The sequence below is a fragment of the uncultured Granulicatella sp. genome (genome assembly GCF_963545075.1).
GTDB lineage: Bacteria > Bacillota > Bacilli > Lactobacillales > Aerococcaceae > Granulicatella.
The window spans coordinates 1-48,489 of the sequence record NZ_CAUUHX010000007.1; the positions used below are offsets into that span (position 1 = coordinate 1).

A 48,489-nucleotide genomic window follows, 5' to 3' on the forward strand; every position below is an offset into this window, starting at 1 on the left:
TTATGGATTTGAAAAGGAATTTAAGTCTCTTGACGAATTAGAGAAAGCTATTATCAATTATATTGATTACTACAACAATAAACGTATAAAAATTAAATTGAATGGACTGAGTCCTGTAAATTATAGAATAGCTTATTCAAACTATGCTAGTATTGCATAACTAGTAAATTTATTTGAAAGTTAAATAATGTATCCAAGAAAAAAACGCGCCAAAAATTTTGGCGCGAACCCCCTAGGGGGTTATTCATACATTTTGTTTTATGAATCAAAAAGAGACGACTTAAGTCGTCTCAAAAAAAGTCTAACTTTTTGGGGTCACTTCATTAGGTTACTCACCGTTTTTTGTTTTTACTACCGCTCTCTTTTGTAATTAACTATTCTATTTTATTTAATTCGATGAACTAGAACCTGATTTCTTAAGGTATTCCGTTACTTTGTGTTCATATTTTTTTAAAAGTTCTCTTGTGTAAATTTTTTTATTTGTCGAATTTCTAACTTCTTTCCAAAGAATCGATGCAACTTTTAATTTATTAGAATAAAAATTGCCACATTCATCTAAGCAAAAATCTTTTAAAAACTGATTCCATTGACAAGCTGAACTATCATATTGAGCATAATCTGATTCACCATAATATATTTTAAGCATATCTTGAATCGTGAAGTTGATGTCTTTTTCTCTTTTTACTTTTCGCCAAGCTGTTGCCATATCAGCACTAAATTTAAATGGACTAATCCCTGTTACAGATGAAAAATAATCTCGAAATTTTTGATTGAAAGAAAAACCACAGTAAAGTAATGGAGTTTCCAAAGTTATAACTTCGACTTGATTTTTGGTTTTGTTGCTCACTCTTTTTTCTATTTTATTTCCTAAAAAATATTGATGAATTATATCATTCAATTCTTGCTTCGTACCTCTATACTCTAATCCAAGGGATTTACAAATTTGTGATAGTTCTTCTCGGTACCAATAGTAACAATTAAATTCTTCAAATGAATGGATATCTTTAAAGTTAGGTCTTTGTACTTTCATATGAACTCCTTAATCAATTTACTTATTCATTATTATAAATGTAATGAGTAAAAATGTACATTTTAGGTAATTGAACAATCTGAACAAATGTGAGGAAACTTGGATTTGCGAAGTTTGCAATTCGTTTTCTTTTTGGTATAATGAAGACACAAAAAGAGCCGAGCTGCAACTCGACTCTGATTTAGACCGTTGAAAAGACGGTGGCTAATTAGGATGAAATAACATCACTCAATCAGGCAAAGTTATGAGCGGTGTTATTTTTTTGTTTTCATATCTATTAATTTAACAATAAGTGATACTAATGCAACTAGTAAAGTCGCAAAAGAACACACTAATGTCAAAGCTTCATAGACTGACAAAATACAACCTCCTTTCGATAGATTTTAAACAGATGCTCATAAGCATCACCTACCTTTATAGAGATTGCCACCGCTTTAAAACTTTCTACGCCGAGAGTGTACCATAAACGAAATGAAAATAACAGTGAAATGTGTAAAAAATCACGTTGTTATAATAATATTCTTTTGGTTATTTTTACTTGTATTTAATAAGGTAAAACTGCTAATTTTTCAAGAGTTAGACAGCTTAATTTTTACGTGATATAATATTTTACGAAAATGTAGTGCGCTAGCACAGCAAAGTCTCTAAGGAATGTCAGTTCCCTAGGGACCTTTTTGTTATTTTTAGCCTTTGTCGTTGCTTTCTATCTACTTATACATGTAATGTTACTTCTATGATTCAGGACATTCTTACTTGTGTTTGCACTTGAAAACTATTTTCTTTGCACTGTTGCAATTTTCAGGAAAATAAAGTATAATAGTATCTGCCGTTAGGCCATATGGCAATAGCGAACATATGAATCGAGTCAGGTCCGGAAGGAAGCAGCTATAAGTATCGTTCGTTATGTGCTGTATGTACATAGAAGAAATTACAGGCTGGGGCTAGTGTTCCAGCCTGTTTTTATAAGTAAGTATTTTGGGATAGATGGAGGAGCTCTCTAGTGAAAAATAAAGGGTTCAAAGAAGAAGAAAAGCACTTAGTAGAAGTTCAATCAAAATTTGATGCAAAAATACAATCTGAAAAACTAAGATTAAAAGATGAAAATTTAGATCAGCAACGTCAAGATTTTATTGATTTTTCAATTCACCAATTAGAAGATCAAAAAGAATCTCCGTATTTTGGAAGAATTGATGTTCAATTTGAAGGTGAACCAGAAGTTGAAAAAATGTATATTGGTTCGTCAACATTTTTTGATGAAGAGAAACAAGTGCAAGTATATGATTGGCGCGCGCCAATTGCCAGTTTATTTTATGAAGGAACATTAGGAGATTTAACGTATCAAACTCCTTCAGGAATTCAACATGGTCAAGCCTTTTTAAAACGTGATATTGTGATTAAAAAAGGGAAAATTCAATCGGTTTATGATGTAGAAAATGAAGAATCATTATTAATGGAAACGTTAAGTGCACCTACGAATCGTGATGGACATTTAGAAGGAATTACTGCGACGATTCAAAAGGAACAAAATGAAATTATTCGTCATAAACAAAAAGACTGGTTAATCGTTAATGGTTGTGCAGGTAGTGGGAAGACAACGATTTTATTACAACGTATTGCATATTTGATGTATCAATCAAAAGATCAAAACCATAATGATATGTTGTTGTTATCACGTAACCAATTGTTTGCCAAATATATTTCACACGTTATTCCGAATTTAACAGGTAGTGAATTATATCAACAAACATTAGCGCAACATACAGTAGAATTGTTTAAGAAATTTTTCTTAAATAAAACAAGTATGTTAGTACCAACTAAAACAAGAAGAGCATATTTAACAGATAGTGAGTGGGCAGCTTTAATTACTGAGCAATTGCCAGCTTTATCGGTAGCTAATTTACATTTCCGTCCGATTTCAATTAAAGGATTTAGAATTTTTGGTGAAAAAGATTATCAAAAAATCATCGAACAAGTAAATCCAAAATTGACGTTATATCAACAATTAGTACAAATTCAGGAAGTGTTAGAAAAGAACTTGAAACGTCGTTTAAATCGTTTCTATGTTTCTGAAGTTGCTAAACGTGTCTATGAAGATATGTCACCAATGCAAATTGAAGTATTGATGAAAAATGAAGAATTTAATAGTGAAACAGAATATTATCAAATGCTAGGACAACGAGTATTTGAAAAACAATCATTAGAAGCAGAGCAACAAGTAGAAATGTTTGCTTTTGTGAATTTTGCAAAACATTTACAGGACTGGATGCCGCTAGCTAAACAGCGTAGAGAAGAGTTAGGAAAAGTAGATAATGCTCAATTACCTTTAAAAGATACAGGTGAAGGACGTCTTCAAGTAACAGCAGAAGGAGTAAGAGTGTTACTTTACGTAGCAACAATGATTGCTCCAATTCGTGATTATCAAGGTTATACTCACTTGTTCATCGATGAAGTTCAAGATGTATCATTATTATTTATGGCAGCTTTATCCAATTATTATTTCCGCGCGAAATTTACCGTAGTAGGAGATACATTCCAATCATTCTCAACAGCTACAACGATTTTCTCTTTAGAAGAACGTCATCCAGAATTAGTAGTAGCCTTTTTCAAAGAACGTGTATTAGAGCATCGTTCATTAGAAATTAGTTACCGTTGTACCGCGCAAATTACTCGCTTTGCCAATGGTATTTTAGGATGGGAATTAGATAAAAATGTCTTCCCACGTACGGGTGAAGAAGTTGGAGTATTTGTCGATGAAGAACCTTCCATTGAACGTTTGAAGAAATTAGTCGAAGAAACTCCTGAATGTTATCATACTAATGCTATTTTCTGTCGTACAATGGATGAAGCGAAAGCTTTACAAAAAGAGTTAGTTGAGTATGATGCTGAATTATTAGAAGATACAAGTGAATCATTAGGTAGTCGATTAGTAGTAACAACGATTGAAGTTGCTAAAGGATTAGAATTTGACCAAGTATTTGTTTGGCAAGCTACAAAAGATCGCTATGCAACGATGAAAGAACGTTTTATGTTCTATACAACTTGTACTCGTGCAAAACATCGCTTGAATATTTTTACGACTCCAGAGGTGACAAGTTTTATTGCAAACTCTAAAGCACCGATGTCTGTTTTTGGAACATTCCGGTAGTCAAATGTCATAAAAAAATGTAAAATAGTAAAGGATAGAAAACATAACCTACGATTGTAGCGTTGTGTTTTCTTAGTATAAAGTCAAAAGGAGAAGACCGATGGCTTATCAAGCGTTATACCGAAAATGGCGACCACAAAAATTTGAAGATATGGTGGGACAAACTGCAGTTACGAAAACGTTGAAAAATGCAATTATCCATCATAAAACGAGTCATGCGTACTTATTTACAGGTCCAAGAGGAACTGGGAAGACAAGTGCGGCAAAAATTTTTGCGAAAGCTATTAATTGTTTAAATCCTCAAGATGGAGAACCTTGTAATGACTGTTTATTATGTAAAGGTATTACAGAAGGAACCATTGGGGACGTTATTGAAATCGATGCGGCGAGTAATAATGGGGTAGAAGAAATTCGTGATATTCGAGATAAGGCTCGTTATGCTCCAACTCAAGCGACGTATAAAGTTTATATAATCGATGAAGTGCATATGTTATCGACGGGAGCATTCAATGCTTTATTAAAAACATTGGAAGAACCTCCTAAAAATGTCATTTTTATACTAGCGACAACTGAACCACATAAAATTCCAGCGACGATTATTTCAAGAACACAGCGATTTGATTTTAGAAGAATTACGAATGATGAAATTATTCAAAGACTTCGTTATATTTTAGAACAAGAAGGAATTGTGTATGAAGAAGAAGCTCTAAGTGTCATTGCTCGTTGTGCCAATGGTGGAATGCGTGACGCATTAAGTTTATTAGATCAAGTCATTTCATTTAGTGATGACAAAGTGAGTTTTGAACAAGCCATTCAAGTTTCTGGAAGTTTAACGGATGATTTAATGATTGAATTTGTTCGCTTATTGACTCAACAACAAGCGCAAGCTGCTTTATTACAATTGCAAGACTTATTATTGTTAGGAAAAGAAGCATCTCGATTAATTGAAGAATGGCTAGAATTTTCTAGAGATTTATTAGTAGCAAAACAAACGGGAGATATGATTGGTAGAAGTGAAGCTTTTGTATCATTTGCAAAAGAAGTCGAAGAAGCCTTTTTATATCGCTTTATGGATGCTTTAAATCAAACGCAACAAGAAATGCGATTTACGACAAAACCAACGATTAGCCTAGAAGTCTTTACGATTAAAATGGCACAACCTGTAGTAGCAATAGCCGGGCAAGCAGCACCAGCTAATCAGGAATATCTCTCACAATTAGAACAACAGTTACAAAGTTTGCAACAACAGATGTCTCAATTATTACAAGGACAAGGTGTAGTAGTTCCTAAAAAAGTGACATCAACTCCACAAGCTAAATCAAGTACGTATAAGCCAAATATTGGTGAAGTTTATAAAGTATTAGATGCTGCAACTCGTAAAGATTTAATTTTTATTCGAGAATTGTGGGGAGATTTATTACAAATGCTTTCGACCACTCAAAGAGCGCTATTGAAAGCAAGCGAACCTGTAGCGGCCAGTCCAAATGGCTTTGTCTTAAAATTTGATTATGAAATTTTATGCCAAAGAGCACAGGAAAGTGTAGAACTTCATGAAGATATTGCTCGTCATTGTCAAACATTAGCACAGTATCCTGGAAATTTTGTCAGCATGACAGGAGAACAATGGGCACAAATTCGACAAGATTATTTACGAGATAAGAAAGAAAAACAAGAAGCAGAAGGTGTGACTCATGCAACAGAAATGGAAGAGCAACCGACTGATGAAGAAGAAAAAAACGAAGTAGAACAATTAGTTCAAAATACAATTGATTTGTTTGGAGAAGAAATTGTTCATATTTCAGAAGAAACAGAAAACAATTAAGGAGGAATCAACATGCGTGGAATGGGAAATATGCAAGGTATGATGAAACAAATGCAAAAATTACAAAAACAAATGGCACAAGCTCAAGAGGAGTTAAACCAAACAGAATATGTAGGAAGCTCTCAAAGTGACTTAGTACAAGTGACAGTGAATGGAAAACGTCAAGTACTTTCTGTATCAATTAAACCAGAAGCTGTGGATGGTGACGATGTTGAATTATTACAAGATTTAGTATTAATGGCAACAAATCGTGCGTTAGAACAAGCTGAAAAAGCAAATGAACAAACAATGGGACAATTTACTAGAGGATTAAATATCTCTGGATTTTAATGGGTTGAGGTGAGAGGATGCAATATCCAGAACCAATTGCTCGATTAATGGATAGTTATATGAAACTACCTGGAATCGGGGCAAAAACAGCAGCTCGTCTTGCTTTTTTCAGCATGGAAATGCCAGAAGAAGAAGTGATGAATTTTGCCAATGCACTCATTAGTTGTAAACGAGATTTAACGATGTGTTCTGTTTGTGGAAATATTACGCAAGAAGATCCTTGCGAGATTTGCCAAGATGCTTCTAGAGATAGAACAAAATTACTAGTTGTTGAAGACAGTCGTGATGTGATGAGTTTAGAGAGAATGAAGGAATATAAAGGTTTGTACCATGTTCTTCATGGTGTTCTTTCTCCAATGGAAGGAACTGGACCTGATGATATTAATGTGGCTTCTCTTATTCAGCGTCTTCAAGATCCTACTGTAGAAGAAGTAATTATTGCGACGAATGCAACTGCAGAAGGTGAAGCAACAGCGATGTATTTATCTCGTTTAATTAAACCAGCTGGAATTAAAGTGACGCGTTTAGCGCATGGTCTTGCGGTTGGTAGTGATATTGAATATGCAGATGAAATGACTTTATTCAAAGCGATTGAAGGACGAAGAGAGCTGTAAAAATGTTATATAGATACGAATAGACTTCCCGGTTATAGTAGCAGAAGGACGGCAGCATAAAGCGTGTTGTCTTATGCCTATGCTACTATGGGAAGTCTTTTTGTGTTTTCTTTTTAGAAACTAAAAAATCCTTTTTTGTATTGAAAAACCAAATACAAAAAAGGTCAAAGATTTTTATAAAGATTTCATAGCTACTACCAAAGAATTTCGCATTCTTTATTAACAGTGTCTTGGAATGAATCAACAGGTGCTTCATTTGTAATAATATAGTCAATCACATTATAATTAGCTAATTTAAAATAGTGACTTGTATTAAACTTTGAAGAATCTGCTAATAATACTGTAAGGTCTGCATTTGCAATCATTTGTTGCTTTAATAAAGCTTGATTATGGTTTGCTTCATAAGCGCCGAAACGATCAAGACCTCTACAACTCATAAAGCAAATATCAGCATGAAAATTATTGATAAAATGATTGGCAAAATCTCCCAATGCCGAATTAGTCCCATAATCAATATGACCACCGCAGAAAAATAATGTAATATTATCAAAATTATTTAGTTGCCGAGCTATCTCTAGTCCATTTGTAATGATACGTAAATTTTGTAAGTTTGCAAAATATGGAACAAGCATCGCAGCTGTTGAAGAACTATCAATAAAAATTGATTGATTATCAGTTAAAAAAGTTGAAGCTGTTTCAGCGATATTTTTTTTCCCGAAAGTTTCTTCTTGTTTTCGACATTCATAAGTATATTCAACATTATTTGTTGTAACCAGTCTGACCTCCCCATGAGAACGAATAATCTTCCCATCTTTTTCTAATTGAATTAAGTCCCTCCTTAAGGTTGAAGTTGAACAATACATAAGAGATTCCAATTGAATCGTAGATATCATTTTTCTCTTCGATAAAATATCTAGGATTTTGGACATTCTTTCGTAAGACACCATAATTACCCCTCCTGATATAGTACACCTTGAACAATTATGAATACTTTTGAACAAATTATAGCACAATATTTGAAGAAATTCCAATAGCGCTTTCATATATTGTATACGCTTTCTAATGTTGGTATTATTAAATCAAGAAAAAGAGGATACTATTATGACATTTGATGAACAAGTAGTTTAAAAAATCGAATTTATGATATTTACGCTAAAAGGTATGATTAGCAAGAGTTGTACAACAGATTAAAATATCTCTATTCGATTTGATGATTATTCCATCATCGTAACGCCAACAGGTATCAATAAAATTAAGGAGGGTGCAATTCTTAAAACAAATGTTTTAAATGGTAGGAAATTATAAAAAATAGTCAGACATTCAGAATATGGATTAAAGAATACTGACAAAAGGTAAAACAAGGAGGAAGGAAAAAATGATACAACATCCACGTATCGGGATTCGTCCTACGATTGATGGCCGTCGTCAAGGGGTTCGCGAATCTTTAGAAGTACAAACAATGAATATGGCCAAGAGTGTAGCAGTTTTGCTAGAGTCAACATTGAAGTATCCGGATGGACAACCTGTTGAATGTGTGATTTCACCATCAACAATTGGACGTGTACCAGAAGCAGCAGCTTCACATGAATTATTCAAAAAATCAAATGTTTGTGCAACAATTACAGTAACTCCATGTTGGTGTTATGGTAGTGAAACAATGGATATGTCGCCAGATATTCCACATGCTATTTGGGGATTCAATGGAACTGAAAGACCAGGAGCTGTATATTTAGCAGCAGTTCTTGCTTCTCATGCTCAAAAAGGAATTCCAGCATTTGGTATTTATGGTAAAGATGTTCAAGAAGCATCAACTACAGAAATTCCAGAAGATGTAAAAGAAAAAATCTTACGTTATGCTAGAGCAGCTCTTGCAACAGGATTAATGAGAGATACAGCTTACTTATCAATGGGTAGCGTATCAATGGGTATTGGTGGTTCAATCGTAAATCCTGATTTCTTCCAAGAATATTTAGGAATGCGTAATGAATCAGTAGATATGACAGAATTTACTCGTCGTATTGACCGTGGTATTTATGACCATGAAGAATTCGAACGTGCTCTTGCTTGGGTAAAAGAAAATGTTAAAGAAGGATTTGACCATAACCGTGAAGATTTAGTGTTAAGTCGTGAAGAAAAAGATAAACAATGGGAATTTGTTATCAAAATGTTCATGATTGGACGTGACTTAATGGTTGGTAACCCTCGCTTAGCTGAACTAGGTTTCGAAGAAGAAGCTGTTGGTCACTATGCTTTAGTAGGTGGATTCCAAGGTCAACGTCAATGGACAGACCACTTCCCTAATGGGGACTTTATGGAAACATTCTTAAATACTCAATTTGACTGGAATGGTATCCGTCGTCCTTACATTTTCGCAACTGAAAATGATGCATTAAACGGTGTATCAATGTTATTTAATTACTTATTAACAAATACACCTCAAATTTTCGCAGACGTTCGTACTTACTGGAGCCCTGAAGCAGTTGAACGTGTAACAGGACATAAGTTAGAAGGTCATGCAGAACATGGATTCTTACACTTAATTAACTCAGGTTCTTGTACTTTAGATGGAACTGGTCAAGCTACTCGTGATGGCGAAGCTGTAATGAAACCATTCTGGGAATTATCTCAAGCTGAAGTGGATGCAATGCTTGAAAATACTGATTTCCCAGCAGCAAACAGAGAATACTTCCGTGGTGGCGGTTACTCAACTCGCTTCTTAACAAAAGGAAATATGCCTGTAACAATGGTTCGCTTAAACTTATTAAAAGGTGTAGGACCAGTATTACAAATTGCTGAAGGTTACACATTAGAATTACCAGAAGAAGTTCACCATACATTAGATAACCGTACAGATCCAGGTTGGCCAACAACATGGTTTGCTCCTCGCTTAACAGGAAAAGGTGCATTCAAGTCTGTATACGATGTCATGAACAACTGGGGTGCTAACCACGGAGCAATCTCTTATGGACATGTTGGTGCAGATTTAATTACATTAGCTTCTATGCTACGTATCCCAGTAAATATGCACAATGTACCTGAAGAAGATATTTTCAGACCAAAAAATTGGTCATTATTCGGAACAGAAGATTTAGAATCAGCTGATTATCGTGCCTGCCAATTATTAGGTCCAATTCATAAATAAAAGGGGTATTAGTATGACAAAAACAATTATTTTAGCCTGTGTTGGTGGTTTAACAACAAGTATGTTAGTAGAAAGAATTCATGAAGTGATTTATCGTGATAAATTAGATTATTCATTCTATTCAGTCGGAATTACAGGTGTTGATAATTTAAAAAATGTAGATGTTCTACTTTTATCACCTCAATTAGCTTATCTTGAAGAAAAAGCAAAAGCAAACCTTGATATTCCAGTTGCCGTAATTTCAGATGAAGACTTTGAAAATATGCGTGGAGAAGAAGTTCTTAAACAAGGTATTGAATTATTAGGATAAGCCTATGAGTGATACTAAAAAAGCAGAAACAGGACGATTGATGCAACTTATAGTAAAAAGTAGTAAAGTGACAACTTTAGCAATGCAATCCATGAAGAGTGCTCTTGCAGGTGATATATCATCTGCAAGAGAATTACTCGATGAAGCCAAAGCTAGCGGAGTAGAAGCTCACAATATTCAAACGGAAATGATTCAACTAGAAATTAAAGGAGAAGCAAGTGCTCCAACATTACTAGCTGTACATGCACAGGATCATTTTATGAATAGTCACTTACTCGTTGAAATGGTTGGCATCATCGTTGAACAACAAGCACAAATGAAAGCGCTCCAAGAGCGCGTTATAAAACTGGAACAGGTAGGTGAAACGCATGAGTAATCCAGTTATTCTTGAAATGAAGGGAATCGTTAAAAGTTTTGGCCCCGTAAAAGCTTTAAAAGGTGTAGATTTCGACTTAAGAGCTGGAGAAGTACACGCCCTAATGGGTGAAAATGGTGCAGGAAAATCCACATTAATGAAGGTTCTTACAGGGATTCATAAACCAAACGAAGGAACGATTCACTATAACGGAAAACAAGTGGAATATTCAAAACCAAAAGAAGCAATGGATGATGGTATTGTTATCGTTCACCAAGAATTAAATATGATGAATGATTTAACAGTAGCACAAAATATTTTCATTGGTCGTGAAGAAATTAGTCAAGGTTTATTTATTGATGATAATGCAGCTAATAAGAAGGCAAAAGAATTATTTAACTTGTTAAAACTGGATATTAATCCACAAGAAAAAGTGGGTCATTTGACAGTAGGGAAACAACAAATGGTTGAAATTGCGAAAGCGTTATCGATGGATGCTAAAGTAATCGTATTCGATGAACCAACTGCAGCTTTAACAGAATCAGAAATCAATGAATTATTCGTAATTATTGATGATTTACGTCAAAAAGGTGTAGGAATTACTTATATTTCCCACCGTATGGACGAAATTGCTCGTATTACTGACCGAGTAACAGTTATGCGTGACGGTGAATATGTCGGAACAGTGAATACAAAAGATACAACTAAAGATGAAATTATTGCCATGATGGTAGGACGTACAATTTATGAAGATCCAAAAGCAGCATCAGCAGTTTCAGAAGATGCACCAGTAGTCTTAGAAGTTGAACATTTAAATGCAGGAAGTTCTGTAAAAGATGTAAGCTTTGTTTTAAGAAAAGGAGAAATCTTAGGATTCTCCGGTTTAATGGGGGCAGGGCGTACAGAAGTAGCTCGATTATTATTCGGTGCGGACAAAAAAGATAGCGGTACCATTAAGATTAATGGTAAAGAAGTTGATATTAAAAATCCTCAGGATGCTATTCGAGAAGGTATTGGATATTTATCAGAAGACCGTAAACGTTATGGATGTATCGTGGATATGACAATTGCTAATAATACAGTAATGACAAACTTAGATAAATATGTTCATAGCTTCTTAATTAATGATTCAGAAATTGTAACCGCAAGTGATAAATTTGTTAAATCATTAAGAACAAAAACACCATCCTCAAAACAATTAGTTCGTAACTTATCAGGTGGTAACCAACAAAAAGTTGTTATCGCAAAATGGTTAGAACAAGACAGTGATATCTTAATCTTTGATGAACCAACTCGAGGAATTGACGTTGGTGCCAAAAGTGAAATTTATACATTGATGAACGAGCTAGTTGCTCAAGGAAAATCAATCATTATGATTTCTTCAGAATTAACAGAAATATTACGTATGAGTGACCGTATTGTTGTTATGTGTGAAGGACGTAAAACAGGAGAACTTGACATTAGTCAAGCAACACAAGAACGTATCTTAGCTTTAGCTACAGATCGATAATTGAAGAGGGGTATAAATATGGAAGAGAGAAACTCCATCTGGACTAAACTAGTAAAAACAGTTGGGCTACAAAAATTAATCGCAATAATCGCATTGATTGTTATTTTCGGATTTTTTGCAATCTCAAGTGAATCATTCCGTTCATTTGATACAGCAGTCAGCATCTTAGATGCATCGTATTACATTGGGTTTTTAGCTATTGGGGTAACATTCGTTATTATTACTGGTGGGATTGACTTATCTATCGGTACTGTAATGATGTGTGCTGCTATTACTGGTGGTGTGCTCCATACAAAAATGGGTTGGCCTTTATGGTTAGCACTTTTAGCAATTTTAGTGATTGGAGGTGTATTCGGATTATTCAACGGAGTATTGATTGCGAAATTTGGGTTACCACCATTTATTGCAACACTTGGTACAATGATGATTTCACGTGGTTTAAGTTCAATCGTATCTAATGTACAAAGTATTACTTTCCCATTACGTGGAACAGGTGAAGGCTGGTATAAAGACTTATTCAGAACGCAAGATAATCTTCCGACAGGGTTGATTGTACTGATTGTTGTAGCACTTTTAGCAGCAGTTGTATTAAATAAAACAAAAGTTGGTCGTTATATTTTCGCAATTGGTTCGAACAAAGAAGCTACAAGACTTTCTGGGGTTAATGTAATCAAATGGGAAGGTACAGCTTATGTGATTAGTGGATTATTAGCTGGTTTAGCTGGTATCGCTTATGCAGCAACTTATTCAACAATTCTACCTGGTACTGGTAACGGTATGGAACTTGATGCAATCGCAGGGGTAGTAGTTGGTGGTACTTCATTAGCCGGTGGTGTTGGTTCAGTAATTGGTACAATTATTGGGGTATTCATCATGTCAGTATTGAAGATTGGTTTACCATATATCGACTTACAACCACACTATCAATTATTCATCACAGGATTTGTCGTAATTGTAGCAGTTTACTCTGATATCTTAATCCGTCAAAATAAGAAAAAATAAGCGTTAAAAAGAATTGAGTGTTTCAAAATTTTAATATTCATTTCTAAGGAAATGGATAAAAGGAGAGAAATCTTATGAAAAAATCATTGAAATTTGCAATTGCCACTTTTGCTTGTGCTTCTGCAATCTTAGCAGGCTGTTCATCTAAATCAGGTGGTGGATCAGCAGCAGGATCAAAAGGTGGAGATTTTAAAGTTGAAGTAATTGCGAAAGGTTTCCAACATGACTTTTGGAAAGCAGTTAACAAAGGTGCTTCAAAAGCAGCAGATGAATTAGGTGCTAAAATTACATTCGTAGGACCTCAAAATGAAACAGCGATTGCTGAACAATTAGAACAATTAAATAACGCAATTAACAAAAATCCAAAAGCTATTGCATTGGCAGCTTTAGATACAGAAGCTGAATTAGATGCAATTAAACAAGCTCAAAGTAAAAATATTCCAATTATCGGGTTTGACTCAGGGGTACCTGGTGCACCAGAAGGAGCTATTAAAGCAACAGCTTCAACTGATAACCACGCTGCTGGGGGAAATGCTGCAGAAAACTTATTCAAATTATTAGAAAATAAAGTTGGAGATAAAAAAACTCGTATTGGGGTTGTTTCTCAAGAAGTAAACTCTCTATCAATTACTCAAAGAACAAGTGGTTTCATTGATAAAATGGTTGAACTATTAGAGAAAAAAGGTATTAAAACAGCTGTAGTTGGACATGACAAATTCAAAAACAATGTTTCTGAAGCAGATGCAAAAGTTGTCATTGAAGTTCGTGTTCCTGCACAAGTAGATGATGCTGCTGGTAAAACAGAAGCTTCAACAGTGTTAGAAAAAGAAGATACTATTGCAGTTTATGGTTCAAATGAATTTGCTGCTAAAGCAATCATCAACGCAAACGGTGGTTTCAAAGAATCTAAACTAGGTAAAGATAAAATCTTAGCTGTTGGTTTTGACTCAGGTGCTTTACAACAAGATGCTATCCGTAAAGGTGTCTTTGTAGGTTCAGTTACTCAAGACCCAGTTCAAATTGGTTACCAAGCTGTTAAATTAGCAATTGCTTCAGCTAAAGGTGAAACAGTTAAAGACGTAGATACAGGTTCTAAATGGTATGATGCTTCAAATATCGATAAAGAAGAAATCAAAGCATTATTATATGAATAAAATATAAAGAATATGGAGGAAAAAGCATGAGCTTAATGAAAGTGTTAGCTATTGATTTAGGAGCAAGTTCAGGGCGTGTCATGCAAGCCGTTTATAATGGCAGCTCCCTCCAGTTATCAGAGGTTCATCGGTTCAAAAATGAGCCGGTGAATCTTAACGATGGATTGTATTGGAATTTGTTACACCTATTTGGTGAAATCAAACAAGGAATTAAAAAAGCTTCAAATGATTCTATTCCGATTCGTTCCATTTCTGTTGATACATGGGGAGTGGACTATGCATACTTAGATCACAATGGAGATTTGCTCTATCAACCGCATTGCTACAGAGATAATCGAATGGGGCGTTATGAAGAATCGTTCTATCAATTAATTTCAAAAAATGAATTATTTAAGAAAACAGGAGTTCAACCTGCAACGTATAATACAATCTTGCAAATATATTCAGATTTACAAGAAAAACCACAGCTAAAAGAAGTCGTACAAAGAGTTTTGTTTATCCCAGATTTAATTAATTACTTATTAGCGGGTGTTCTTGCAAACGAATATACAATCGCAAGTACGAGTGGTTTACTCGATATTTTCACACAAGAATTTTCAGAAGAAATTTTTGAAAAGCTAGGAATTCCAACCAAATGGTTCTCATCACCAGTTAAAAATGGTTCTGTATTAAGAGATTTATCACCAAGAATTGTTCAAGAATTAAAAGTTGAACCGTTTAAAGTAATTGCAGGAGCTGGACATGATACAGCTGCAGCAGTTTTAGCAATTCCTTATGAAAATGAAAAAGGTACTGTATTTATTTCATGTGGTACTTGGTCGTTAGTAGGAATTGAGTCTGATAAACCAGTAATTACAGATGAAGCATTCGAATCAGGATTAACCAATGAAGGATGCTTCGATGGTAAATACAGATTACTTCAAAATACAACTGGCATGTGGATTATCCAAGAATTACAACGTGACTGGAGAAGTCAAGGTGAAGAAGTAAGCTTTGCTGAAATGGTACAATTAGCTGAAAAAGTAACGGATAATCAAACATGGATTTATCCAAACGATCCAGTATTTGCTTCGCCAGGAGATATGGAAAGTAAAATCAAAGAGTTTTGTAAAGTAACAGGACAGACTGTTCCTCAAACAAAAGGACATATTGTTCGAATTGTAATTGAAAGTTTAGCATTAACTTATTTAGAAACAATTGAGCAATTAGAAGACTTAACAAAACAAGAAATGACAACCGTACAAATGGTAGGTGGAGGAATCCAAAATAAACTATTATGTCAAATTACTGCTAACTTCACCAATCGTCTTGTTATTACAGGGCCAGTAGAAGCAAGTGCATTAGGAAATATTCTTTCCCAATTATTGACATTAGAAGTGATTCATTCACGTCAAGAAGCACAAAATCTTATTAAAGCTTCGGAAGTTGTGACTCGTTATGAGCCTCAATCTGTTGAAGGATTTTCTAACATTCAACAAAAATTCAAACAAATTAAGAAAGGAATTTCATCATGTTAAAACAAATTCCTAAAATTTTGAGTCCTGATTTAGTGGCATATTTAATGGAAATGGGTCATGGTGATGAGCTGGTAATCGCGGATGCGAATTTTCCAGCTCACCGCATTGGGCAACGTGTAGTTCGTATGGACGGACATGGCGTTCCGGTTGTTTTAGAAGCCATTTTAAAATTATTACCATTAGACACATATAGCTCATATCAAGCAGGATTAATGCAAGTAGTGCCGGGAGATACAACAGTTCCAGTTATTTGGGACGAGTATAAAAAATTATTAGAAGAAAGTCATCCAGGTGCAGCAATTAAAGAATTTGAACGTTTTGAATTTTATGATCAAGCTGAAAAAGCATATCTAGTGATTCAAACAGGAGAAAGTGCCTTGTATGGCAATATTATTCTGAAAAAAGGTGTTTTATAGGTATAAGCACTGATTAAATAATAAAAAAATGAAAATTATTTATATATTAAGGGGAGAAACATTATGTCAACATTTTATGTACCAGCAATTAACTTAATCGGAAGAGGAGTAGTAAACGAAATTGGATCTTATGTAAAAGACCTAGGTTATAATAAAGCTTTATTAGTAACGGATAAATTTATCCAATCAAGTGAAATTCTTCCTAAAGTTACAAAACCTTTAGATGAAGCAGGAATTGAATATGTTGTTTATTCAGATGTAGAACCTAACCCAACTTGTAAAAACGTAACAGATGGTGTTAGCGCATTAAAAGAAAACAACTGTGACTTCATTATTAGTTTAGGTGGTGGATCACCACAAGATGCTGCAAGCTGTATTTCAGTTATCGCAACAAATGGTGGAAAACCTCAAGACTATGAAGGATTACACAAATCAGCTAAAAAAGGTTTGCCAGTAGTAGCAATTAACACTACAGCAGGTACTTCAGCAGAAATTACAATTAACTACGTTATTACTGACGAAGAACGTAAAGTTAAAATGGTAATGGTTGATAAAAATAGTTTAGCATTAATCTCAGTTAACGATCCAGAATTAATGGTTTCTAAACCAGCTCCATTAACTGCAGCAACAGGTATGGATGCTTTAACTCACGCTGTTGAAGCATTAGTAACACCAGGTGCTTATGGAGTAACTAAAAAATTATCAATTGGTGCAATTGAATTAATTAAAGAATACTTACCACGTGCTGTAAAAGATGGTCATGATATCGAAGCTCGTGAAGGCATGGTAAATGCTATCTTCTTAGGTGGTATGTCATTCAACAACGCAGGTTTAGGTTATGTTCACTCAATGGCTCACCAATTAGGTGCTGTTTACAAATTACCACACGGTGTATGTTGTGCAATGTTATTACCAGTTATTGAACGTGAAAATGCTAAACGTGTTCCTGCAGCATTCCGTGATGTAGCTAAAGCTTTAGGATTAGATCCAGCAGGTAAATCAGATGAAGAATGTGCAGCTTATGCAATTAAAGAAATCGAAACATTATCTGAAACTGTAGGTATTCCTAAGAAATTAACTGAATTAGGAATTGAAGAAAAAGACTTTGATTTCGAATATCTATCTAAGAATGCGTTAATCGATGCTTGTGCACCTGGTAACCCATTCATGCCAACATTAGAAGAAACAATTGCTTTCTATAAAGAATTATTCTAATGAATAACAAGTTTTAAATCTTAATGTCCCTTTTATAGGGGCATTTTTTAGTTTTAAAAAAAGTTAAAAGTATATTGTATAGAATGATAAGAAGATAGAGTAAAAAAAATTAACTGTTTATAAATAGAATATTTTCTGTATAATACTTTCATAAGGTTAATAGTACAAGTTTAAATTGGGAAAGGATAATTATAATGAAAAAAAGTAAAGTGTATTTTTTGGTATATTGTTTTGTAATGATATTTCTATTAGCTATTGTCAATTATAAGCAAGTATTTGCGGAAAGTATAAGTAAACAATCTATTAATCTTGTCAGAAATAGTACGTTTAACAAAGAAAAAAATGATAAAAATAATTGGGAAGGAAATCCTTTAACAAATTGGAAGGATTCGTTGATTTCAAAAAGTATAAGTCATTTATTTCCTAATATTAGAACTTTAGTAGAATATGATGAGAAGAATAATGCTGAGTCTATAGATATAAAGGGAATCCAATTTGAAGAATCAATTACATTAAATAGTAAAAAGCGTTGGTTATTAAATTCAGAGTACACATATAAAATAAGAGATAAAGTAATTGCTTCAGTGGAAGATGGATTTATTACTCCTAGAAGAATGGGAAGAACAGAATTAATAGTTAGTTCTCCAGGAAGAAAAGATAAAATAGTAACATTAGTTGTTGAGAAGGATAATCAAACTTTTCTCCAACTCTTAAAAAAATGGAATTCGATTATTTTAGGTCTAGACTATTTTAATATTGAGAATAGTCGTATGAATAAGATATATGAACAAAATGAAAAAGAGGTAACAAAATTTCTTGAAAAAATCCAGAAAGATGATAAGAAAATTTGGGATGATTTAGCTGATTATTCAAAATCAGCTAATTTAACGAAAACGTATCGTCGTCTTGAACAAATCGCAAAATCAGTTACAAACCCAAAATCTAAATACTACAATGATAAGGAAGTTATAAATATAGTAAAACGTAGTATGAAGTTAATGGAAGATAATTATTATAATGAAAACACTGAATCAAATGGTAATTGGTGGGATTATGAAATTGGTACTCCTAGGGCTATTAATAATATTTTAACCATTATGAATCAATATTTTAGTAAAGAAGAAATTGTGAAACTATTACGTCCAATTTCTAAAATGGTACCTAATCCTTCGAAAATAATGGTAAGCCAAAACAGAGGGAAAAAAGCTGTTGGAGGAAACCTTTCTGATTTAGGAAAAGTAAAAGTTATTGAAGGAATTTTATTAGAGGATAATGAAAAATTAGAAGTAGCGATTAATACTGTGAGTAATGTCTTAGAGGTGGTTTCTGAAGGAGAAGGATTTCACTATGATGGTTCGTATGTAGATCACACCAATATAGCGTATACAGGAGCTTATGGGAATGTTTTAATAGATGGATTCTCTCAATTACTTCCAGTTATCCAAGCTAGTCCTTATAAAATTGAACAAAATAAACTAAAAATTTTATATAACTGGATTCATGAAAGTTTTCTTCCGTTAATTTATAGAGGCGAATTGATGGATATGACAAGAGGAAGATCGCTTAGTAGAAAATCTCAATCTGACCATACTGCTGCAGTTGAAGTATTAAGGGGGATTTTGAGAATTGCTGAAGTAAGTGAACCATCTGAAAAAAATAAATTACAAGAAATTGTAAAAAACATTATTCAATCAGATAATTATTATGATACATTCTTATCGTTAAAATCATTCTATGATGTGTATCTTTTTGAAACTCTTTTATCGAATAATATGGTGCGAGAAATTGAAAGAAATACTTATTTGAAATTGTATAATGATATGAATAAAGTTGCATACTACAATAAAGAACGTGGCTTTGCTTTTGGGATTAGTATGCATTCTGATAAGATTCAAAATTATGAGTTTATGAATAAGGAAAATGCCAAAGGATGGTATACAAGTGATGGCGTTTCTTATTTATATAATGATGACTTAAGTCATTTTAGTGATGATTACTGGGCTACAGTTGATACGTATAAGTTGCCTGGGATAACAGAAAATAATAAAGTAAGAGAAAAAGGTATAGGAATGACAACAATGAAAAATTCATTTGTTGGTTCTACTTCTTTAAATCAAAAATTCGGAACAGTAGCAATGGATTTTTCAAATTTAGATAATACAATGAGTGCTAAAAAATCTTGGTTTATCTTAGGAGACCGACTAGTATTCTTAGGTTCGGGAGTAAAGGATGCAAGTGGCACAAATGGATATACTGTTATTGAAAATAGAAAGATTAAACGAAGTTCTAAAAATTGTAGTATGGAGAAAGAAGATTACAAGGTAATTGTGGATGGTAAAGAGAAAACAGTAGATAGTAATGAAATGGAATTACAAGTAAATAATATTTTCCTAAAATCTTCCAATAAAGAAATGAATATTGGATATAAATTTTTAAACACTACTTCATTAAATCTGAAAAAAGAAACAAGAAGTGGTACTTGGAAAGATATTAATGAAACTCAAAGTAATGAGAATGTAGAAAATACATTTTTAACAATTGTACAACCACATGATATGGTTAGAAACAGTTATGCGTATGTTCTTTATCCTAATAGAGATGATAAAGAATTTGAATCTGAAGTAAATAAAGAAGATATTACAGTAATTGAGAATTCAGAAAATAGTCAAGTTGTTTATGATAAATCAAATAATATTTATGGAGTTGTTAAATATGATGATTCTGAGTTGAAGTTGGAAGACGATCTTGTATTAAAAGAAAAGGGAATATATACAATTCAAAAAGAATTAAATAAGATTAAAGTGGCATTTTTAGATCCCACTAATAGTAATGCTCAATTAAATGAATTAAAGGTAAATCGATATGTGTTAAAACAAGTAATTGAACCATCTGTGGAAGATCGAGTAAGATATTTGACTTATGAATTAAAAATAGTTGAAAAATTAGAAAATAAGAGTGAAATAAAAGATATTTCAAAGACTGTTATGAATAAAATTAATCATCAAGAATCAAATGCTGTAGTTGTAAGAGAACAGAGTAATAAATCAACCGAGGTTGTTACAAATAATCAAAAGAATAATAGTAATTCTAAAATTTCCCAAAAGATTACCCTAGAAAAAAGTAATAACTCAAAAATTAATACTACAATTATTCTTAAGGACTACAGGGCATTAGAATATAATGATGAAATTACTCTCAAAGATAGTAGCTATTTAAAAAAGAAATTCATAATTATTCAAGATAATATTAGTAAATAAAAATAGTACTAAGCGTAGTTAGAGATTAGAGAATATTATTATAAAAAATCATGACTAACCGTAAAAACGGTGGTCATGATTTTTTGTTAAAATTATAGTTAATCATCAATTCGATAATGGAATTCGTAATCGAATCTTGGAAATTGTTGTCCGGCAAAAATACGGTCTTTATCTGTTTTTATAGGATCTACAAATGTGTCATTTTGAGATGCTACCATTGGAACTCCACCTGGGATAATATAAACAGCTGCACCACCAACTGGAGAATTCTTAGGACCATATCCACCAATTAATGTACCTTTATATTCCTTGAAATAAGATAATTTCATCTCATAATTTTCATCTACAAGACCTTTTTCATCAAAAATAAAGGTATGCCCAGTACCGTCTACCCAAGTACCTTTCAGGCTAGAATAATCTCCATTTTGAATGGCTTGAAGATTTAATTTAGCTTTTGCCATTTCTTTTTGCTTCTCAGGAGAAGTGATATACCATTGCACTGGATACCAGTCTTTATCTGGGATATTCAACTCTGGAGCTATTCCTTCAATAGTATCTGGAGTTGTTCCTTCTTTGACACGCTCTAATGCACTTCCAGCTTCATTCCATTTGTAATGCGCATATAGGTGGTCTTTAGCAGAACCAGTTCCAATATAAGTAAAGCTTCCATCTTCTCGTGGGAAGATATTCATTCTTTCTCCGATAAATCCTAATTGATTGTCTGCATTTGTTACTCGAACAACTTTTCCATCAACGATGGTACGAATATCCAAAATCGTATGTTTATTGTCTCGTGAAGTAGTTGCAACTAATAATTCATCTACTCCATTTTTATCGAAATCATATAAAATATATGAAGCGCCTTGTAAATAGTGATTCGTTTTTGCGATTAAAAAATAAACGGATTAATATTATCCTGATTGAAAGAACCACTCTCTTTTTTCAAAGCTTCTTTATAGTCTTGAAGAACAGTGTTGTATAACGTATAGTCAGCAACATGTTTTGGTGCAACCGTTGTTTCTTCTACAGTTGTAGTCGTTGCTTCAGTTGTTGAAGAGGTTGTGGTTTCTTGTTTTTGGCAAGCTGTTAATAAGCTAATAGAGATTCCCAAACCTAGTAGCAAATGAGATTTTTTCATAAATTGAACTCCTTTTTTCTTAATTTGAATTTAGTATAACAAAGGAGTTGTTTGTTTTTCAAAAGATATCTTAAAATACGATTATTATAAGGTTTACGAATAGAAAACAGGCGTGTACAATAAAGAAGAATGAATGGAAGGAGGATAAATATGCAAGAGTTTAAAGATGCAACAGCGATGGCACAAGCCGTTCGAAATGGAGAAGTTTCTTCTGTTGAATTAGTTCAAGATGCCTTGTTTAAAGTGAAACAATTGAATCCAACTTTAAATGCTGTCGTCCATTTGCAAGAAGAAAGAGCAGTAAGAGAAGCTCAGTCACGCAATTTTAGTGATCAGCCATTTGCAGGTGTTCCTTTATTATTAAAAGATTTAGGGCAATGTCAAAAGGGAGAACCTTCAACGGCAGGTTCACGTTTATTTAAAAATATCCTTCAACAGCATCAAGATACATTAGTCACTAAATTAGAAGAAGCAGGATTTGTTATTATTGGTCGAACAAATACACCAGAATTTGGCTTTAAAAATATGACAGAACCAAGTTTATGGGGAGTTACTTCAAATCCTTATGATGTTAGTCGTAATGCCGGTGGGTCAAGTGGTGGTGCTGCTAGTGCGGTGGCGAGTGGGATGGTTCCAATTGCGATGGCAAGTGATGGTGGAGGATCTATTCGAATACCAGCTAGTTTTACTGGTTTAATAGGATTAAAACCAAGTCGTGGTAGAATACCTGTTGGTCCAAATGGCTATCGTGGTTGGCAAGGGGCTTCTGTGAATTTTGCCTTAACGAAAACCGTTCGTGATACAAGAAGATTATTAGAAGTGTTGCAAGTAGAACAAATGGAAAGCCCGTTTATACTACCAAAATTATCGAAACAGCAACTATTTGCATCCATTGAACGACCACTAAAAATTGCATTCATAGAAGATTCGCCAATTGGAAACAAGGTCGAAAACTCCGCAAAAAATGCTTTGAATCGAGCTGTAAAATTTTTACAAGAAAAAGGACATCATATTGAAAAAATTCAATGGCCCGTAGATGGAATCGAAGTGATGAAAAATTACTATATCATGAATAGTGTGGAAACAGCTGCGATGATGGATGGGATTGAAAAAATGCTACAACGTCCACTTACAAAAGAGGATATGGAATTAATGACATGGGGCATTTATCAATCGGGACAACATATTTTAGCAAAAGAGTATAGCCAAGCATTGAACCAGTGGGATTATTGGACAAAACAAATGCAAGAGTGTCATGAAGAATATGATTTAATCCTAACGCCATGTGTGAATGATGTCGCTCCAAACCATGATCAATATCCAATGAAAGAATCTATTCGGGTAGCGTTAGAGTCTATCGAACAATTTTCAGTAACAGAACAGCAAGAAATTATTTGGAAAATGTTTGAAAAAACATTAGAGTTAACACCCTTTACGCAATTAGCAAATATTACTGGACAACCAGCGATTAGTCTGCCAATTTATTGTACACAAGAAGGATTACCAGTTGGAGTACAAGTGATGGCTGCCAAAGGACGAGAAGATTTATTATTACAAATTGCAGAAGTTTTTGAACAAGAACATCAATGGAATCGAAAAGATTAAGGAGGAATTAGGATGAAAATTGCAATTATTGGAGCAGGAATTGTGGGAGCAACAGCTGCTTATCAATTATCGAAAAATCCAGAAGTAGAATTAGTTGTCTATGATGATGGAGTTGGGCAAGCTACGAAAGCTGCGGCGGGTATTATTTGCCCGTGGCTATCTCAAAGAAGAAATAAAGATTGGTATCGATTAACCGCAAGAGGAGCTTCTTATTATCCAGAATTAATGGCACAACTAGAAGTAGATGGTGTGACTCAATTGCCGTATGAACAAGTAGGAGCGCTAGTGTTTAAAAAGACTCCGGAATTATTAGAAAAGTTAGAGAAAATTGCTGTCGAAAGAAGGGAAGAAGAGGAAAGAATTGGGACGTTAACAAAAATTGAAGTTGAAAACATCTCTTCTTATGTTCCTGGGTGGAACGGAACTCATGGAGCGATTCATTGTTCTGGTGGCGGAAGAGTCGATGGGAAACTTTTAGTTGAGCAGCAATTATATTTAGCACAGCAAAATGGAGCAAATATCCAACAAGAAAAAGTGAGCTTAACACGAGATGAAGAAGGAAAAGTAGTCATTAAGACCAATAACGGATTAGAATCGTTCGACAAAATTATCGTATCAAGTGGAGCGTGGGTGAAAGAGTTAATTGAACCACTAGGGTATTATGTAGACGTTCGCCCACAAAAGGGACAATTAATTGAATTAGAATTAGAGACAACGGAAGAAACAGGAAAATGGCCCGTTTGTATGTTACATGGAGAAATTGATATTCTACCATTTACAGAGGGGAAAATTATTGTAGGCGCAACCCATGAGAATGATCAAGGCTTTGACTTAACAGATAATCAAGAATTACAGCAACAAATGTATGAAGAAGCGTGTGAAGTATTCCCACCATTAAAACAAGCCAAATGGGTAGGCAGTCGAATTGGAACAAGAGCATATACTTCTGACTTCTTACCATTTTTCGGTAGTATTCCAGAAGAAAACTCGGTATTAGTTGCTAGCGGGCTAGGATCTTCAGGGTTAACTTCAGGCGTATGGATTGGAGCATTATTAGCACAGTTATCAGTTGGTGATACACCTTTATTTGACGTGGATTCTTATACTCCAGAAAATTATATTCAAAAATTAATATAACAGAAATCATATTTGTTGCATTAAAAGAAAAATTCTTGTACTATACTTAAAGTTAATATTTTAAATATAGGAGGAATTATAATGTTAAAAGAATTTAAAGAGTTTTTAATGCGTGGGAATGTTGTTGATTTAGCAGTTGCGGTAATCATCGGGGCAGCTTTCAAAGCTATCGTTGATTCATTAGTAAAAGATATTTTCGAACCAGTTATTGCAATGGTATTTAAAGCAGATTCAATCGCTGGTGTATCAGTTCAAATCGGTTCAGCTACACTTGGTGTAGGTGCTTTTGCAGCAGCAGTTATTAACTTTGTGATTGTAGGTTTTGTTCTATTCATGGTTGTTAAAGGAATGAACGCTGTTCAAGACTTGGCGAAACGTGGACAAGAAGAAACTGCTAAAGAAGTAGCTCCAGAACCAAAAGCTGAAGATTACTTACGTGAAATCCGTGACTTATTAGCAAACAAATAATGAGATATAATTTGATGAAGGATGAGTTTTCTCATCCTTTCTTTTTATTGAATTTTATAGTAATCTATGCTAATATTTTCTTGTGATAAGTTTTTTTCATTTTCTTATCACTTTTTTTCTTTTTTTTATTTTTTTATTTTTTTATTGGGCTGTCCGTTCAGGGGATAGTTCTGAAAACCACCTATATTGGGTGGTTTTTTTGTGCTTGAAATTGTTAGAACTGAGTGATATCATACGAGTGTGATAAGTTTTTTACTTTTCCTTTCAAGTTTATTTTCTTATCACTATCTACAACGTAGATTTTTTTAGCATTTCTAGACGACTTCGGTCGTCTTTTTTTGTTTTTATAAAGAAATGTAGGAGAATTTTCAAGAAATATTCTAAAAACTCTATGAAAATATGTAAACGCTTGCTATAATAGTGTATCAATCTATGAAAAGGGAGGCTGTGACATGAAAGTCGTTGTTGCCATTGACTCGTTCAAAGGAAGTTTGTCGTCTATGGAAGCTGGTCAAGCGATAGCAGAAGGCGTAAAACGTGTTCATCAAAATGCAGAGGTTGTGGTTCGTCCATTAGCAGATGGCGGGGAAGGAACCGTTGAAGCATTAGTCGAAGGAATGGGAGGAATCTTTGTTACAAAAGAAGTAACAGGTCCATTAGGAGAAAAAGTAGAAGCAGTATACGGAGTGATTGAATCTAAGGAAGATTCAAGTAAAACAGCCATTATTGAAATGTCAGCTGCAGCAGGAATTACGTTAGTTCCTGAAGAAAGTCGCAATCCAATGAATACAACTACTTATGGAGTTGGTGAATTAATTCTAGATGCAATTGAAAGAGGATGTCGACATTTTATTGTTGGAATTGGCGGAAGTACTACTAATGATGGTGGAGTTGGGATGTTACAAGCGTTAGGATATGATTTCCTAACACGAGAAGGAAAGGCGATCTCTTACGGCGGGGATGGACTCAGAGAATTAGCAAAGATTAAAGATAGTAACGTACATACTAAATTAAAAGAATGTACCTTCAAAGTAGCTTGTGATGTTACGAATCCACTATGTGGCGAAAATGGCTCCAGTGCTATTTTTGGACCACAAAAAGGCGCAACTCCTGAAATGGTTCAAGAATTGGATCAATTATTATTACACTATGCTGAATTGTCTAAGGAAATTAATGTGAATGCGGATCGATTTTATCCTGGAACTGGAGCAGCTGGTGGAATGGGATTTGCCTTTTTAACGTATACGAATGCCACATTAGAATCTGGAATTCAAATTGTATTAACGGAAACCAAATTAGAAGAATTAATAAAAACTGCTGATTTTGTTGTAACCGGTGAGGGAAGACTTGATGGGCAAACAGCTTTAGGAAAAGCTCCGATTGGTGTAGCATCCTTAGCTAAAAAGCATCATAAGAAAGTGTTAGCTTTTGCAGGAGCTGTTACACCAGATGCAAAAGAATGTAATCAATATGGAATTGATGCATTTTTCCCAATTTTAAGAGGAGTTGTAACACTTAAAGAAGCAATGAATAAAGAAGTCGCTCATCAAAATATGGTGGATACAGTAGAACAAGTTTTTAGAGTAGTAGAAATGATGAAAGAAGGAAAATAAAATGGTTAGTCAAATTAGTACATTAGGAGCTTTAGTTGGATTAATTCTCGCAATTATACTGATTATTAAAAAAGTTCATCCAGCTTATAGTTTAATTTTAGGAGCTTTAGTAGGGGGAGTAATTGGCGGAGCAGGGTTAGCAGGTTCTGTTAGTGCGATGGTGACTGGAGCACAAGGAATGATGTCTCCAGTATTAAGAATTATGACTTCAGGTATTTTAGCAGGAGCTTTAATTAAAACAGGTTCTGCTGAAACGATTGCTGAAACAATTGTGAAGAAGTTAGGGGAGAAAAGAGCTGTTGCAGCAATTGCGATTGCTACAATGATTATTTGTGCAGTTGGAGTATTTATTGATATTGCTGTTATTACAGTAGCACCAATTGCGATTGCGATTGCAAAAAAAGCAAATTTATCAAAAGCAGGTATTTTATTAGCGATGATTGGTGGAGGAAAAGCAGGAAATATTATTTCTCCAAATCCAAATACGATTGCTGCTTCAGAAGCATTTCAATTAGATTTAACAGCATTAATGGCTAAAAATATTATTCCTGCATTAGTGGCATTAGTTGTGAGCATTTTATTAGCAGGATTTCTAGCAAAAAAAGTCGATCATGCGTTTGACGATATGGAAGAAGAAGCTGAACATCACACTTCTGTGCCATTTTTCCAAGCGATTCTTGGACCGGTTGTGGTTATTGCTCTATTAGCTTTACGTTCATTAGTCGGAGTAAGCGTGGATCCTTTAATTGCATTACCAATTGGTGGGTTAGTAACCATTTTAGTAACAGGGAATTCAAAACATACCGTAGAATATACAGAATTTGGATTAAGCAAAGTCATTGGTGTATCGATTTTATTAATTGGGACAGGAACGATTGCAGGAATTATTAAAGCTTCTTCTCTACAAGTGGATATGATTCATGTGTTGGAAGCTTTGAATATGCCATCTTTTGTCTTAGCATCATTATCAGGTATTCTAATGGGAGCAGCTACAGCTTCTACAACAGCTGGCTCTACGATTGCTTCTCAAACATTTGCAGCTCCTTTAGTTTCTTTTGGAGTTCCTGCAGTTGCAGCAGCGGCAATGATTCATGCTGGGGCAACAGTGTTAGATTCTCTTCCTCATGGCTCATTCTTCCATGCTACAGGTGGTTCAGTCTTTATGAGTATTGAAGATCGTATGAAATTAATTCCTTACGAAGCATTGGTAGGTTTGACAAGTACTATTGTTGCAGTGATTTTGTATTTGTTAGGGTAAAGTAAAAAAGAGTGAAATCGATGTAAGTTGATTTCACTCTTTTCTTTTGTCTTATTCTTCTGAACGAGAAACGATTAATGTTAGATTTCCTTTTACAGTTACATCATGAATCGGTGTTGGTAAAATAAATGAATCTGCTTTTTTAAGAGCGAATGATTGGCCATTTCCTTCTAGTGTTCCTTCACCCTCAATAACAGTTGCTAAGTAGTAGTTGTCATCTAGTGTAGTAGAGTAAGTTCCATCAATTTCCCATTTCCAAACAGAGAAATAGTGATTGGTAATAAAATGAGTAATCGTTGCGTCTCCAGTTTTTTCAACGGTTTGTTCAAAATGTGGTAATTGATGTGGAATTGTTGTTACATCAATGGTTTGTGGAATATGTAATGGACGAGGATTTCCTGCATCATCTTTTCGGTCATAATCATAGACACGGTAAGTAGTGTCAGAGTTTTGTTGTGTTTCTAAAATAACAATGCCTTTTCCGATAGCGTGAATGGTTCCACTTGGAACATTGAAGAAATCTCCTGCTTTTACAGGAACTTCTGTAAATAATTCACTCCATTTTTCTTCTTGGATTAATTGGATAAATTCTTCTTTTGTTTGTGCGGTATGTCCATAAATAATTTTAGCACCCGGTTCAGCAGAAATAACATACCAACATTCGTTTTTTCCTAATTCGTGTTCATGTTCTAATCCATAAGCATCATCTGGGTGTACTTGAATCGATAAGTTATCGCTTGCGTCTAAAATTTTGATTAATAGAGGAAAAGTTGGCAATGTTTGTTGATGAAATAATTCTGCATGCCCAGCATATAGTTCTGCTAATGTCATCCCTTGAAATTCAACAGGTGAAATAACAGTGGATTGTCCATTTGGATGAGCGCTAATCGACCAAGATTCACCAACTTTATCACTTGGCAATGTTAAGTTAAATTCTGTTTGTAATTTTTTACCACCCCAAATTTTTTCTTGTAGGACTGGTTTTAAAAAGATAGGTTGCATGATGTCGGCTCCTTTATGATTTTTTTAATCCGTATGAACTAAATTCAAATAAATCGTATCTATGTCTTGAGATAGAATACTCAAATGGTGTTCCATTATCTAAATAGGCGATTTGTTCTACTTCAAAAATAGGTTCAGTAGGGGATAAGTGTAAATATTTTTGATCTGTTTCCGTACTAATGGACGCTCGTAAAATTTTCATAGCACTAGCGATACGTAGCTTTAAAGTACCTTCGATATAAGAATAAATAGAATGGTGAAGAATTTCTTCAGTAATACCACTTATCAAATCAGTACTCATATAAGTTTGTTCTAAAACGTATGGCTTATCATCAATAATTCTTAATCGAAATATATTATATATAGGAGAAGATACAGAAATCTGTAATTTTTCAGCGATGCTTTTTGTAGCGAATTCTAATTTAAAATGAATAATTTCTGAATGCACTTGTGCATGCGATTGTTTAGAAATTTTTGTTAAACCTTGAATATCTCTTTCAGGGACAATAATTTTATGTTTTTGTTCAACTTGTGGCATGATAAAAGTGCCCTGCCCACGTTTGCGATAAATTAAACCTTCATCCACTAACATGTCTAAAGCTTTTTTTACGGTCATACGACTACAATGAAATTTTTTTGTTAATGAAATTTCATCAGGCAATTGCGTATTAGAAGGAGTATCTTGATGTAATATCTCTTCACGTAGTTGTTGATATATTTTTAAATATTTTGTACTCATGTTTATTTTCCTTCAATTTTAATAAGAAAATTATAACAAACACATAATCAACAATCAACAAATAAAGTTATATGACTATAACAAATTAAAAATTTGTCTAGACAAATAAAAATAAAGTGATATACTAATGGTGTAAATATTTGAGGAAGGAGGATATATATGGATAAAAATATTGTATTTCCAGAAAATTTTTGGTGGGGAGCAGCTACAAGTGGACCTCAAACAGAAGGTAGTACAGATAAAATTCATGAAAATGTAATGGATTATTGGTATAGAAAATCGCCAGAAGTATTTTTTAATCAAGTTGGTCCAGGAGTAGCGAGTGACTTTTATCATCACTACCAAGAAGATTTTGAAAGAATGACGCAAATAGGATTTAATTCTTTTAGAACTTCCATTCAATGGAGTCGATTGATTAAAGACTTCGAAACTGGAGAAGCAGATGAAAGAGCAGTAGAGTTTTATCGTAATGTGATTCAAGAAGCTAAGAAGCACGGGATTACTTTAGTACTTAACTTACACCACTTTGATATGCCGATTGATTTGTTGAAAAAATATGGTGGCTGGGAAAGTAAGCATGTCGTAGATTTGTTTGTAAAATTTGCTCGAACTTGTTTTGAACGATTCGGAGATATAGTAGAGCATTGGACTACTTTTAATGAACCGATGGTAATCCCAGAAGCAGGATATTTATACGCATTTCATTATCCTAATAAAAAATATTATGGAAAAGAAGCAGTGCAAATTATTTATAATTTAAATTTAGCTAGTGCGAAAGTGATTCAATTATATCGTAGCTTAAATTTAAAGGGGAAAATTGGTATTATTTTAAATTTAACGCCTGCTTATCCAAAAAGCTCATCAAAAGAAGATGTTGCTGCAGGTCATTTTGCAGATGACTTTTTCAATCGTTCATTTTTAGAACCAGCTGTAAATGGAGTGTTTCCAGAAAGTTTAGTGCAAACATTAGAACAGGATGGAGTACTTTGGGAATATACAGAAGATGAACTCAAGATTTTAAAAGAGAACACGATTGATTTTCTAGGAGTGAATTACTATCATCCAAAAAGAGTTCAAGCTCCTGAATTTTCTGAGAACTTTGATGGTAAATGGATGCCGGATAAATACTTCTCAGATTATGAATGGAAAGAACGTAGAGTAAATCCTTATCGAGGTTGGGAAATTTATCCTAAAGCCATCTATGATATTGCTAAAAATATTCAAGATAATTACCACAATATTCCATGGTTTATTAGTGAAAATGGTATGGGTGTTGAAGGTGAAGAGCGGTTTATTGATGAACAAGGAATGATTCAAGATGACTACCGTATTGAGTTTTATGAAGAACATTTATTATGGTTGCATAAAGCTATAGAAGAAGGAAGTAACTGTTTTGGGTATCATACTTGGACAGCTTTTGATTGTTGGTCTTGGAATAATGCCTACAAAAATCGTTATGGATTTATTTCGGTAGATTTAGCAACACAAAAAAGAACGATTAAAAAATCGGGATATTGGTATAAAGAAGTAAGTAATAAAAATGGATTTAAAATTGACGTAAATAAATATTTGTAATGGAGGAATAAACATGGAAAATTCAAAATTTGTGGATAAATTTGTAGTGTTTGCTGGGAAACTAGGAAACCAAATTCATCTAAAAACATTAAGAGATGCATTTGCAACAGTAATGCCACTTTATATTCTTGCAGGTCTAGTTGTTTTACTAAATAATACAGTATTTAAATGGATTATTTCAGAACCAACTACATTATCAAATGTTCAATATTGGGGAATTACTGTAGCAAATGGAACATTGAATATTTCAAGTCTTTTAATTGCAGTAATGGTTGGTTATTATTTAGCGCAAAACCGTGATTATGAAAATCCTTTAGCAGCAGCTATGATTTCAGCAGTTTCATTAATTGCGATGATGCCAAATGCCGTTCAAGTTGTGGCAAACGGAGCAAAAGATCCTGTTTCAGTATCTGGAGTATTAACATTCTCTAACTTAGGTACAGGAGCAATGTTTGCTGGGGTTATTGTTGCTTTATTAGCTTCAGAATTATTTATTAAAATTACACGTGTTAAAGCATTGAAAATTCATTTAGGAGACAATGTTCCACCTGCAGTTGAAATATCATTTAACGTTTTAGTACCAGTTATTTTAGTAGTTTCAGTATTTGGGTTAGTATCAACATTATTATTCAATATTTGGGGAACTAACTTAATTACATTAATTACTACATTTATTCAAGAACCATTACGTCACGTAAGTACAGGTCTATGGGGAGCAATTATCCTTTACTCATTAGGAAATATGTTATGGTTATTTGGGGTTCACCAAGCAGTTATTTATAGTTCAATTTTAGAACCATTATTAATTATCAACATTCTTGAAAATACAGCAGCTTATAATGCTGGAGAAGCAATTCCGCATATTATTAATGTATCACAAGTTCAAACATATGCATTAATGGGTGGTAGTGGTTCAACAATCTGTTTATTAATTGCTACATTCTTAGTAAGTAAAAATGCTGCAAGTAGAAATGTTGCAAAATTAGCATTTGCTCCAGGACTATTTAACATTAATGAACCAGTATTGTTTGGTTATCCAATTGTTTATAACGTATCTATGGCAATTCCGTTTATCGGAGTTCCAGCTTTAGGAATTTTAATTAGCTATGTTGCAACAAGTCTAGGATTAATGAGTCCAAGTGTGGTACAAGTTCCATGGACAACACCAATTTTTGCTAGTTCATTCTTATCAACTGGTGGTGACTGGAGAGCAGTAGTTGTTCAAGCGATTATCTTAGTTTTAGGAGTTTTAATTTATATTCCATTTATTAAAATTCATGATCGTGTTATGGAAAATCAATACGAAGGTTAGTGATAAACATGAAAAATATATTATTAGTTTGTAATGCAGGAATGTCTACTAGTATGTTAGTGAAAAAGATGCAATTAAGTGCTGAAGAACGCTCTATTGAAGCACATATTGAAGCAAAATCATTAACAGAAGCTAAGAAAAATTTACAAGAGGTAGATGTTATTTTAATCGGTCCTCAAATTAGATATGAACTTGAAAATGTAAAATCATTGGCAGGAGATGTTCCAGTTGCTGCAATTGATATGAGAGATTATGGCATGATGAATGGACCAAAAGTTTTAGATCAAGCATTAGCATTGGTGGAGGGTTAATATGTCTGAAGATATGGAATTAGTATGTTTTCAGTTAATTGCGAATAGTGGTGCAGCAAAATCTTCTTATATGGAAGCTGTGGGATTAGCGAAAAAAGGAGATTTCAAAGGCGCTGATGAAAAAGTAACTGAAGCAGAGGAATGCTTTGTTCAAGCTCATAAAATCCATGCAGATTTAATTCAAAAAGAAGCTGCTGGAGAAAAAACTGAGATTTCTCTACTCTTTATTCATGCTGAAGATCAAATGGCAATGACTGAAATGGTTCAACTATTCTCAAAAGAATTAATTCAGTTATATAAAGAACGTTAAAATGTTAAAGGTTCGAATGATAGAAAAAGTCGTTCGAACCTTTTTCTGTAAATTCACCCATATTCAAGACACTTTCTTGCAAAAAACATCATAGTTTACTATTATAAAGAAGTAAAAATAGAACTTGCGAGGGATAATATGAATCAAAAATACGGAATTATTTTAGCAGCTGGAAAAGGCACACGAATGAAATCTGAACTTTATAAAGTCATGCATCCAGTTTGTGGCAAACCAATGGTAGAGCATGTCGTAGATCAAGTAGAACGTGCGGGAGCCGAAACGATTGTAGCGATTGTTGGACATGGCGCAGAAATGGTGCAACAACAATTAGGAGAACGTGTTTCTTATGCTTTACAAGCAGAACAATTAGGAACAGGTCATGCCGTTTTACAAGCAGAAGAGTTGTTGAAAGATAAAGAAGGAACAACTTTAGTTGTTTGTGGAGATACACCGCTATTAACAGCAGAAACATTTGAACAATTAATGAAAGTTCATGAAGATACAAAAGCAAAAGCAACTATTTTAACAGCTTGGGTAGAAGATCCAGCTGGATATGGACATGTGGTTCGTGAGGAAGATGGAACAGTTCTAAAAAATGTAGAACACAAAGATGCTACTCCAGAAGAAGCAGCCATTCAAGAAATTAATACAGGAACTTATTGCTTTGATAATCAATCCTTATTCAGCGCATTAAGCGAAGTTGGAAATGATAATGCTCAAGGTGAATATTACTTGCCAGATGTATTAGAAATTTTGAAAAAACGTGGAGAAATCATTTCTGCTTATCAAATGCCAAATGTAGATGAAGGAATGGGCGTTAATGACCGAGTGGCTTTATCAAAAGCAGAAAAATCAATGCGCCAACGTATTAATGAACAACATATGAGAAATGGTGTTACATTAATTGACCCTGAACAAACATATATTGACTCAGAAGTAGTGATTGGTTCAGATACAGTCATTGAACCAGGAGTTTATTTAAAAGGGGATACAATGATTGGTCAACACTGCCATATTACTTCAGGAAGTGTGATTCGTGATTCTGTATTAGAAGATTATGTAATAGTGACTAGTTCAAATATTGAAGAGTCATTAATGAAAGCTTATAGTAATGCTGGTCCATTTGCACATCTTCGTCCAAAATCTGTTATCGGAAATTCTGTTCATATTGGAAACTTCGTAGAAGTGAAAAATGCAACATTAGGAAAAGGTACAAAAGTTGGTCACTTAACCTATGTTGGAGATGCTGATTTAGGAAGAGACATTAATGTTGGTTGTGGAACAATCTTTGTAAACTATGACGGTAAAAATAAACATAGAGCCACTGTAGGTGACCGTGTGTTTGTGGGATGTAATGCGAATTTAGTAGCACCTGTTACTATTGGAGATGATGTCTTTATTGCAGCTGGTTCTACGATTACAAGAGATGTTCCAAATGGAGCGTTAGCCATTGCTCGTTCTCGTCAAGAAAATAAAGAAAACTATGCTGAAAAATTACCTTCAGCTCAAAAAAATTCATAGAAAAATACATTTAGTTCTTTAAAAACGAATCAAAAACGTTTATTATTATAGTAGTGAAAAAACAAAAATAAAATTCTTCGGGGGTTATCATTGTGGAACATTATTCCGATCCAAATTTAAAGATTTTTGCACTAAGCTCAAATCGTCCATTAGCTCAAAAAATTGCAGATCAAGTCGGGGTAGAATTAGGAAAAGTATCCGTTACTCATTTTAGTGATGGAGAGATTAAAATTAACATTGATGAAAGTATTCGTGGAGATCATGTTTATATTGTTCAATCAACATCGTATCCAGTAAATGATAACTTAATGGAGTTATTAATTATGATCGATGCATTACGTCGTGCAAGTGCGAAAACAATTAACGTTGTATTACCGTACTATGGATATGCGCGTCAAGATCGTAAAGCTCAATCACGTGAACCAATTACAGCAAAATTAGTAGCAAATATGATTACACAAGCAGGGGCAGACCGTGTGTTAACATTAGACTTACATGCTGCTCAAATTCAAGGATTCTTTGATATTCCAGTGGATCACTTATTAGGAGCTCCATTATTAGCCAATTATTTCTTAGAAAATAATTTCAAAGATAAAGACATCGTCGTTGTTTCACCAGACCATGGTGGGGTAACTCGTGCACGTAAATTAGCAGAATTCTTACATGCTCCAATTGCGATTATTGATAAACGTCGTCCAAAAGCAAATGTTGCAGAAGTTATGAATATTATTGGGGATGTTAAAGGGAAAGTTGCCGTATTAATCGATGATATGATTGATACAGCTGGAACTATTACATTAGCAGCTCAAGCTTTACAAGATGCTGGTGCATTAGAAGTTTATGCTTGCTGTACTCACCCTGTATTATCAGGTCCAGCATTAGATCGTTTAAATGCTTCTGTAATTAAAGAAGTAGTTGTAACGGACTCCATTCAAGTCCCTGAAGAAAAAACAGGTGGAAAAATTGTTCAAGTTAGCGTGGATCAATTAATGGCTGAAGCGATTAGACGTATTCATGAAAATCGTTCAGTAAGTCCATTATTTATTGAAAAGTTCACAATTTTAGATTAAAAAGTTGAAGGTTAATTAGGAGGCTGGAGAAATTTCTCCAGTCTTTTTTATTCAAGGAGGTTATTTGGTGAATTCGTGTAATATAAAGGAAAGAGTTTTACTAGGAATCGTTAGTGTCATCGTCGGAGTGATTACTGGAGTTTTAACGTCCTTTTTTGGGCAAGTATTATTAAAAGTATCTGAATTAAGAGTAGAGTATTTTTGGTATTTGATTCCGTTTTTAGCAATTGTAGGATTTTTATTTCATACAGTCTATTTAAAATACGGGAAAAATGCGATTGAAGGAATGAATATTGTCTTCCGAATTGGACAAGGAGAGGATAATCGCATTTCAAAATGGTTAATTCCTTTTATGATGATTGGAACATGGCTCGCTCATTTATTTGGAGCAAGTGTGGGACGTGAAGGAGTTGCGGTTCAATTAGGGGCAACGGTTGCGAATCAATTTCAACAATGGTTTTCTTCTAGGAGAAATCGTCAAATTTTATTAATGGTTGGGATGGCAAGTGGTTTTGCTGGACTATTTGGCACTCCTCTAGCAGCGACTTTCTTTGCGATTGAAGTAATGATTGTCGGTCAATTACAAATTGACGCCTTATTTTATGCGTTGCTCTCCAGTTTTATTTCTATGAATGTAGCGCAACGTTTAGGGTTAGAGAAATTTATGGTTGGTGTTCCTGTAGATATTCAATTTGATGAAACATTATTGAAGATGGTTGTGTTAGGAATTGCGTTTGGATTAACAGGAAGACTATTTAGTGTGAGTTTAGCGTATTTGAAAAAATATTGGAGTACTAAAATTCCAAGTCCTACTCTAAGAATATTTTTATTAGGAATTGTTGTTAGTATTTTAATTGTAGCTCTTGGCAGTGGTCGTTATGCAGGATTAGGAACGAATTTAATTCATGCTAGTTTTTATAATGAGACGATTTATGTACAAGATTGGATATTAAAATTAGGGTTAACAGTTTTTTCTCTTAGTGCAGGATTTTTAGGTGGAGAAGTAACGCCTCTCTTCGCAATTGGTTCTTTATTAGGAATTGTGATGAGTTCGTGGTTAGGAATTTCTCCAATGGTAGCAGCAGCATTAGGTTATGGAGCTGTATTTGGGAGTGCGACAAACACTTGGCTAGCCCCTATTTTTATTATTGGTGAAGTTTTCGGATATAGTATGATGCCATATGCAGCCATTGTTTGTATTGTTGCATTTGTCGTAAATGGAAATTACAGCATTTATGGACAACAGAAAGTTTTGGAATTAGAAGGTATAGATAGATAAAAAAACAGGGGCAATTATATTTTGTCCCTGTTTTTTATACGCACTCCAAGTGGCGAAAAACTTACTAATAAGTTTCTTGATTTAAGAATCAAGAGGAGATTACTGTATAACTTTCTCACTTATGGCTGAGATACACCATCTTTCAGAATTATTTGTTATAACGAAATTCAATCATGAATACACCTAAAATTATAAAAATAGAGGAGATTACTGCGCTCATTACTAAGGATACATTCATATAATTTTTTAGAAAAGATAATAAGGCCACTCCTAAAACGGTTATTAAGCTAGTCAATAATCTCTTTTTCATATATTCACCCTTTTTCATTTAAATAAATTAAGTCTAAAAATAGATATTAAATACTTGGAAATTAAATAATATAAACATGAAAGAGTTGTTTAGAAACCGCTTCCTGTTTACGGTTGTAGTATAATACATTTTTATATAAATTACAATTAATATTAAAAGAGATATTTTTGGTGTAAAGGTACTTTAAAACTTTACATTTGACAGAGTTTAAAAAAACGAAAAAATACTTGTTATTTTGTGAAAAGTCTAGTATACTTTCGCATAGCGAGGGCTTTTAAATTCATCCCGTGAGGTGAAAAAGGCGATCATAGTTCAAGTTTATATTTCAAGGAGAATTTTTTATGCATAGAGAAAATTCTTCTATATGAAAGCAGCCCTTTTGCAAACAAAATTTGATAGGGTTGCTTTTTTGTATGCACAAAAAGGCCCGGAAAAGAGGGAATGATGGAGTTACAAACTTCAAAAGTCAACTTATTACTTGATGTGGATCAAAATCCACCTTTAGCCAAAGGCTTATTACTAAGCTTGCAACATGTGTTTGCAATGTTTGGGGCAACAATTTTAGTGCCATTAATTTTAGGAATGCCTGTTTCTGTAGCATTATTTGCTTCAGGTTTAGGAACTCTAATTTACATGGTAGCTACTCAATTTAAAGTGCCAGTGTACTTAGGGTCTTCGTTTGCATTTATTTCAGCGATGGCATTTGCGATGAAGCAAATGAATGGCGATGTTTCAGCAGCACAATCTGGGGTTGTTCTTGTAGGTCTTGTTTATGTAGTAGTAGCATTAGCGGTTAAATTAATTGGAACAAAATGGATTGATCGTTTATTACCACCGATTGTCATTGGACCAATGATTATGGTAATTGGTTTAGGCTTAGCTAATTCTGCAGTAACAAATGCAGGATTTATTAAAGATGGTACAGTCCAACAAATGACAGTAGCGATTGTAACTTTCTTGATTACAGCATTTATTAATACAAAAGCTAAAGGATTTTTAAAAATAATTCCATTCTTATTCGGGATTATTGGAGGCTATATTGTAGCTGTACTGTTTGGATTAGTGGATTTCACTCCAGTATTAGAAGCAGACTGGATTGCGATTCCTCAATTATATTTACCATTTTCAACAAATGGATTTTTCAAAGAATATCATTGGTACTTTGGTCCTGAAACTTGGGCAATCTTACCAGTAGCTGTTGTAACCATTGCAGAACATATTGGAGACCATACAGTATTAAGTCAAATTTGTGGTAGACAATTTTTGAAAAATCCTGGTTTACATCGTACGTTAATTGGAGATGGAATTGCTACTTCTGTTTCAGCGTTTATGGGTGGACCTGCCAATACGACTTATGGTGAAAATACAGGGGTTGTAGGGATGACAAGAATTGCGAGTGTTTCAGTGATTCGTAATGCAGCATTATTTGCGATTGGATTAAGTTTCCTTGGGAAATTCACAGCGTTAATTTCAACCATTCCGAATGCAGTGCTTGGGGGAATGTCTATTATGTTGTATGGGGTTATTGCAAGTAATGGTTTGAAAGTGTTAATTGAAAAGCAAGTAGATTTTAGAGAAGTGCGTAATTTGATTATTGCGAGTTCGATGTTAGTGTTAGGATTAGGTGGAGCAATTTTAGAATTAGGTCCTGTGACATTGTCAGGTACAGCATTATGTGCATTAGCAGGGGTTATTTTGAACCTTGTGTTGCCGTATGAAAATAGAAAATGATTTTTGTGATGCGGCATAGGGTGGAAGCAGCCTTGCTAAAAAAGCGAGTCTCATACATGTTACATAAAAAAATATTTTGTTTGACCGTTAGTCTATGAGAGAGTAAAAAGGCTTTTCTTCATTGAAAAGTCTTTTTTTAGTTTCCTAGTTTGAGATAGCGAAAAAACGGTAGAAAATATGCTATAATAGAAAAATAGTACTAGTAAAGGAGAGTGAGGAGATGGGACGTTTTCAAGAGGATATGGAAACCTATAAAAAGAACGATCCAGCTGCACGAAGTAGTTTAGAAATTATTTTAACGTATCCAGGCTATCATGCGACTGTTATGCATCGATTAGCACATTGGTTACACACTACTTGTCGATGTAGACTTCTTGCTCGCATGCTGAGTACATTTAGTCGATTTTTTACTGGAATTGAAATTCATCCGGCAGCTCAAATTGGTCGTCGATTTTTTATTGACCATGGCATGGGAATTGTCATTGGAGAAACAGCGATTATTGGAGATGACGTAAAAATGTTCCACGGGGTTACATTAGGTGGAACTGGAAAACAAACGGGTAAACGTCATCCAACCATTGAAGATGGAGTATTATTGTCTGCTCATGTTCAAGTCATTGGACCAGTTACGATTGGAAAAGGTGCCAAAATTGGTGCAGCAGCAGTAGTGCTAACGGATATTCCAGCTCATACAACAGCAGTAGGATTACCTGCTAAAGTTGTTAGAATTCATACAAAAGAAGAACGAGAAATCACAGAATTATATGGAGGAAATTATGATTCAAGTATATAACACTTTAACACGTCAAAAAGAAGAATTTAAACCACTAGAACCAGGTAAGGTAAAAATGTATGTTTGCGGACCAACGGTTTATAATTATATTCATATTGGAAATGCGAGAAGTACCGTTGCATTTGATACTATCCGTCGTTATTTTGAATACCGTGGATACGATGTGAACTATGTTTCGAATTTTACAGATGTGGACGATAAAATTATTAAAGCAGCGAATGAAACAGGGATGACCCCTGAAGAAGTTTCTAAAAAATATATCGAAGCTTTCTATGAAGATACAGCAGCTCTAAACGTTAAAAAAGCAACTTTAAATCCAACCGTTATGAATACAATGGATGATATTATTGCCTTTGTAAAGGAATTAGTCGAAAAAGAAGCAGCATATGAATCTGGTGGAGATGTATATTTCATCACTGAAAAGTTCAAAGATTATGGAAAATTAAGTGATCAAAGTATTCAAGATTTACAAGTAGGAGCTAGCCAAAGAACGGAAAGTGCAGATGATGCCAAAAAGAGAAATCCATTAGACTTTGCACTATGGAAAAGTGCTAAGCCAGGTGAAATTAGTTGGGATTCTCCTTGGGGCAAAGGACGCCCAGGTTGGCATATTGAATGCTCTGTAATGGCTACGAAACATTTAGGAGATACGATTGATATTCACGGTGGCGGACAAGACTTAGCATTCCCACACCATGAAAATGAAATTGCGCAAAGTGAATCAAAAACTGGACATCCATTTGCTCGTTATTGGATGCATAATGCCTTTGTAACAATGGGTGAAGATGGCGAAAAAATGAGTAAATCTCTTGGTAATTTCGTATTAGTTCACGATATTATTAAAGAAATTGATCCACAAATTTTACGTTTCTTCTTAGCAAGTGCGCACTATCGTAGACCGTTAAAATTCAGTGAGTCTTCATTACAAGAAGCAACAGCGAATGTGTCAAAAATTCAAACAACTTTTAGCAATACACGTTATCGGTTAGAGAATGCAGTTGAGTCATTAGAAGATGACCAAGAAGTATGGGCTGGATTTGAAGCATTAGAAGGCAAATTCCAAGAAGAAATGGATGATGATTTTAATGCTGCTAATGGGATGACTGTTTTATATCAATTCGTAAAAGAATGGAATGTTTATTTAGAACGTGAAGCAGTATCACGTGTTATTTTAGAAAAATTATTACAAAAAGCTGAACAATTATTTGCGATTTTTGGAATGAAAGAAGTTCAAGAAGAGTTAGTAGATGATGAAATTCAAGCATTAATTGACGAACGTTTAGAGGCAAGAAAAGCGAAAAACTTTGCACGAAGCGATGAAATTAGAGAATTATTGAAAGCTCAAGGAATCGTGTTAGAAGATACTGCTCAAGGAACAAGATGGAGAAGAGTATAATGGAAATCATTAAAGATTGGCATTTATTAAATGGATTAACATTAGCTTATATGGGTGATGGCATTTATGAATTATATATTCGTCAACATGTGTTAAGAACTGGGAAGACGAAACCAAATGTCTTGCATCGTGAAGCTACTCGTTATGTTTCTGCCAAGGCTCAAGCAAATTTAATTCAACAAATGTTGGATAGCGAGTCATTTTTATCAGAAGAAGAATTAGAATACTTCAAACGTGGAAGAAATGCGAAGAGTCATACTAAGGCAAAAAATGCGGATGTCATTACGTATCGTATGTCTACAGGATTTGAAGCAATGATTGGCTATTTATATTTAAGTGGACAAAAAGAGCGATTAGATGAAGTGATTGCATGGTGTATTCAACAAGTGGAGGAAAAACATGGCTAGACAAGAAAAAAATTCGAATAGACGAAAAGGAAGTCAACCAAAGGGCTTCAAAAAAGAGGCTAAAGCACCTCGTCCAAAATATACACCGGAAAGTTCTTCAAATGAACAAGAGTCCACAGATTTTGTATATGGACGTCATGCAGTAAGAGAAGCTTTACAACAACCAGAACGTGTGAATAAATTATGGATTCAAGAAGCTTTATCTGGAAAAGAAATTACACCGATTATTGATTTAGCAAAAGAACATCGAATTCAAATTCAAAATGTTCCGAAAGCTAAATTACAAGATCTTGTTGGGGAAGTTGTCCATCAAGGAGTTGTTGCTTCCATTGCAGCATATGAATATGCGACTTTAGAAGATGTTTTTGAAAAAGTTCAGGAAAAAAATGAAGATCCGTTTATTTTAGTTTTAGATGGAATTGAAGATCCGTATAATTTAGGAAGTATTTTACGTACTGCAGATGCTACGGGAGTTCACGGTATTATTATTCCGAAGAGAAGAAGTGTTTCTTTAACTTCTACTGTAGCAAAAGCTTCTACAGGGGCTATCGAGCATGTTCCCGTTGTTCGTGTGACGAATTTAACTCAAACGATTGAACAATTAAAAGAACGTGGAGTTTGGGTATTTGGGACAGATATGAAAGGAACGGATTATCGTCAATGGAATACAAAAGGTCCAATTGCGATTGTGATGGGTAATGAAGGAAAAGGAGTATCTCGCATTGTTAAAGATGCCGTAGATGAGATGATTACGATTCCGATGACAGGACATGTTCAAAGTTTAAATGCAAGTGTCGCAAGTGCTTTAATGATGTATGAAGTTTTTCGCTCTCGTCATTAATAGGTGATTTATGAAGAAACAATTATATATCATTGATGGGTATAATATGATTGGAGCATGGCCTGAATTAGTGAGTTTAAAAAAACAAGGTGATTTAGAAAGTGCTCGTGATTTACTCATCCATCATTGCGCCAATTTTAGAAAATTTGAACACGTTGAAGTGTGGATTGTTTTTGATGCACAATTTGTTCCAGGAATTACTCAGTCGTTTGAATCTTCTCAAGTGAAAGTCATCTTTACAGCAGAAGATGAAACGGCAGATGAATATATTGAGAGAACCGTTAGTGAAATGAATACGCAAGTGATTCAAGTGTCGGTAGCAACGAGCGATTTAGCAGAACAATGGGTCATTTTTCAAAAAGGTGCTTTAAGAAAATCTGCAAGAGAATTTTTTAAAGAAATTCAAAGAAGTAAGAAGAAACAAGATCAATTATCGAGGCAATATCAAGAAATTTCCAGACGTCGCTCACCATGGAGCGATGAACAGATGGATCAATTGAATAGTTTACGATTCAAATTACAAGAATAAGATTGATCGTTTTTTGATGAGAAAGAGCTAAGTGGATGAACTTAGCTCTTTTTTAAGTTTTTGAAAAGTAACCGTTTACAAGATTGATGTGTTTCAGTACAATAGTATTAAAATACGTGAGTTATATAACATGGAGGTGTGTAACTACGATGCATCGTTGATTAGAGATAATGAGTAAAAATGAATGCTAAAGGTTGACGATATACAGAGTTTGATAAATAGGATGCAAGGATGGTTCATGAAGAATGGGGGAAATAACATGAAGAAGATGATTGCTTTACTATTTGGTTTATTAGTATTTACTTTAGGAAGTTCGACTGCGTTGGCAATGGAAAGTGAGAATATGGCTTCTGATATTGGTCAAAGTGAATTTGAAACCTTAGCAACAAAATCAGAGGAGAGGTTGAATCAATTATTTCTATCTTCGGATATTCAATGGGATAAAGCGGTGAAAGTGTATGAAGAAGCGTCATTTTTGGAAACTGTTCCTAAGATGGATGATGTAAGTTTAAAAGAAGAATTGCAAAAGACAGAGTATTATTGGCTTGTTCCAACTACTCATCTACAACCAAAAATAGAGATTCGATTTGATATTGTAAAGGATTTTGATAGAGACGAAGCGAAAAAAGCCGTAGCAAATGGATTGATGAGTGCAGAGAGTGTTGCAGAACAAGAAAAACAAATTGGAAAATGGGATATTACTTCTGTTGGTGAATACGAAGAAGGAGAAGAACCGTTTGATCAAAAAATAGAAAAGGTGCTAAAAGAGCAATCAATCTCTCCTCAAGCCTTATATTATATTCAACCAACGAAAGTAATGATGGATCCAATTGTTTTAGTGAAGTTAGCAGATAACGAGTATCGCATGCTCATTCACTCACTACCATTTGAAGAAGGTCAAATGAAGAGTAAAGTAGGGATGTTAAAATTTGATACACTTTATCCATATGAAACAGCTCAAAAGGTATTAGCTGCTTATTTAAATGAAAAATATACAGAACGGACGGGTGGAATTTCAGCTCTAGAGCCATGTGGGGTAATTTCGGTCGAACATAATAGAGCAATGATGATTGGTATAGCGGTAATTGTAGTCATTGGTGGTGTCATTTGTTGGAAGTTCTTCAAAAAACCATAATACAAACAAAATAAATTGAAAAATTCTGAGGCGACTTCGGTTGTCTCTTTTTTTATCTTCACAAAATCTTCATACTTTCTAGTTAACGGATTCATAAAATTAAGGTATACTAAGTGTGAAATCATCCAAAAAGGGGGAAGTAAGATGCATATTTTAATGATTGAAGATACAGAAGCAGTATGTGAAATGATGGAAATGTTTTTTGAAAAAGAAGGTTGGACAGCGGAATTTTATCATGATGGGAAAGAAGGCTATGATGCATTTGTTAATGACCAAGATAAATGGAATTTAGTGATTTTAGATTTAAACTTACCTTCAATGGATGGCATGCAAATTTGTCGTCAAATTCGTCAAATGAATGAGCAAGTACCAATTGTCATGTTAACAGCAAGAGATTCAGAAAGTGACCAAGTTATTGGTTTAGAAATTGGGGCAGATGATTATGTTGCAAAACCATTTAGTCCCTTAACTATGATGGCGCGAATTAAAGCATTGCATCGCCGTATTGGTCGAGGAACTTCTAGCGAAGCTCCAACAAGTTCAGGACAATTTGATATTGAAACAAAACACGTTTCGATTAATACAAAAACTCATGAAGCCTTTATTGATGGCGTGAAAATTGATGGATTGACTCCGAAAGAGTTTGATTTATTAGTCTTAATGGCACAACATCCTCGTCAAGTTTTCTCAAGAGAACACTTATTAACGAAAATTTGGGAAGACCCATTTTACGGTGATGAGCGTACGATTGATGCACATATTAAAAAATTACGTCAAAAAATTGAAGCAGTTGGACCTCATGTTATTCAAACGGTATGGGGTGTTGGATATAAATTTGATGATAGTGGGATTTAGAAGATGAAATATTTTTACCAACAATTAGTAGGATTTTTATCAGTTGTATTAGTATCCGTTGTTGTTTGTGGGCTATTATTTTATAATGTCATGACGAATAAAATTTTCTTACAGCGGTCGCAACAACTATTTGGATATGCCAAAGCGATTTTAGTAAATGATTTAACAGCTGAACAAATTAATAGCAGCTTATCCTTGTTGAAAGATGAACATTTAGGAGTTGCGATTTTTGATAAAGATAATAAAATGACTTATCCAGCAACGGTATTAAATGTTAAAAGTTCATTAACAGATGATGAATTACAACATCTTCAAGATGGTTCTGCGGTTAATATGAAGCAAACAAAGCATAATTTTGTGGGAGAAGCAGCAGATTTAGTAACGATTTATTATCCAATTTTTAAAAATCAAACTTATAATGGTTTTCTAGCAATTTCTAGCCCATTAAGTCGTATTGAAACGGAAATGGCGGAATTAAGAAATTCTATTTTAGTAGGATTTTCTTCAGCAGCAGTAGCAGGAGTGATTCTGAGTGTCTTATTTGCCAACTATCAAACAAGACGAATTAATCGCTTGAGAAAAGCGACCCACGAAATTGCAGAAGGAAATTATGATATTTCACTGCCAACTCAAAAACGAGATGAGTTCGATGATTTAGTAATGGACTTCAATAAAATGGCAGAATCATTACAAAAATCTGAACAAGAAATTGAACGACAAGAGAATTTAAGACGTCAATTAATGATGGATGTAGCTCATGAGATGAGAACACCACTCACAACAATGAATGGATTACTGGAAGGATTAATTCACCACATGATACCAGAGTCTCGTCGTGAGAGAAGTTTAGAATTAATTACGAATGAAACACAACGATTGATTCGATTAGTAAATGAAAATCTAGATTATGAAAAGATTCGTTCCGATCAAATTGTATTAGTGAAGCAAAATTTCTCAGGAGCAGAAGCTTTACAAAATGTTGTCGATCAATTGCAAGAATTAGCTAAGAATAAAGGAAATGACTTACGCTGTGAATGTCCAGAAGACTTTACAGTTTATGCGGATTATGATCGCTTTATTCAAATTTTAGTGAATATGACGAAAAATGCGAACCAGTTTACGGATAAAGGTCATATTCTCATTAAAGGTTGGAATGAAGATTCGAATGCCATTGTGCAAATTATTGATGATGGAATTGGAATTAGTAAAAAAGAAGTCGAAGCAATCTGGGAAAGATTTTATAAAGCAGATGTTTCAAGAAAGAGTACAAAATATGGAGAGTCTGGAATTGGCTTAGCGATTGTTCATTCATTAATGAATAGTCATCATGGCACAATTCAGACAGATAGTGAACTTGGAAAGGGAACGACATTTACACTTACATTCCCTGGAAAACAAGAAAAAGAATAAGGAAAGGGATGAATCGGGAAATGTTTTTTTTAGAACCAATCTATCAATGGCTAGAACAACTGTTGGACGGACGAATAAACCATTTCCCTTTGATTCGTCTTTTAATGAATAGTATCGATCATGCTCTTATATTCTTTATAGGATGGTTAGGAGTATGGTCGATTTCTCTCTTATTTAGAAACTATTATCGACTGAAAATCGATTGGAAATTAGAGAGTTATCTTCATTTATTTATTTTTTATTTACTTGTATTATTAAATATTACGATTTTTCGACAATCAAGTATTTTTAAATTGATGACAGTTTCACCACGACCGTTGCAAGAAATTTATTGGATACCTTTTGTAGATAGTGTAAAATTATTTACACACGGATCTCTATTTGCAGCATATTATAATGTATTTGGGAATATTATTTGGTTTATGCCAATTGGGTTATTTTGTGGGATTTTATTAAAGGAGAAGAGTTATTATAAACTATCTTTTTGGGCGGGTTTATCGATTTCTCTTTTACATAGAAATTAGTCAATGGTTATTTTCAACAGGTGTCACTCATATTGATGATGTCATTTGTAATGTGTTGGGAAGTGTTTTGGGATATTGGTGTTATAAAAAATATAAAGAGAGAAAAAGGAGATTAGAATTATGAGAGAAATCATTTTAAAAACAAAAGCCGCAAAATTAGTAAAAAAGGGATCTCCTTTATTAAATCAAGAAGATTTAGCAAAACCATTGGAAGCAAAAGAGGGCGAATGTGTCCGTGTTTGTGATGAGAAAAAAGAATTTTTAGCAATGGCTTATGTAGGATTTCAACATAAAGGAATCGGTTGGGTCTATTCTAAAAAAGATGGCGAGAAATTAACACCTCAATTCATAAAAGGCTTATTCCAAAAGGCAGCACAAAAACGTTCTGCTTTAATGATGGATGACAGTACGACAGCTTTTCGCCTGTTTAACGGAGAAGGAGATGGACTAGGTGGGATTACGATTGATTGGTACGATGGATTTGTCGTTGTTTCATGGTATAGTGCAGGGATTTATCAATGGAAAGAGTTGATAGTAGATCAATTGCAAGAAGCAATTCCAAGTGTTCAAGGTATTTATGAAAAGATTCGTTATGCTTCAAAAGAAAAACTACCAGAAAGTCAATTTGTACGAGGGATTAATGCGAGTGAACCATTGATTGTTCAAGAAGAAGGAGTTCGTTATGCAACATATCTTGATGAAGGATTGATGACTGGAATCTTTTTAGATCAACGGGAAGTTCGTACATTATTAAGAGATGACTATAGTGCAGGAAAAACTATTTTGAATTTATTTAGTTATACAGGTGCGTTTTCTGTTGCTGCAGCAATGGGTGGTGCGGTTCAAACAACGAGTGTGGATGTTGCCAATCGAAGTTTAGAGAAGACTAAGGAGCAATTTGAAGTAAATGGGATAGATGCATCTGAGCAGAAAATATATGTAATGGATGTATTTGATTATATTAAATATGCTGCAAAGAAAGATTTAACGTTTGATACGATTGTGTTAGATCCTCCTAGTTTTGCTCGCACAAAGAAGAGAACTTTTTCGGTTGCGAAGGATTACGCTGGTTTAGTGGAGCAATTAGTTCCGTTAACAGCAAAAAATGGGAATTTGATTTTATCGACGAATGCGGCAAATGTTTCTGAGAAGCAATTTTTAGAGATGATTCATAAGGGACTTCGTTCTTCTGGTAGAAGATATCGTTTGGCACATCAGAAGAAATTGCCGATGGATTTCCCAGTGGCGCCATATACGCCATTGAGTGATTATTTAAAGGTTGTTTTTGTGGAATTGGAGGCGTAGGAATAGACTTCATTTGTAGTAGTAAGGGACGCCAGCAGCTTCGCTTGCGCGAATCTCATGGCTAAAAATCGAGCCTAGGTCTCGATTTTTCCAGTA

Annotated in this window: 46 protein-coding genes and 1 other RNA gene; 40 read left to right on the plus strand and 7 right to left on the minus strand. The window is 34.1% G+C overall.

The features are described 5' to 3' along the window. The coding region (locus tag RWZ86_RS01750) for an IS3 family transposase (protein WP_314679560.1) at positions 1-160 on the plus strand (160 nt) is incomplete at its 5' end. 228 nt (positions 161-388) lie between these two features. On the opposite strand, the gene RWZ86_RS01755 is transcribed toward RWZ86_RS01750, so the two are convergent. After that, complete coding sequence (locus RWZ86_RS01755; RefSeq protein ID WP_314679489.1) at positions 389-1,030, minus strand: SAP domain-containing protein; 642 nt, start codon at positions 1,028-1,030, stop codon at positions 389-391. 254 nt (positions 1,031-1,284) lie between these two features. Next, a complete protein-coding gene (locus RWZ86_RS08240) occupies positions 1,285-1,389 on the minus strand; it encodes a putative holin-like toxin (RefSeq protein WP_314255900.1) in 105 nt (34 codons plus the stop codon). A 468-nt stretch (positions 1,390-1,857) separates the two neighbouring features. Here RWZ86_RS08240 and ffs point away from each other — a divergent pair. The 5 genes from ffs (at position 1,858) to recR (ending at position 6,941) form a co-directional block, all read left to right on the plus strand. Next, positions 1,858-1,957: signal recognition particle sRNA small type (gene ffs / locus RWZ86_RS01760), an RNA gene on the plus strand. 73 nt (positions 1,958-2,030) lie between these two features. Beyond that, positions 2,031-4,175: a UvrD-helicase domain-containing protein gene (locus tag RWZ86_RS01765; RefSeq protein WP_314679491.1), complete on the plus strand. Its 2,145-nt coding sequence runs from the start codon at positions 2,031-2,033 to the stop codon at positions 4,173-4,175. A 100-nt stretch (positions 4,176-4,275) separates the two neighbouring features. Continuing rightward, a complete protein-coding gene (dnaX, locus tag RWZ86_RS01770) occupies positions 4,276-5,997 on the plus strand; it encodes a DNA polymerase III subunit gamma/tau (RefSeq protein WP_314679494.1) in 1,722 nt (573 codons plus the stop codon). Between the two features lie 12 nt (positions 5,998-6,009). Next, positions 6,010-6,327, plus strand: coding sequence for a YbaB/EbfC family nucleoid-associated protein (locus RWZ86_RS01775; protein WP_314679496.1), 318 nt, complete (start codon positions 6,010-6,012; stop codon positions 6,325-6,327). Between the two features lie 17 nt (positions 6,328-6,344). After that, on the plus strand, positions 6,345-6,941 hold the full coding sequence (recR, locus tag RWZ86_RS01780; RefSeq protein WP_314679498.1) for a recombination mediator RecR: 597 nt from the start codon (positions 6,345-6,347) through the stop codon (positions 6,939-6,941). A 194-nt stretch (positions 6,942-7,135) separates the two neighbouring features. Here recR and RWZ86_RS01785 read toward each other — a convergent pair whose 3' ends face one another. Then, positions 7,136-7,888: a DeoR/GlpR family DNA-binding transcription regulator gene (locus RWZ86_RS01785; RefSeq protein ID WP_314679500.1), complete on the minus strand. Its 753-nt coding sequence runs from the start codon at positions 7,886-7,888 to the stop codon at positions 7,136-7,138. A 428-nt stretch (positions 7,889-8,316) separates the two neighbouring features. Here RWZ86_RS01785 and RWZ86_RS01790 point away from each other — a divergent pair, with 428 nt between their 5' ends. From RWZ86_RS01790 to RWZ86_RS01835, 10 genes are all read left to right on the plus strand, one after another. Then, on the plus strand, positions 8,317-10,083 hold the full coding sequence (locus RWZ86_RS01790; RefSeq protein ID WP_314679502.1) for an L-fucose isomerase: 1,767 nt from the start codon (positions 8,317-8,319) through the stop codon (positions 10,081-10,083). A 13-nt stretch (positions 10,084-10,096) separates the two neighbouring features. Then, complete coding sequence (locus RWZ86_RS01795) at positions 10,097-10,393, plus strand: PTS sugar transporter subunit IIB (protein ID WP_314354804.1); 297 nt, start codon at positions 10,097-10,099, stop codon at positions 10,391-10,393. Between the two features lie 4 nt (positions 10,394-10,397). Beyond that, positions 10,398-10,769 carry a PTS lactose/cellobiose transporter subunit IIA gene (locus tag RWZ86_RS01800; protein WP_314679505.1) on the plus strand — a complete coding sequence of 124 codons (372 nt, stop codon included), beginning with the start codon at positions 10,398-10,400 and terminating at the stop codon, positions 10,767-10,769. After that, entirely contained in the window at positions 10,762-12,258 is a 1,497-nt protein-coding gene (locus tag RWZ86_RS01805; protein WP_314679507.1) for a sugar ABC transporter ATP-binding protein, read from the plus strand. Before RWZ86_RS01800 ends, RWZ86_RS01805 begins: the two co-directional genes overlap by 8 nt. A gap of 18 nt (positions 12,259-12,276) precedes the next feature. Beyond that, complete coding sequence (locus RWZ86_RS01810) at positions 12,277-13,260, plus strand: ABC transporter permease (RefSeq protein ID WP_314076841.1); 984 nt, start codon at positions 12,277-12,279, stop codon at positions 13,258-13,260. A 74-nt stretch (positions 13,261-13,334) separates the two neighbouring features. After that, positions 13,335-14,414: an ABC transporter substrate-binding protein gene (locus RWZ86_RS01815; RefSeq protein WP_314679509.1), complete on the plus strand. Its 1,080-nt coding sequence runs from the start codon at positions 13,335-13,337 to the stop codon at positions 14,412-14,414. 26 nt (positions 14,415-14,440) lie between these two features. After that, positions 14,441-15,931 (plus strand): rhamnulokinase family protein, encoded by a 1,491-nt coding sequence (locus tag RWZ86_RS01820; protein WP_314679510.1) that lies wholly within the window; start codon positions 14,441-14,443, stop codon positions 15,929-15,931. Next, a complete protein-coding gene (locus RWZ86_RS01825) occupies positions 15,925-16,347 on the plus strand; it encodes an RbsD/FucU domain-containing protein (protein WP_314679512.1) in 423 nt (140 codons plus the stop codon). The genes RWZ86_RS01820 and RWZ86_RS01825 overlap by 7 nt, the downstream gene beginning before the upstream one ends. 63 nt (positions 16,348-16,410) lie before the next feature. Next, a complete protein-coding gene (locus RWZ86_RS01830; RefSeq protein WP_314679514.1) occupies positions 16,411-17,562 on the plus strand; it encodes an iron-containing alcohol dehydrogenase in 1,152 nt (383 codons plus the stop codon). Between the two features lie 194 nt (positions 17,563-17,756). Further along, entirely contained in the window at positions 17,757-20,819 is a 3,063-nt protein-coding gene (locus tag RWZ86_RS01835) for a polysaccharide lyase 8 family protein (RefSeq protein ID WP_314679515.1), read from the plus strand. A 98-nt stretch (positions 20,820-20,917) separates the two neighbouring features. Here RWZ86_RS01835 and RWZ86_RS01840 read toward each other — a convergent pair whose 3' ends face one another. Then, complete coding sequence (locus RWZ86_RS01840; protein WP_314679517.1) at positions 20,918-21,592, minus strand: DUF6287 domain-containing protein; 675 nt, start codon at positions 21,590-21,592, stop codon at positions 20,918-20,920. Positions 21,593-21,708: 116 nt separating this feature from the next. Next, positions 21,709-21,957 carry a hypothetical protein gene (locus tag RWZ86_RS01845; RefSeq protein ID WP_314679520.1) on the minus strand — a complete coding sequence of 83 codons (249 nt, stop codon included), beginning with the start codon at positions 21,955-21,957 and terminating at the stop codon, positions 21,709-21,711. Positions 21,958-22,107: 150 nt separating this feature from the next. On the opposite strand from RWZ86_RS01845, the gene RWZ86_RS01850 reads away from it, so the two are divergent. The 5 genes from RWZ86_RS01850 (at position 22,108) to RWZ86_RS01870 (ending at position 28,038) form a co-directional block, all read left to right on the plus strand. Then, positions 22,108-23,562, plus strand: coding sequence for an amidase (locus RWZ86_RS01850; RefSeq protein ID WP_314679523.1), 1,455 nt, complete (start codon positions 22,108-22,110; stop codon positions 23,560-23,562). A 12-nt stretch (positions 23,563-23,574) separates the two neighbouring features. Then, a complete protein-coding gene (locus RWZ86_RS01855; RefSeq protein WP_314679525.1) occupies positions 23,575-24,699 on the plus strand; it encodes an FAD-binding oxidoreductase in 1,125 nt (374 codons plus the stop codon). Between the two features lie 81 nt (positions 24,700-24,780). After that, a complete protein-coding gene (mscL, locus tag RWZ86_RS01860; protein WP_314679528.1) occupies positions 24,781-25,167 on the plus strand; it encodes a large conductance mechanosensitive channel protein MscL in 387 nt (128 codons plus the stop codon). Positions 25,168-25,619: 452 nt separating this feature from the next. Beyond that, positions 25,620-26,780 (plus strand): glycerate kinase, encoded by a 1,161-nt coding sequence (locus RWZ86_RS01865; protein WP_314679529.1) that lies wholly within the window; start codon positions 25,620-25,622, stop codon positions 26,778-26,780. A gap of 1 nt (position 26,781) precedes the next feature. Next, positions 26,782-28,038 (plus strand): SLC13 family permease, encoded by a 1,257-nt coding sequence (locus tag RWZ86_RS01870; RefSeq protein WP_314679531.1) that lies wholly within the window; start codon positions 26,782-26,784, stop codon positions 28,036-28,038. A 51-nt stretch (positions 28,039-28,089) separates the two neighbouring features. On the opposite strand, the gene manA is transcribed toward RWZ86_RS01870, so the two are convergent. Beyond that, a complete protein-coding gene (manA, locus tag RWZ86_RS01875) occupies positions 28,090-29,043 on the minus strand; it encodes a mannose-6-phosphate isomerase, class I (protein ID WP_314679562.1) in 954 nt (317 codons plus the stop codon). Between the two features lie 10 nt (positions 29,044-29,053). Next, entirely contained in the window at positions 29,054-29,779 is a 726-nt protein-coding gene (locus RWZ86_RS01880; protein WP_314076854.1) for a GntR family transcriptional regulator, read from the minus strand. A gap of 159 nt (positions 29,780-29,938) precedes the next feature. Between RWZ86_RS01880 and RWZ86_RS01885 the strand changes: the two genes are divergently transcribed. The 19 genes from RWZ86_RS01885 (at position 29,939) to RWZ86_RS01975 (ending at position 48,393) form a co-directional block, all read left to right on the plus strand. Then, entirely contained in the window at positions 29,939-31,354 is a 1,416-nt protein-coding gene (locus RWZ86_RS01885; RefSeq protein ID WP_314679533.1) for a glycoside hydrolase family 1 protein, read from the plus strand. A 13-nt stretch (positions 31,355-31,367) separates the two neighbouring features. Next, positions 31,368-32,666 (plus strand): PTS sugar transporter subunit IIC, encoded by a 1,299-nt coding sequence (locus RWZ86_RS01890; RefSeq protein ID WP_314679535.1) that lies wholly within the window; start codon positions 31,368-31,370, stop codon positions 32,664-32,666. Positions 32,667-32,674: 8 nt separating this feature from the next. Continuing rightward, positions 32,675-32,977, plus strand: a complete 303-nt coding sequence (locus RWZ86_RS01895) for a PTS sugar transporter subunit IIB (RefSeq protein ID WP_314679537.1) — start codon at positions 32,675-32,677, stop codon at positions 32,975-32,977. A 1-nt stretch (position 32,978) separates the two neighbouring features. Beyond that, positions 32,979-33,287, plus strand: coding sequence for a PTS lactose/cellobiose transporter subunit IIA (locus tag RWZ86_RS01900; RefSeq protein WP_314679538.1), 309 nt, complete (start codon positions 32,979-32,981; stop codon positions 33,285-33,287). A gap of 138 nt (positions 33,288-33,425) precedes the next feature. Beyond that, positions 33,426-34,808, plus strand: coding sequence for a bifunctional UDP-N-acetylglucosamine diphosphorylase/glucosamine-1-phosphate N-acetyltransferase GlmU (gene glmU, locus RWZ86_RS01905; protein WP_314679540.1), 1,383 nt, complete (start codon positions 33,426-33,428; stop codon positions 34,806-34,808). 89 nt (positions 34,809-34,897) lie between these two features. Further along, positions 34,898-35,878 (plus strand): ribose-phosphate diphosphokinase, encoded by a 981-nt coding sequence (locus RWZ86_RS01910; RefSeq protein WP_314112940.1) that lies wholly within the window; start codon positions 34,898-34,900, stop codon positions 35,876-35,878. A gap of 67 nt (positions 35,879-35,945) precedes the next feature. Beyond that, positions 35,946-37,157 (plus strand): chloride channel protein, encoded by a 1,212-nt coding sequence (locus RWZ86_RS01915; protein ID WP_314679541.1) that lies wholly within the window; start codon positions 35,946-35,948, stop codon positions 37,155-37,157. A gap of 754 nt (positions 37,158-37,911) precedes the next feature. Then, positions 37,912-39,198 carry a solute carrier family 23 protein gene (locus RWZ86_RS01920; RefSeq protein WP_314679543.1) on the plus strand — a complete coding sequence of 429 codons (1,287 nt, stop codon included), beginning with the start codon at positions 37,912-37,914 and terminating at the stop codon, positions 39,196-39,198. Between the two features lie 220 nt (positions 39,199-39,418). Further along, positions 39,419-39,991, plus strand: coding sequence for a serine O-acetyltransferase EpsC (gene epsC, locus RWZ86_RS01925; protein WP_314679545.1), 573 nt, complete (start codon positions 39,419-39,421; stop codon positions 39,989-39,991). Then, entirely contained in the window at positions 39,975-41,387 is a 1,413-nt protein-coding gene (cysS, locus tag RWZ86_RS01930; protein WP_314679546.1) for a cysteine--tRNA ligase, read from the plus strand. The genes epsC and cysS overlap by 17 nt, the downstream gene beginning before the upstream one ends. Beyond that, positions 41,372-41,794: a Mini-ribonuclease 3 gene (locus tag RWZ86_RS01935; protein WP_399544693.1), complete on the plus strand. Its 423-nt coding sequence runs from the start codon at positions 41,372-41,374 to the stop codon at positions 41,792-41,794. The genes cysS and RWZ86_RS01935 overlap by 16 nt, the downstream gene beginning before the upstream one ends. After that, a complete protein-coding gene (gene rlmB, locus RWZ86_RS01940; protein WP_314679548.1) occupies positions 41,787-42,635 on the plus strand; it encodes a 23S rRNA (guanosine(2251)-2'-O)-methyltransferase RlmB in 849 nt (282 codons plus the stop codon). Before RWZ86_RS01935 ends, rlmB begins: the two co-directional genes overlap by 8 nt. Positions 42,636-42,645: 10 nt before the next feature. Continuing rightward, on the plus strand, positions 42,646-43,164 hold the full coding sequence (locus RWZ86_RS01945) for an NYN domain-containing protein (protein WP_314679549.1): 519 nt from the start codon (positions 42,646-42,648) through the stop codon (positions 43,162-43,164). Positions 43,165-43,423: 259 nt separating this feature from the next. Then, complete coding sequence (locus RWZ86_RS01950; protein WP_314679551.1) at positions 43,424-44,299, plus strand: hypothetical protein; 876 nt, start codon at positions 43,424-43,426, stop codon at positions 44,297-44,299. 144 nt (positions 44,300-44,443) lie between these two features. Beyond that, the gene (locus RWZ86_RS01955) at positions 44,444-45,154 is read left to right on the plus strand and encodes a response regulator transcription factor (protein WP_314679553.1); all 711 of its coding nucleotides are present in this window, start codon (positions 44,444-44,446) and stop codon (positions 45,152-45,154) included. 3 nt (positions 45,155-45,157) lie between these two features. Further along, complete coding sequence (locus RWZ86_RS01960; RefSeq protein WP_314679555.1) at positions 45,158-46,564, plus strand: HAMP domain-containing sensor histidine kinase; 1,407 nt, start codon at positions 45,158-45,160, stop codon at positions 46,562-46,564. A 20-nt stretch (positions 46,565-46,584) separates the two neighbouring features. Then, positions 46,585-47,088, plus strand: a complete 504-nt coding sequence (locus tag RWZ86_RS01965) for a VanZ family protein (RefSeq protein WP_314679557.1) — start codon at positions 46,585-46,587, stop codon at positions 47,086-47,088. Then, positions 47,084-47,212: a VanZ family protein gene (locus RWZ86_RS01970; protein WP_399544698.1), complete on the plus strand. Its 129-nt coding sequence runs from the start codon at positions 47,084-47,086 to the stop codon at positions 47,210-47,212. Before RWZ86_RS01965 ends, RWZ86_RS01970 begins: the two co-directional genes overlap by 5 nt. Further along, on the plus strand, positions 47,209-48,393 hold the full coding sequence (locus RWZ86_RS01975) for a class I SAM-dependent rRNA methyltransferase (RefSeq protein WP_314679558.1): 1,185 nt from the start codon (positions 47,209-47,211) through the stop codon (positions 48,391-48,393). Before RWZ86_RS01970 ends, RWZ86_RS01975 begins: the two co-directional genes overlap by 4 nt. The last annotated feature ends 96 nt before the right edge of the window (positions 48,394-48,489 follow it).

What these genes read in the sequence shown, in the direction of transcription:
- RWZ86_RS01755 (WP_314679489.1), bottom strand. Translation starts at nt 1,030, where the DNA reads ATGAAAGTACAAAGACCTAACTTTAAAGATATCCATTCATTTGAAGAA.
- dnaX (WP_314679494.1), top strand. Translation starts at nt 4,276, where the DNA reads ATGGCTTATCAAGCGTTATACCGAAAATGGCGACCACAAAAATTTGAA.
- RWZ86_RS01775 (WP_314679496.1), top strand. Translation starts at nt 6,010, where the DNA reads ATGCGTGGAATGGGAAATATGCAAGGTATGATGAAACAAATGCAAAAA.
- recR (WP_314679498.1), top strand. Translation starts at nt 6,345, where the DNA reads ATGCAATATCCAGAACCAATTGCTCGATTAATGGATAGTTATATGAAA.
- RWZ86_RS01785 (WP_314679500.1), bottom strand. Translation starts at nt 7,888, where the DNA reads ATGGTGTCTTACGAAAGAATGTCCAAAATCCTAGATATTTTATCGAAG.
- RWZ86_RS01790 (WP_314679502.1), top strand. Translation starts at nt 8,317, where the DNA reads ATGATACAACATCCACGTATCGGGATTCGTCCTACGATTGATGGCCGT.
- RWZ86_RS01795 (WP_314354804.1), top strand. Translation starts at nt 10,097, where the DNA reads ATGACAAAAACAATTATTTTAGCCTGTGTTGGTGGTTTAACAACAAGT.
- RWZ86_RS01800 (WP_314679505.1), top strand. Translation starts at nt 10,398, where the DNA reads ATGAGTGATACTAAAAAAGCAGAAACAGGACGATTGATGCAACTTATA.
- RWZ86_RS01805 (WP_314679507.1), top strand. Translation starts at nt 10,762, where the DNA reads ATGAGTAATCCAGTTATTCTTGAAATGAAGGGAATCGTTAAAAGTTTT.
- RWZ86_RS01810 (WP_314076841.1), top strand. Translation starts at nt 12,277, where the DNA reads ATGGAAGAGAGAAACTCCATCTGGACTAAACTAGTAAAAACAGTTGGG.
- RWZ86_RS01815 (WP_314679509.1), top strand. Translation starts at nt 13,335, where the DNA reads ATGAAAAAATCATTGAAATTTGCAATTGCCACTTTTGCTTGTGCTTCT.
- RWZ86_RS01820 (WP_314679510.1), top strand. Translation starts at nt 14,441, where the DNA reads ATGAGCTTAATGAAAGTGTTAGCTATTGATTTAGGAGCAAGTTCAGGG.
- RWZ86_RS01825 (WP_314679512.1), top strand. Translation starts at nt 15,925, where the DNA reads ATGTTAAAACAAATTCCTAAAATTTTGAGTCCTGATTTAGTGGCATAT.
- RWZ86_RS01830 (WP_314679514.1), top strand. Translation starts at nt 16,411, where the DNA reads ATGTCAACATTTTATGTACCAGCAATTAACTTAATCGGAAGAGGAGTA.
- RWZ86_RS01835 (WP_314679515.1), top strand. Translation starts at nt 17,757, where the DNA reads ATGAAAAAAAGTAAAGTGTATTTTTTGGTATATTGTTTTGTAATGATA.
- RWZ86_RS01845 (WP_314679520.1), bottom strand. Translation starts at nt 21,957, where the DNA reads ATGAAAAAATCTCATTTGCTACTAGGTTTGGGAATCTCTATTAGCTTA.
- RWZ86_RS01850 (WP_314679523.1), top strand. Translation starts at nt 22,108, where the DNA reads ATGCAAGAGTTTAAAGATGCAACAGCGATGGCACAAGCCGTTCGAAAT.
- RWZ86_RS01855 (WP_314679525.1), top strand. Translation starts at nt 23,575, where the DNA reads ATGAAAATTGCAATTATTGGAGCAGGAATTGTGGGAGCAACAGCTGCT.
- mscL (WP_314679528.1), top strand. Translation starts at nt 24,781, where the DNA reads ATGTTAAAAGAATTTAAAGAGTTTTTAATGCGTGGGAATGTTGTTGAT.
- RWZ86_RS01865 (WP_314679529.1), top strand. Translation starts at nt 25,620, where the DNA reads ATGAAAGTCGTTGTTGCCATTGACTCGTTCAAAGGAAGTTTGTCGTCT.
- RWZ86_RS01870 (WP_314679531.1), top strand. Translation starts at nt 26,782, where the DNA reads ATGGTTAGTCAAATTAGTACATTAGGAGCTTTAGTTGGATTAATTCTC.
- RWZ86_RS01880 (WP_314076854.1), bottom strand. Translation starts at nt 29,779, where the DNA reads ATGAGTACAAAATATTTAAAAATATATCAACAACTACGTGAAGAGATA.
- RWZ86_RS01885 (WP_314679533.1), top strand. Translation starts at nt 29,939, where the DNA reads ATGGATAAAAATATTGTATTTCCAGAAAATTTTTGGTGGGGAGCAGCT.
- RWZ86_RS01890 (WP_314679535.1), top strand. Translation starts at nt 31,368, where the DNA reads ATGGAAAATTCAAAATTTGTGGATAAATTTGTAGTGTTTGCTGGGAAA.
- RWZ86_RS01895 (WP_314679537.1), top strand. Translation starts at nt 32,675, where the DNA reads ATGAAAAATATATTATTAGTTTGTAATGCAGGAATGTCTACTAGTATG.
- RWZ86_RS01900 (WP_314679538.1), top strand. Translation starts at nt 32,979, where the DNA reads ATGTCTGAAGATATGGAATTAGTATGTTTTCAGTTAATTGCGAATAGT.
- glmU (WP_314679540.1), top strand. Translation starts at nt 33,426, where the DNA reads ATGAATCAAAAATACGGAATTATTTTAGCAGCTGGAAAAGGCACACGA.
- RWZ86_RS01920 (WP_314679543.1), top strand. Translation starts at nt 37,912, where the DNA reads ATGGAGTTACAAACTTCAAAAGTCAACTTATTACTTGATGTGGATCAA.
- epsC (WP_314679545.1), top strand. Translation starts at nt 39,419, where the DNA reads ATGGGACGTTTTCAAGAGGATATGGAAACCTATAAAAAGAACGATCCA.
- cysS (WP_314679546.1), top strand. Translation starts at nt 39,975, where the DNA reads ATGATTCAAGTATATAACACTTTAACACGTCAAAAAGAAGAATTTAAA.
- RWZ86_RS01935 (WP_399544693.1), top strand. Translation starts at nt 41,372, where the DNA reads ATGGAGAAGAGTATAATGGAAATCATTAAAGATTGGCATTTATTAAAT.
- rlmB (WP_314679548.1), top strand. Translation starts at nt 41,787, where the DNA reads ATGGCTAGACAAGAAAAAAATTCGAATAGACGAAAAGGAAGTCAACCA.
- RWZ86_RS01945 (WP_314679549.1), top strand. Translation starts at nt 42,646, where the DNA reads ATGAAGAAACAATTATATATCATTGATGGGTATAATATGATTGGAGCA.
- RWZ86_RS01950 (WP_314679551.1), top strand. Translation starts at nt 43,424, where the DNA reads ATGAAGAAGATGATTGCTTTACTATTTGGTTTATTAGTATTTACTTTA.
- RWZ86_RS01955 (WP_314679553.1), top strand. Translation starts at nt 44,444, where the DNA reads ATGCATATTTTAATGATTGAAGATACAGAAGCAGTATGTGAAATGATG.
- RWZ86_RS01960 (WP_314679555.1), top strand. Translation starts at nt 45,158, where the DNA reads ATGAAATATTTTTACCAACAATTAGTAGGATTTTTATCAGTTGTATTA.
- RWZ86_RS01965 (WP_314679557.1), top strand. Translation starts at nt 46,585, where the DNA reads ATGTTTTTTTTAGAACCAATCTATCAATGGCTAGAACAACTGTTGGAC.
- RWZ86_RS01975 (WP_314679558.1), top strand. Translation starts at nt 47,209, where the DNA reads ATGAGAGAAATCATTTTAAAAACAAAAGCCGCAAAATTAGTAAAAAAG.